The following is a 57,671-nucleotide window of genomic DNA, read 5'->3' on the forward strand; positions in this document are numbered from 1 at the left end:
ATTACTACCCAGCTAAGGGCGTTGCGCTGGTCTTGACGCTGCAAATGCTTATCATCTGGTTGGAAATAAAAAACCCACTTTGGTGTTAACCTTAGTGGGTTTCTTACGAATATGGCGGACGCGGGGATTGCAGGCGGCTATCCTGCCGCCTGCCCTGCGGGCCAGCTGTTGCTGTCCAAAATTGTTCCAGACAATTTTGTTTCAGGCGGCTATCCTGCCGCCTGCCCTGCGGGCCAGCTGTTGCTGTCCCAATTTGCTCCCGGCAAATTGGTCGAACCTAACGGAGGTCCTCACCTCCCGCTGGTTTAGCATGTCGTTTAAACGCAAAAACCCGCTGAGGTTTTCACCTTAGCGGGTCATTACGAATATGGCGGACGCGGGAGGATTCGAACCTCCGACCGCTCGGTTCGTAGCCGAGTACTCTATCCAGCTGAGCTACGCGTCCATAAACTTTGCATCTTACAATAACAGCGCTTCTTCTCTCGGATGGCGGACGCGGGAGGATTCGAACCTCCGACCGCTCGGTTCGTAGCCGAGTACTCTATCCAGCTGAGCTACGCGTCCATTCCGAGAAATGGCGGAGATGGAGGGATTCGAACCCTCGATAGAGTTTCCCCTATACACCCTTAGCAGGGGTGCGCCTTCAGCCACTCGGCCACATCTCCGCGCTGTGTTGCGGCGTGTATATTAATGTCTCAGGAAAATAAGTCAAACTATTTTTAGAACCGAAAAGTCTGTTTGCCGAGCTTTTAAGCAAATCGTTGCTTATTTGACTTAAAAGCGGCAAAAGTGCTGCTTTACGGGAAAAACCGGGAGGAGGCGAAGGTTACTCACCCTCGCTGAAATTACCGCCGTTAGTATCTTTTTCGGCCTGGATCCGCATATAAATTTCTTCGCGGTGTACAGAAATGTCTTTGGGTGCGTTGACACCGATTCGTACCTGATTACCTTTAACACCCAAAACGGTTACGGTAACTTCATCACCGATCATCAGGGTTTCACCCACTCGACGCGTCAGAATAAGCATGCGATTGCTCCTTTGCCTGTCACCACAGAGCTCTGTCTCTGTGCTGTTATTAGATTAGCGCTGAATCATAGCTCAGCGCCAGTGTATTTAAAACTTTTCTTATATCCGATTATACCGTTAACCGCTTACAGCCGCTCGCTAATATAGTCGAATGCCGCCTTTAATACGGCCGGCAGTGCTGCTGTATCGGTGCCGCCAGCTTGTGCCATATCAGGGCGGCCACCGCCTTTACCGCCGAGCTGACCCGCTGCCCAGCCAACCAATTGACCGGCATGTACCTTGGCAGTTAAATCACTGCTAACGCCAGCAATTAAACTGACTTTGTCATCATTTACGGTGGCCAGTAACACCACTGAGGAGCCAAGTTTGTTCTTCAGCTCATCCAGCAGAGTACGCAGTGCTTTGGGATCGGTTTGTTCCAGCTGTTGCACCAGCACCTTAACCTCACCCAGTTGCTGCACATTCGCCGTTAATGAAGCTCCGGCATAACTGGCCAACTTAGCCTTTAACTGCTCGATTTCTTTTTCCAGCTGCTTGCTGCGGTCCAGTGTTTGCTGTACCCGCTCAGCCAGACTAAAGGCATCACCTTTTAACAAGCTGGCAGCCTGGCTAATTTGCAGATCTAACTGCTGCAAGTACTGAATGGCGGCCGGGCCACTAACGGCTTCAATCCGCCGCACACCTGAGGCGATACCGCCTTCACTGACAATTTTAAAGAAACCAATGTCACCTGTGCGTTCGACGTGCGTACCGCCACAGAGTTCAATCGAGAAGTCGCCCATGCTCAGTACCCGCACTTCGTCGTCATACTTCTCGCCAAACAGCGCCATGGCGCCGGCTGCTTTCGCCGCTTCAATAGGCATTACGCGCGTCAGCAATGGCAGGTTCAGTTGGATTTGTTCGTTAACCATTTGCTCCAATTGCTGCAGCTCAGCAGGTTTTACCGCTTCAAAATGCGAAAAGTCAAAACGCAGCCGCTCCGGTCCAACCAGCGAGCCTTTCTGCGTGACGTGCTCGCCCAGTACTTTACGTAAGGCGGCATGCAATAAGTGCGTTGCCGAATGGTTTTTACGAATGGCATTACGCCGCGCTAGATCAATAGTCGCCTCAACCTGATCACCGACCTTGAGCTCGCTACTTGCTTCGACCTTATGGGCAAAGGCTTTGGCAATCTTTTGCGTATCCAGTACCGCCAACACCGCACCGTTCTGCAGTTTAAAGCTACCGGTGTCGCCAATCTGACCACCTGATTCGGCATAGAACGGTGTGCTATCCAGGATCACCAGGCCGGTTTCACCTGCGGCTAAGGTTTTTACCTGCTGACCGTCTTTGATAATTTCCTGTACTCTGGCATTACCAAAATGCTCGGTGTAACCGGTAAAGCTGGTCTGTACCGCTGATGTCAGTTGCTGGTTATAGTCCAGACCAAAGTTACTGGCTTGCTGCGCCCGCTTGCGCTGCTCTGCCATGGCGGCATCAAAACCCGCCTGATCAATGCTCAGGCCACGCTCACGCGCCACGTCATTGGTCAGGTCTACCGGGAAGCCGTAGGTATCGTACAGTTTAAATACCAGCGTGCCGGGAATTTCTGTGCCGACAAGACCCGACAGCTCTTCATCCAGAATTTGTAAGCCCCGCTCCAGCGTTTTGCCAAACTGTTCCTCTTCCTGTTGCAGTGCTTTTTCAATAATCGCCTGTTTCGCCCGCAGTTCAGGGTATGCATCACCCATTTCAGCAGCCAAAGCAGCGACTAACTTATAGAAAAAGGCGCCCTTGGCACCCAGCTTATTACCGTGACGCACAGCGCGGCGGATAATCCGGCGTAGTACATAACCACGACCTTCATTCGATGGCATCACACCATCGACAATTAAAAAGGCGCAGCTGCGAATATGGTCAGCCACCACCCGCAGCGATTTGTCTGTCAGATCGGTAGCACCGGTGGCTTCAGCCGCGGCTTTAATCAGCGCAACAAAGGTATCAATTTCGTAGTTGCTGTGTACGTGCTGCAAAATGGCTGCGATCCGCTCCAACCCCATACCGGTGTCGACACTGGGTTTTGGCAAGGGTTGCATTTCACCGCTGGCCAGGCGGTTAAACTGCATAAAGACGATATTCCAGATCTCGATAAAACGATCGCCATCTTCTTCCGCAGAGCCCGGCGGGCCACCCCAAATATGGTCGCCATGATCATAGAAAATTTCAGTACAAGGACCGCAAGGGCCGGTATCACCCATCGCCCAGAAGTTATCTGACGCATAAGGTGCGCCCTTATTGTCGCCAATGCGGATAATCCGATCGGCTGGCACGCCGATGTCGTTTTGCCAGATCGCGAAGGCTTCATCATCGGTGGCATAAACCGTAACCAGTAACCGCTCTCTCGGTAATTTCACCACTTCGGTCAGGAATTCCCAGGCATACCGAATCGCATCCTGTTTAAAATAATCACCAAAGCTGAAGTTGCCTAACATTTCAAAAAAGGTATGGTGACGGGCGGTATAACCGACGTTCTCTAAATCATTATGCTTACCACCGGCGCGCACGCAGCGCTGTGCGGAGACAGCACGACTGTAACTGCGCTGATCCTGGCCCAGAAACACGTCTTTAAACTGCACCATGCCAGCATTAGTAAATAACAGGGTGGCATCGTTGCCAGGGATTAACGAACTGCTCGGTACCACAGCGTGGCCTTTACCGGCGAAGAAATCAAGGAAGGCTTGCCTGATAGCGGCGGATGTCATGCTCATGAAAAATCCTGTTAAGTTAATCGGTTACATTAGTATCACTAAACACGGCCCGAATTTGCTCACTGCTAAAGCCGCGACGTTGCAAATAGGCCATACGCTTCATTTTTTCCTGATAATCACCAGGCGCCTTAGCGGCAAATTTCTTTTGGTAGCTTTGCCTGGCTAACTCCCACCAATCTATTTCAAGTTGTTCCGCCATGGCCGACACCTGTTCAGCGCTAAACTGATGTTGCCGGCATTCACGCAGAATAAACTGATAACCATAGCCTTGCTGGCTGCGATGGCGCAGTATCATCTCTAAAAACCGCAGCTCGTCCAGGTATCCTTGCTCTTGACACCATGCTAAGACGGCACTTTGCTCTGCTGCACTGGCACCCTTTTGTTGCAGTTTTCGGCTCAGTTCTGCCTTGCTGTGCTCGCGTCGGCTCAGCCAGTTTACCGCCGCTTTTTTAAACTCTGTCAACGCCATCAGACTTCCAGAACACCGTCCTGTTGCGGATTTAGCTTTAACGCAAATACTTCATTAAAGGATAAAAACCAGCTAATCATCAACAGTGGGATCACCACCACCAGAGCTAACAGCATCGTAGGTATACTAAGGATGATTAGGGCCACTGACAACAGCATAAAAATCAGCAGCGAGCTGATATTACGCCAGCACGCCAGCAGAGCGGCGCCCAGAATTATCAATAAGCGCTGCTCTTTCAGGAAAAACGCTATGGCAATAGCGTAACAGATCCACAGTTTAATAAAAAACACCGTTAGCAACAGCGCCATCACTTGCAAGGATAAACTACTATCCAGTTCGCGGGTTTCTTGTAATCGAATTACCGCTTCTGCGGTTTGGGATTGGAAAATCATCACCACCAGCGTAGTGACGACAAACTCACTAATCGAAATCAGGATCAGACTGCGCCGGCAGCTTGCATCTTTAAAGGCATGAAATAACCAACTCAGGTCAATTTTTTGCTGTTGTTGCACACCAGCGATAGCATGATAAAAACCAGCAGTAAAAAATGCACTGACCAGCACACCAATAATTAGGGTTATGCTGCTTAACGCTGCCAGATACGTCACCACGTAAGTCAGTAACAGCATTTGAATAAATAGCAGTGGGTACTGTTTGAAAATATCCCAAGCCTGCTTCAGCCAGTTGATAGCAGCCAGTGCCGGTACCCGGCGAATAATCAGTTTTATCTGAAACGGCTTTTCCACGCGAACTCCACTAAGACCACCGGCTTCACGCCGGTAAAAAGGCCCCTATCATACTGCAAAGCCAGTATAAAACGGAGCCTTTCTGCGTAAAAAATGCCTGTTGCAGCGGCATTAACGCTGCTGAATTTAGCGCAGATTCGGCGCCAGCCAGCTTTCGGCCTGTTGCTCGCTCCAGCCTTTGCGCTTTGCATAGTCCGCCAGCTGATCACGGTCGATTTTACTGACGGCAAAATATTTGCTGTCGGGATGGGCAAAGTACCAGCCACTGACCGCGGCGCCGGGCCACATGGCATAGCTTTCAGTAAGCTGCATCTGGATTTGTGCCGGCACGTCCAATAACTGAAATAAGGTACCTTTCTCAGTGTGCTCTGGGCAGGCCGGATAGCCGGGCGCGGGCCGAATGCCTTGATACAGCTCGCGGATCAGTTGTTCATTATCCAGCTGTTCATTGGCGGCATAACCCCAATATTCGCGCCGTACTTTTAAATGCAGATACTCTGCCAGCGCTTCGGCCAAACGATCGGCCAGCGCCTTGACCATAATGCTATTGTAATCATCATGTGCTGCCGCATACTGCGCCGCCAGCTCATCAGCACCGAAGCCGGTCGTCACCGCAAAGGCACCCACATAGTCCGCAATGCCGGAGCCAACAGGGGCAACAAAATCTGCCAGACTACAATTCGGCGCATTATTCCGTAGCGCCAGTTGCTGTCGCAGATTATGCAGGCGGCAGCGCTCGGTGGTGCGGCTGTCATCCTGGTAGATGATAATATCATCGCCATCACTGTTGGCCGGGAAAAAACCAAAGGCTGCTTTACCACTAATCAGGTTATCTTTGATCATCTGATCCAGTAGCGCATTGGCATCCTGATACACCTTCCGCGCTTCCAGCCCAACTTCAGCATGTTGCAAAATCGCCGGAAACTTGCCGGACAGCTGCCAGGTGAGGAAAAACGGTGTCCAGTCGATGTAGTCGCGCAGTACCTGTAAATCAACCTGCTGCCAGTAATGCACACCAGGCTGTTTCGGCGCCGGCGCGACTTTCGTTAAATCCAGCGGGAATTTATTTTGCCGTGCCTCGGCCAGACTTAGCATCCGCTCACCGGGCCGACTGCGCTGATGCTGCTCCACCGCAATACGGTATTCTTCTGCCACCCGGGCCAGATAGGCCGGTTTTTGTTCGGCACTGATCAGCGCCTGCACCACCGAGACGCTCCGCGAGGCATTGGGTACGTAGACCACGCCATGCGCATAATGCGGCGCGATCTTGACTGCGGTGTGCGCCTTGGATGTGGTCGCGCCGCCGATTAACAACGGAATGGTAAAACCGAGCCGGGTCATTTCTTTGGCAACATGCACCATTTCATCCAGCGACGGCGTAATGAGGCCAGATAAACCAATCACATCAACCTGTTGTTCTTTGGCTACGCGCAGGATCTCAGCGCAGGACACCATCACACCCAGATCGATCACTTCAAAGTTATTACACTGCAGCACCACCCCGACGATATTTTTGCCGATATCGTGCACATCGCCTTTTACCGTTGCCAGCAGGACTTTACCCTGCGCCCGGCCACCGGCTTTCTCCTGCTCAATATAGGGTTGCAGGTAAGCAACAGCTTTTTTCATCACCCGAGCTGACTTGACCACCTGCGGCAGAAACATCTTGCCTTCACCAAACAGATCACCGACGACGTTCATGCCATCCATCAGCGGGCCTTCAATCACATGCAGTGGCCGCTCTGCCTGCTGCCGGGCATCTTCGGTGTCCTGCTCGATAAAATCGGTAATGCCTTTTACCAGCGCATGCTCCAGCCGCTTATTTACCGGCAGGCTGCGCCAGGCATCGTCCACTTTCTCGGCGACACTGCCATCGCCTTTAAACTGCGCGGCAATCTCTAACAGGCGTTCGGTGGCATCCGGACGACGATTTAGAATCACATCCTCTACCCGCTCTCTTAGCAAGGGCGGGATATCGTCATACACCGCCAGCTGACCTGCATTAACGATGCCCATATCCATACCGGCCGCAATAGCATGGTATAGAAATACTGAGTGGATAGCTTCGCGAACTGGATCGTTACCACGAAACGAAAACGACACATTGGATACGCCGCCGGAAATCTTGGCATAAGGGCAAAGCCGCTTGATTTCACGGGTCGCCTCAATAAAGTCCACCGCGTAGTTGTTGTGCTCTTCAATACCGGTAGCCACCGCGAAAATATTGGGGTCAAAAATGATATCTTCAGGCGGAAAACCAATTTGCTCAGTCAGGATCTGATAAGCGCGTTGACAGATTTCAACTTTGCGGGCCTTGGTATCAGCTTGCCCCACCTCGTCAAACGCCATCACCACCACGGCCGCGCCATAGCGGCGCAACAACTTTGCCTGCTGTAAAAAGCTCGCTTCACCTTCTTTCAGCGAAATCGAGTTCACTACCGCCTTACCCTGAATACACTTTAGCGCCGCTTCAATCACGTCCCACTTCGAGGAGTCGACCATAATCGGCACCCGGGCGATATCCGGCTCTGCTGCCAACAGCGTTAAATAGCGCACCATGGCGGCCTTGCTGTCCAGCATCCCCTCATCCATATTGATGTCGATGATCTGGGCGCCGTTTTCAACCTGTTGCCGCGCCACGTCCAGCGCCGCTTCGAAATCGCCTTTTAAAATCAGTTTTTTAAATTTCGCCGAGCCGGTGACATTAGTCCGCTCGCCGATATTGATAAATCTTGCCTGCTGTTGCATTACCACTCCACCGCAAAGGCTTCTAGGCCGGCCAGATGAAAACTATGATCGGCCGCTTTTGGTTGCCGCGGCGGCGCATCTTTTACCGCCTCGGCAATGGCTTTAATATGCTCTGGCGTGGTACCACAGCAGCCACCGACGATATTTAAGAACCCCTGTTTGGCCCAATCAGCAATTTCTGCTGCCATCACCTCAGCGCCTAAATCGTATTCGCCAAACTCATTCGGCAAACCGGCATTCGGGTGCACCGAGACATAGGCTTCGGAAATGGTGGCCAGGGTTTCGACATAAGGACGCAGCAAATCCGGCCCCAGCGCACAATTCAGGCCAAAGGTCACCGGCTTGACATGCGCCAGCGAATAATAAAACGCTTCGGTCGTTTGGCCGGACAACGTGCGGCCCGAGGCATCGGTGATGGTACCCGAGATCATCACCGGTAACTCCAGCTGCAGCTCTTCAAACACCTCCAACACGGCAAAAGCTGCTGCCTTGGCATTCAGCGTATCGAAAATGGTTTCCAGCATAATAATATCGGCGCCACCTGCAATCAGCGCCCGGGTCGATTCCTTGTAAGCAAGCACTAACTCATCAAAGCTGACATTGCGAAATCCCGGATCGTTAACGTCTGGCGAAATCGAGGCAGTACGGTTAGTGGGTCCTAACACACCGGCGACAAAACGGGGTTTGTCGGGTTGCTGAGCTGTGACTTCGTCACAAACCCGCCGCGCCAGTGCCGCCGCCTCACGATTGATCCGCTCTGACAGGTGCGCCATCTGATAATCATGCATCGCAATGGTAGTGGCGTTAAAGGTATTGGTCTCAATAATGTCCGCCCCGGCCAACAAGTAGTGCCGGTGAATATCGGCAATGAGTTCCGGTTGAGTAAGGACTAACAAATCGTTGTTACCTTTGAGATCGCACGGCCAATCGGCGAATTCCGCGCCGCGATAACCGGCTTCATCCAGGCGGTGTTGTTGGATCATTGTGCCCATAGCGCCATCCAGCACCAAAATACGTGAGGCCAGCAGCTGGCGTAGTTGCTGTGGCGTTAAACGAAGCTTTGTCATTAACTGTTGCCTATCTGATTCAGGTCAAAGGGCGTAGCCTGGTAAACGTAATAGTTTAACCAGTTACTGAATAATAAAAAGGCGTGCGCCTGCCATAATTTCAGCGGCCCCTGGGCCGGATCATTATTCCGGTAGTAGTTCTCTGGCAAACGCGGCGCCAAACCGGCCGCCAGGTCACGTTGATACTCATCATCCAGCGTGGTCAGATCATATTCCGGATGCCCGGTAACAAAGATCCGGCTACCACTGCTGTTTTGCAGCAAATAGGCACCGGTGACATCGGCTTCAGCCAGGATATGCAAATCATCATGCTGTTGGTATTTTTGTTTTGGCACCTGCGCATAACGTGAATGTGGTACCAGAAATTGCTGGTCAAAGCCGCGTAGCAGCGGGCTAAACGGCTGTACTACGTCCTGCCAGTAAACTCCGGATAACTTTTCGCCGCGAATTTCCCGCTGTAAGCCGTAGTAATGATACAGCGCAGCATGGGCGGCCCAACATAAAAACAGCGTCGAGGTAACATGGGTATCCGCCCAGCGCAGGATCTCACCAAACTGCTGCCAGTAGGTGACATCTTCGTAATCGACCAGCCCCAGCGGCGCTCCGGTAATAATCAAACCATCATATTTCTGCCCCTGCACATCAGAAAAGTAACGATAGAAGCAGTTTAAATGGCTCTCTGGTGTATGTTTACTGACATGATCATCGATGCGGATCAGCTCAATATCCAGCTGCAGCGGGCTATTCGCTAATAAACGTAATAACTGAATTTCAGTCACAATTTTATTTGGCATTAAATTCAGAATCGCGATCCGTAATGGCCGGATATCCTGGGCTGCCGCCCGGCTCTCGGTCATTACAAAGACATTCTCTGCTGATAAAGCTTCTACTGCAGGTAACTGGTCAATCACTTTAATAGGCATAGCTGGCTCCGCCTGTGGCTAGCACCATACTGAACCTGAGTCTGGTTAGTCAGCTGGCGCCCCTGATAACTTCTATACGTTTAGACGTCTAAATAAGGCGTATTATGCCGTACTATGCCAGAAAAGCAACAGCCGTCTGTCGCAGCGGTGATGACTGCGGCCGGTAAGGGCCAGCGGCAACTGACCATTCCACTACCGAAACTTGAGGTATCAAAATCGTGTTGTGAGAGTGTTGAGTGTTGAGTGTTGAGTGTTGAGTGTTGAGTGTTGAGTGTTGAGTGTTGAGTAGAAGATGGGGACTTGCCTGGCGAGGGCGTAAAATCATTTTTGTTATTATTTGCGATTCACTTATAAAAAACTCCGGAGCTTTTCAGGTCCGGAGTTTTGTTGTTTTAATCAGATGCGGCAGAGCTTAAAGCTCTTCCGGCTCTGGTATATCCATCACATCGTCAGTAGCAACGGCTTCACCTGGTTTTAATAACAGCCGTGCCCGCAGCTCTTTCTCGATTTCATCCGCGATGGCGGTGTTTTCCTGCAGGAACTTCATCGCATTGGCTTTACCCTGACCAATCTTATTGCCCTGATAGGCGTACCAGGCGCCTGACTTATCGACTAAGCCTTGCTGTACGCCCAGGTCAATCAGCTCACCCAGTTTGTTGATACCGGCGCCATACTGAATAATAAACTCAGCTTGTTTGAATGGCGGAGCCACTTTGTTTTTTACCACCTTAACCCGGGTTTCGTTACCGGTAATTTCATCGCCTTCTTTTACCGAGCCAATACGACGGATATCTAAACGTACTGAGGCATAGAATTTCAGCGCATTACCACCGGTGGTGGTTTCCGGGTTACCAAACATTACACCGATCTTCATCCGGATCTGGTTGATAAAGATACACAGGGTATTGGAGCGTTTGATATTAGCAGTCAGTTTACGCAGTGCCTGTGACATTAAACGGGCCTGTAAACCCATATGGCTGTCACCCATGTCACCTTCAATTTCTGCTTTTGGCGTTAAGGCGGCGACCGAGTCCACAATCACCACGTCTACGGCGGCAGAACGCACCAACATGTCGCAGATCTCCAGCGCCTGCTCACCGGTATCTGGCTGAGAAACTAACAGCTTATCGACATCCACGCCTAATTTCTTCGCATACACCGGATCCAACGCATGTTCGGCATCAATAAAGGCGCAGGTTTTACCGCTACGCTGTGCTTCGGCAATCACCTGCAGCGTTAAGGTGGTTTTACCGGAGGACTCAGGACCATAAATTTCTACAATCCGGCCATAAGGTAAGCCGCCAATGCCCAGTGCAATATCCAGCCCCAGTGAGCCAGTGGATACCGCTTCAATATCCAGGGCCGTGCTGTCGCCCAGCCGCATAATAGAACCTTTACCGAACTGGCGTTCAATCTGGCTTAGTGCCGCACTTAATGCCTTTTGTTTGTTGTCGTCCATTGGTCGCTCCGGAAAAATTAGGTTAAGCCTTTAACAACTGTATGAGCATACAGTAGTCTAGTTTGTTGGGGCTGTCAATAACAAGATGCATTGTCTGAGCGCATGTTCAATCGCCTGCTGGCGGATTTGCTGCCGGTCGCCAGCAAAATGCAATTGCTGAGTGCTGACCGTCCCATCAATACTAAAACCGAAACAGACAGTACCGACCGGTTTCTTTGCCGTGCCACCGGTAGGGCCAGCAATGCCGGAGATGGCAATCGCAATGCTGGCGCCCGCCGCCTGGGCTGCGCCACTGGCCATCTCGGCTACCGTTTGCTCACTGACAGCGCCATATTGTAATAACGTTGCGCTGCGTACCCCTAACAATTGCTGCTTGGCTTTATTGCTATAGGTAACAAAGCTGCGGTCAACATAGGCCGAGCTGCCGGCTACTGCGGTCAGCCAGTAGGCAACCCCACCACCGGTGCAGGATTCTGCAGTGGTGATACTGGCTTTTTTCCGTAATAATAGCTGCCCTAGTTCAGTGGCAAGCGCTAAGCTTGTTGTTTCCGCTGTCATATTTGATCCAACAGGAAGTGTTAGCACCATTATGCCGTCAGACCAGAAACCGGAGCAAGCGTTAAGCAATCATACCCCGATGATGCAGCAATATCTGGCACTGAAAAGCCAGCATCCGCAGATCTTATTGTTTTACCGGATGGGTGATTTTTACGAACTATTTTATGAAGATGCGAAAAAGGCTGCCGCCCTGTTAGATATTTCGCTGACCAAACGCGGTCAAAGCGCCGGTGAACCGATCCCGATGGCCGGCGTGCCCTATCATGCCGTTGAAGGTTATCTGGCGCGTCTGGTGCAATTGGGTGAGTCGGTCGCCATTTGCGAACAGATCGGCGATCCGGCGACCAGCAAGGGACCGGTAGAGCGCAAGGTGGTGCGGATTGTTACCCCGGGCACCGTGACCGACGAGGCGTTACTGAATGAGCGGCAGGATAATTTACTCTGTGCCATCAGTGAAAGTCGCAGCCACTTTGGTCTGGCGCAACTGGATCTGACCAGCGGCCGTTTTTTGCTGAATCAGGTCAGTCATGCCGATGATTTGGCCGCCTTGCTGCAACGGCTGAATCCGGCGGAATTGCTCTATCCGGAAAATTTTAGTCTACCGCACCTGACCGAACGCAAAGGCGCCCGCCGCCGTCCGGTATGGGAGTTTGAACTGGCCAGTGCCGAGCGCTTACTGTGCCAGCAATTTGGTACCCGCGATCTACAAAGCTTTGGCGTGTTGGAAGCGCCGGTTGCGCTGATGGCCGCCGGCTGTTTGATGCAATATGTCAAAGATACCCAGCGCGCTCAGTTACCGCATTTACGCAGTATCGCACTGGAGCGGCCGGATGATTTTATCGTGCTGGATGCGGCCACCCGCCGCAATCTGGAATTAACCCATACCTTAAATGGGCAAACTGAACATACGCTGGCGGCTGTGCTGGATAAAACCCAGACTGCCATGGGCTCTCGCTTACTGAAGCGCTGGATCCATGCGCCGCTGCGTAACCACACTCAGCTTAATCAGCGGCTGGATGCGGTACAGGAACTGACAGAGGATTTTCAGGCGCTGCAGCCCTCACTAAAGCAAATCGGCGATATCGAGCGGATCCTGGCCCGGCTGGCCCTGCGCAGCGCCCGGCCCCGCGATTTTGCCCGGCTGCGCCAGGCGCTAACCGAGCTGCCAGAGCTACAGCAGCAGTTACTGCATGCCAACAGTCAGCTGCTACAGCAGCATCAGCAGGCCACCCTGCCGGTGCCGGAGCTAGCTGAATTATTACAACGCGCTATCGTCGAGTCACCACCAGTGCTGATCCGTGATGGCGGCGTCATTGCTTCGGGCTATGATGCCGAGCTTGATGAATGGCGGGCGCTGGCTGAAGGTGCCACCGACTACTTACAGCAACTGGAACTGCGCGAGCGTGAGCGTACCGGTATTAGTTCGTTAAAAGTCGGCTTTAACAAGATTCATGGTTTTTATATCGAAACCGGTCGCAGTGCTGATACCAGGGTGCCGCCGGAGTATGTGCGCCGGCAAACACTGAAAAATAATGAACGCTATATTATTCCGGAGCTAAAAGAATACGAAGATAAGGTACTGGGTAGCCAAAGCAAGGCACTGGCGCTGGAAAAACAGCTCTATGATGCGCTGTTTGACGCCGTGAGCCCCTATCTGGCGCAGCTGCAACAGCTGGCACAAGCCTTGTCTGAACTGGATGTGCTCTGCAGCTTTGCCGAGTGTGCGGTGCTGTATCAGTATTGCCGGCCGCTATTAACTGAGCAGATCGGTATTCAGCTGACCCAAGCGCGGCACCCGGTGGTGGAACGGGTGCTAAAGGCGCCCTTTATTGCCAATCCGTTGCAATTAGACGCCTCACGGCGGATGCTGATGATCACCGGCCCCAATATGGGCGGTAAATCAACCTATATGCGGCAAACCGCCCTGATTGCTCTAATGGCCGCCATCGGCAGCTTTGTGCCGGCAGAGCAGGCAGTAATTGGCCCTATGGATCGGATTTTCACCCGGATTGGTGCCTCTGATGATCTGGCGTCCGGCCGCTCGACCTTTATGGTGGAGATGACGGAAACCGCGACCATTCTGCATCATGCTACGGCACAAAGTCTGGTATTGATGGATGAAATTGGCCGTGGCACCAGTACCTATGATGGCCTGAGTCTGGCCTGGGCCTGTGCCGACTATCTGGCCAATCAACTGCAGGCGTTAACCCTGTTTGCTACCCATTATTTTGAACTGACCAGTCTGGCGCAGCAATTACCTGCCGTCGCTAATGTCCATCTGGATGCGGTTGAGCACGGTGATGGCATTGTATTTATGCATCATGTGCAGGAAGGCGCCGCCAGCAAGAGTTTTGGCCTGCAGGTCGCCCAGCTGGCCGGGGTGCCAAGACCGGTGATTCAACTGGCACGACAGAAACTGCGGCAGTTAGAACAAAACGGGCCAGCGACGACGCCTGAACCTGTGACCCAACTGGAATTACTGGCGCCGGAGCATCCGCTGCTGGCTCAGCTACGTCAGCTAAATCCGGATGAACTGAGTGCCCGCCAGGCGTTGGATTATCTGTATCAACTGAAACAACAGCTGGACATTTGATGAGCAGCAGAATGCGTCTTAATGATTGGAGCCTGTCGGCCGTGGTGGCCGGTTTTGTTGCGGTGCTGGTTGGCTTTGCCAGTTCAGTGGCGATTGTGTTTCAGGCCGCAGCAGCGGCCGGTGCCGACAACGCCGTGATGGCGTCCTGGCTGTTGGCATTGGGTATAGGGATGGCGCTGACCTGTATTGGTCTATCCTGGTATTACAAGGCTCCGGTGATTACCGCCTGGTCTACGCCAGGCGCCGCGCTGCTGGCCACCAGCCTGCAGGGTCTGACGCTGGCGGAAGCGACCGGGGTCTTTATCTTTACTGCATTACTTGGGCTACTCATTGGCCTAAGCGGCATGTTTGAACGCCTGACCCGGCTGATCCCACTGCCACTTGCCAGCGCCATGCTGGCCGGCATTCTGCTGCAATTTGGCTTTGCCATCTTTAGCAGTCTGCAACAGCAACTGCTGTTGGTCGGCGCCATGTGTTTAACCTACCTGCTTGCCAAAGCCCTGCTGCCACGGTACGCCATCCTGGCAGTATTAGGCTGTGGTTTACTGCTGGTTTGGCTCGGCGGTGAGCTCGACCTCTCCGCCGTCAAGCTGACACTGGCAACACCGGTATGGGTTACGCCGGCGTTTTCGCTATCGGCCTTGCTGGGGGTGGGCTTACCGCTGCTGCTGGTAACCATGGCGTCACAAAATATTCCCGGTGTCGCAGTGTTACGCGCCAGTGGTTACCAAACACCGGTCTCACCACTGATTAGCAGCACGGCGCTAAGCACGCTGCTATTGGCGCCGCTGGGCGCGTTTTCGATTAACCTGGCGGCCATAACTGCAGCAATCTGTAGTGGTAATGAAGCGCATCCCGACAGCAGCAAACGCTATATTGCCGGCATCGCTGCCGGGATCTTTTATCTGCTGTTTGGCCTCGCCGGCGCCACTGTGGTCGCGCTGTTTGCGGCCTTCCCTACTGAGATGGTGGCCGCGCTGGCCGGGCTGGCGCTGCTGGGCACCATAGCCGCTAACCTGCAAAGCTGTACTGCCGATGCTGAGTATCGGGAAGCCGCCGTAATTACCCTGCTGGTCACCGCATCCGGCGCCAGTTTGTTTGGCATTGCCTCAGCATTCTGGGGCTTAGTGGCCGGGGCCGTCACGGTCTTAATCCAACGCCTGACACGACGAACTGACGCCGGCTAAGGCTTGCTGTCAGAGCGGATTCCGCGCTAAGCTCCTGCCTCTCTGATCTTATCAATAACAACAAAAAGGATGCAGCATGCGCTTAGCGAAACTGGCCTCTCTGGTCTCCGCCCTCTTGCTCAGTGGTACTCTCAGTGGTACTGCCCTGGCACAAAGCAAAGTCGTGACCGAAGCGGAAGCCCGGGCTTTACATCAGCAAATTCTGACTATTGATACCCATGTCGATATCGGCCGTGGCTATGCGACGCACCTGCTCGATCCGGGTGGCTTTACCAAAGCCCAGGTCGATCTGCCCAAGATGCGTGCCGGCGGCCTGGATGCCGTGTTTCTGATCGTTTATGTCGGTCAGGGAGCCCTGACCCCGGAGGCTTATCAGCAAGCTGCCGCCACTGCCGAGAATAGCTATCAGGCCATAATGCGGATGATCCGTGCCTATCCACAGCAGGTTGGGCTGGCGAAAACGGCAGCCGAAGTTGAAGCCCTGCATGCAGCAGGCAAACGCATTGTGCTGCTGGGGATGGAGAATGCCTATCCGCTCGGCGACAGTGTCAAAGACGTCGCGAAATGGGCCGAGCGAGGCATCCGCTACGTTAGCTTTACCCATATCGGTCATAACCAATTTTCCGGCAGTTCTAACCCACGCGCAGATCTGAATGATGCAGCTGAAGATCCGGGCTTATCCGTCTTGGGCCGGCAACTCGTCGCTGAACTAAACCGCTATGGCATTCTGATTGACGTGTCGCACGTCGGTAAAAAGTCGATGCTCGAAGCCATTAAGCTGTCAAAGGCGCCGGTTATCGCCTCGCATTCCGGCGCCATGTCGGTACACGCTAACCTGCGTAATCTGGATGACGAACAACTCGATGCGATTAAAGCCAATGGCGGTGTCGCGCAGATGGTCGCCTTTCGCAGCTATGTAGCCGAGCTCGATCCGGGGCTCAATGCTGAAATTAGCAAACTGCGCGCAAAATACCTGCCAAACGGCTGGGCTAATGCCAACGAACAGGACCGCAATAGCTACGATACCGAACTGGCCAGCCTGCGTAAGCAGTTCCCGGATGTCACTGTCGCGCAGTTTGTCGATCATATTGACTATAGTGTGCAGCGCCTCGGCATCGAACATGTTGGCATTGCCTCGGATTTTGATGGCGGTGGCGGTGTACAGGGCTGGGAAGATGCCAGCGAAACCCTAAATGTGACCTGGGAGCTGATGCGCCGTGGCTATACCAAAGCACAAATCGAAGCGCTCTGGGGTGGTAATGTGTTGCGGATCTTACGTCAGGCCGAGCAGGTTGCCGCAAAACGTCAATAGTAGCGCGGTCCTGCGGGATGTGTTAATAAACGGAAACGCTCCTACCAGGGGCGTTTTGTTATTCGTGGAATAAGCGCTTATTCCTGAAACAGCGTCTCGATATTTAACCCCTGGTGGGTGACGATTTCCCGCAACCGACGCAGCGCCTCAACCTGAATTTGCCGCACCCGCTCCCGGGTCAGGCCAATTTCATGCCCCACATCTTCCAAAGTCGAGGGTTCATAGCCCAGCAAGCCAAAGCGTCGTGCCAGTACTTCGCGCTGTTTTGGGTTTAACTCCTGCAACCAGATCACCAGATGCTGGCGGATATCCTGATCCTGTAATTCCAGCTCGGGTCCCAGTTCCTTTTCATCGGCTAGTACATCCAATAACTGCTTTTCGGAAGCACCGGCAACCGGCGTATCGACCGAAGCGATTTTTTCATTTAACTTTAGCATCTTACGTACTTCTTCTACCGGCTTATCCAGCGCAGCAGCGATTTCTTCCGGCGTCGGCTCGTGATCCAGCTTTTGTGATAATTCGCGAGCAGCGCGCAGATAAATATTGAGCTCTTTAACCACATGGATCGGTAAGCGGATGGTACGCGTTTGGTTCATTATCGCGCGTTCGATGGTCTGGCGGATCCACCAGGTGGCGTAAGTCGAAAACCGAAAACCGCGCTCGGGGTCGAATTTTTCTACCGCGCGGATTAAGCCAAGGTTGCCCTCTTCAATCAGATCCAACAAGGCTAAACCACGGTTGATATAGCGACGGGCAATTTTCACCACCAGCCGCAGGTTACTCTCAATCATCCGCTTTCTGGCGGCCTGATCGCCCTTTAAGGCCAAGCGGGCAAAGTAGACTTCTTCTTCGGCACTTAACAGTGGCGAGAAGCCGATTTCACCGAGGTAAATTTGCGTGGCATCCAGCGTTTTCTGGCTGTCATCCCGCACGAAGATTTCATCACTTACCGTCTCATCGGCCGAGAGCTCCAGCAATTCCGGGTCCAGATCCTCATCAACCAGCAGCGCATCGTCTGCTAACTCGTCTTCTTTGAAGTCTGTCAGATCATTGTCTTTTGTCGTCATATCCATTCTCCCCGTACCTAAGGCGCTCTAACCGAGCATGGGCGCATCCCAGCCTGCTGTTACCATTATTATTATTTTAATTTTTTGTGTATTATTTAGGCAAATAACGTAACGGGTCAACTGATTTTCCACGAAAACGAATTTCAAAATGCAAACGGGTAGATGCTGCATCGGTATCGCCCATCTCGGCAATCTGTTGCCCGGCTTTCACTTCCTGGCGCTCTTTGACCAATAATCTTTTGTTGTGTGCATAAGCGCTTAAATAATCATCATTATGCTTAATAATGACCAGGTTGCCGTAGCCGCGAAGTGCACTGCCGGCATACACCACCTGGCCATCTGCCGCCGCATTCACTCTGCTGCCATCACGACCACCAATCTGTACGCCTTTAACGCCATTTTCCGCAGTCGAGAACCGTGCCAGTAGCGGCCCTCTTATCGGCCAGTGCCAATGCACTTTATGCGCTGCGGCACTCACTGCAGGTTCAGCTGGCTGGTTATTTACTGCTTGACCATAACCCTTTTGCTGATTAGCTGCAACTGATTTAGCTCGGGTCGGATTACTGGTATTATTACCCGCCAGCGCAGTACCTGAACGGACTACTGGGTTACCAGCATGAGGTTGTAAGCGAATGACCTGACCCGGATAAATGATATAGGGAGCCCGGATATTATTCCGGGTGGCCAGGGTGCGATAATCTTGCCCAGCACGAAAAGCTATCGAATATAAAGTATCGCCACGCTGCACAATATACTGATTGCCGCTTAGCTCGGCCTGTTGTCTTTGCGCGATCTGTTGTTTGCGAAGTTCAAGCGTGGTAACGGGCGCCGGTGCAGAACGACCGGCGCAAGCGGTAAGGACAATCAGACACAATAACAGTGCTATCCGGCTGATCCAGAGCGAAACAGACAGACTTTGGCACGGTGTCATGCAAGCGGCAGCGATAGTTTACTCCTTATTGCTGGCTGCGGTCCTTTTATCCGGGGAAGCGGAACCTCCGAGGATTTTTTCCAGATTAAGCAGGGCCAGCATAACAAAAACTGCTGCAATAAAACTGATTACCGATAGCATCAAATCATGTTGCCCGAATTTTTCCGCAAAACCGGCTGGGGTGTATATAACATTCTCATCACGCCACGGCCACATTTTATAGACTGAGCCTACTACAATACCAGTTAGAAATGCCACACTCACATCGTGATAATGTTTAAGCAACCAGTTTAAAAATCTGGAGAAGCTTAAAATCCCCACCACACAACCACTGGCAAATAAAAACAAAATCGCGATATCCAGTTCTTTCACCGCCAGAATAACCGGTGCGTACATGCCAACGATTAATAGAATAAAGCTCCCTGAGATACCAGGCAGAATCATGGCACAGATCGCGACTGCGCCGGCGACAAAAAACATCCACAATTCGGGCGTAAAGCTAACCGGGGTGAGTAAGCCCATCGACAAAGCGACTAAAATACCAATTCCAAACAGCCCGACGCGGGGCAGTGACCATTTCACTACCTTAAACAAAGGGGGTAAAGCAGCCAATATCAGACCATTAAAAAATGCCCATAAAGGTACCGGACGATACTCCAATAACCAGCTAATCAGGGTTGCCAGCGAGAAAATGCTGAGCAAAATCCCCCCCACCAGACAACAGAGAAAACTGCCATCAATCTGCTGCCAGAATGCCCGCCACTGGCCACGGCTGAATAAACGCAGAGCAGTTAAGTTAATGCCGCTGATAGCCGCCAATAACCGCTCGTAAATCCCTAAAATAAATGCCAGAGTACCACCGGAAACGCCGGGTACTACATCCGCAGCCCCCATGGCCATGCCTTTTATAATCCATTGTAAATACTGCATACTGCCTCATCTTGGTTAAAATAATTCACGCCAACTCACCCGGAACCAGGGGAACAAAACGCACGGTCTCGATATCCTGACTGTGAAACTCATCCGCCTGCCGCTGATAGACCCGCAGCACCTGCTGCTCAGCGCCGACCGGAATTACCAGGCGGCCACCTTCAGACAGTTGTTGTAACAACGCTTGGGGAACGTCGGAGGGTGCAGCAGTCACGATAATGCTGTCAAAAGGCCCCTTACTGGGCCAACCTTGCCAGCCATCACCATGTTTCATTGACACGTTATGCAAATCCAATTGCTGCAATCGGCGTTTCGCCTGAAATTGTAGCGCTTTAATCCGCTCGACGGAACAAACATGCTTAAATAAACGTGCCAGAATCGCTGTCTGATAACCAGAGCCAGTGCCAATCTCAAGTACTGTGCCGCTGCTATTACCCTGTAATAACAAGGCTGTCATTCTGGCAACAATATAAGGCTGCGAGATGGTCTGACCCTGACCAATCGGCAAGGCGGTATTTTCATAGGCTTTATGCGCCAGCACCGGTTCAACGAACAAATGGCGCGGCGTTTGCGCTATCGCGGCCAGCACACTGCTATCAGTGATGCCTTCAGCCTGTAACTTTTGAGCCAGTATTTGCGCACTACGCGTAGTCACTACCGCCATATTACAACTTAATCCCTGTCAACCAGTTCGCCAGCGTCTCCATACTTTTATAAGCAGACATATCGACATGCAGCGGCGTAATCGAGGCATAACCATTGGCAACGGCATAAAAATCCGTACCTTCACCGGCATCCAATTCAGGCCCTAGCGAGCCATACCAATAGATTTTACGCCCCCAGGGATCGGTGGTGCTGGTCATGGTCTCAGCTTTATGGCGGCGTCCCAGCCGGGTCACCTGAATACCTTTTAATTCAGTTAACGGAATAGCCGGCACATTAATATTTAAGATCTGATCTGCAGGTAGTGGATGCGACTTTAGTTTTTGAATCACCTGCACAGTAACATGAGCGGCGGTAGCGAAATGCTGTTCATCGCGTCCGGCCAGTGACACCGCAATCGCTGGTAAGCCCAGGTGCCGCCCTTCGGTCGCTGCAGCCACCGTACCGGAGTAGAGCACGTCATCGCCGAGATTAGCACCATGGTTAATACCCGCCACCACTAAATCCGGCGTAAAATCCAGCAGCTGACTGATAGCCAGATGCACGCAATCCGTTGGCGTGCCATTGACGGCGATAAAACCGTTTTCCAACAGCTGGGTTCGCAGTGGATTAAGTAACGTCAGTGAGTTGGAAGCACCACTGCAATTACGATCCGGCCCCACTGTGGTCACCTCTGCAATCGCCATCAAGGCTTGCTGCAACACCTGGATCCCCTTGGCATTAACGCCATCATCATTACTTAACAAAATTCGCATCTAACACTCCATTTGCGCGATATCGCGTGCAGCATCCCGATAATTCACCAGCTCCCGCAAAACACTGGTCGCAAAGCAACCCGCTGGCAGTGCAAAACTCAGCTGCACGGTATCACCGTCAGTTGCAACGGTCAGTTGTTCTGGCAGCAGTCGCATACTGCGGCGCCCGGCTTGCACTCTGAGCAGCTGCAACGCCTGTTGCCAGCTCTGCCACGGCTGCAGCACCCGCTGTTCAAAAGCAGCGGCCTCGGCTTGCACCATCTCCTTGCCTAAGCCTACCAAAGGCGCCGTTAAATGGATATCCCGCCCGGCGAGACGTTGTTGTAGTTCAGGCGTCACCGTATCCAGCGTAAAGATCGAACCGGAACCATTCAACTGCACGACATCACCGCTTAGCAGCTGATCAAATAACTGCTCGCTGATCCGGGCCGCTATCACCTGATTAAACAAAAAAGACCGGCTGGCAGATAACGCCAGACCACGAATCTGTCGATCCGGGATACTTTCACCGCCAAATAAGCGCTCGGCTAATGCCAGATTACCGCCGTTGATACCAAAGCGTTGCTCACCATAATAATTCGGTACCCCCTGCGCCAGCAAAGGCACCCTGTCCAGTAAAGCCGAAAGCTCAGTCACCCGGCGTAGTCTGAGCGTAAAATGATTCCGCTTTAAGGCCCCTAACCGTAACTTACGGTAATGCCGCACCACCTGTAAAATCTGCGCCCCTTCCAACTGCCAGCTTTGCCAGTCCAGGGCTTGTTTAATCGGCCATTTAAAGCAAAACCATTGCCGGGTGACGGCATGCCGATCTTTTAAGCCGGCATAGCTGATATCCCGCACTCTTAACCCCGTTAAACGCGCGAGCTCGCGGGCGATAAACTGGGTATTCTGTCCGGTCTTCTCGATTTGCAGTAACAGGTGTTCACCGCTGCCACTGGGTTCGAAATTCAGCTGTTCATCAACCTGAAAATCAGCCGCTTGCACCCGGATCTCGGCCGTGGCTAGTGGTTTACCATACAGGTAAGCCAGTTCAGGAACCGTTACTCCCGACACAGCAACACCACGGCTTCAGCAGCGATACCTTCTTTGCGACCGACAAAGCCCAGTTTTTCCGTGGTGGTCGCCTTGACGTTAACCTGGCTCACCTCACATTGTAAGTCGGCAGCAATCAGTTGTCGCATTGCCAGAATATGCGGTGCCAGCTTCGGCGCCTGCGCCATCACGGTCAAATCCAGGTTACCGATGCGATAACCGCGCTGCTGTACCTCAGTAAAGACCCGTCGCAATAGAATTCGGCTATCGATACCTTTAAAGGCGGCATCGGTGTCTGGAAAATGATGGCCAATATCACCCAGCGCCAATGCACCGAGTAAGGCATCAGCCAGGGCATGTAATACCACATCACCATCCGAATGCGCGACTAAGCCCTGTGGGTAATCGATTTTTACACCACCCAGGGTCACCGGGCCATCCCCACCAAACGCATGCACATCAAAACCATGGCCAATTCGGATAGTCATTAACGATTTTGCTCCAGATAAAAAGCGGCCAGTTGCAAATCAGCTGGCCGGGTAATTTTCAAATTGTCACTGTGGCCTTCAACCAATAACACCGACTGCTGTGCCCACTCCATCGCCGAGGCTTCATCGGTTACGGCGACACCTGCCGCCAGCGCACCGCCAATCGCAGCAGTTAACAGCGCGGTTGGGAAAAACTGCGGTGTTAGTGCGTGCCAGAGATCCGTGCGATCGACAGTATGTTGTACCTGTTGCTGCCCCCGCTTCATCGTGTCCCGTACTGGTGTTGCCAGTATTCCGCCATGGCCGGCAGCCAGGCAGCGCTCAATTAGCAGTTGGATATCGGCCCGGCGTACCAACGGACGTGCGGCGTCATGCACCAGCACCCAGGGATAACGTACAGCATCGATATGTTGCAGCGCATTAAGTACTGAATGCACCCGCTCAGCCCCGCCTTCTACCCGGATAATCCGCGGGTCGGTTAAACCTGTTGCAGCGAAATAAGGATCGTCGGCACTCAGTGCCAGATAAAGTTGGCCAACACTTTCCAGACTTAATAGCGGCTGGACGCTATGTTCCAGCACTGTTTTACCATGTAAGCGTAAGTATTGTTTGGGTTTGTCAGCCTGCATCCGCTGGCCGACACCTGCGGCGGGGATCACTGCTGCTATCGCCGGGAAAGCCTGTACTGCCATTAAGGGTCCTGTGGAATTATCCGGAAAAACACTTCATCTTCGGCGATCAGACCAAGTTCATTGCGCGCCCGCTCTTCAATCGCTTCCAATCCTTGTCGTAAGTCATTGACGTCAGCCAGTAACATCCGGTTGCGCTTAATCAATTCCTGATTACTGGCCTGCTGGGTGGCGATTTCATCCTGCTGTCGCAAATAATCGGTAATACTCAGCTGGCCGAACCAGAGCCGGTATTGTAGTGCTGCCAGCAGCAACAATAGAAACAGAATAAGTATTCTCATGCGTCAGTTCTTTGCTTGGTCTGTGGCTATTATGCCGCCTGTCAGGGCGACTGCAAAGCCTTATATCTTGTTACTGTGTGGTCGGGCAAAGTTACGCCAGTTCAGGCGGCTGGCTAATAATAACTCGCGCAGCGTCAGCAATCGCGGCTCGGTTTTGCGGCGATTCAGCCACTGGTGGCCACAACAGGCGGCGGTCATCATGGTTTTATCCGGCTTGAGTAAAAAACAGTGGCTATTTTCCGCCTGCAGCGGCATACCACTGTAACTAAACCAACCTGACTGATTACAATGCAACCGCTGTTGTTCCGGATCGACTTCATCAACGCTATCCAGCCTAATCTGTTCCAGCGTTTTATCTTCGACATACACCGGCACAATTAAGCCGGGCTTGGCGGCTTTATGGTAGAAACGGACTATCGGCTCAGCTTGCTGTTTATTCGCCGGACATTGACTTAACTGCCGGCCATACCAGGAGGCATTCTGACTATCCAGCTGTAGCTCGTGTTGGTATCGTACTATACTGCTGGCAGCCCGCCTGATATAGAAGGGTAAACTGGCCAGGCGCTTTGGTAAGCTGGCAAGCTCCGCCGGCGTAATTTGTGACAGCCGCAGCAATTCGCGCTCATATAAAGCGTTACAGAGTTCAGTATAAGTCTGGTTATCCGGACTTACTTGCCAAAAATGTGGCTGGGCATCGGGTGTCATGGTCATAGCTGCGATGTTAGCCAATCGCTCAATTTTTGTAAAAGCCTAAATCGGTAAAATATCGCCGCTAAGTACGGGTTTTTGCTGAGCGCCTTGCATTAACCGAAACGGCTGCTGACCATTATCCAATAGCGCGCTGGTCAGCTGCGCTTGTCCGGGCAGATAAATGGCCGGCTAAGGTGCCAATAGCAGCGCCTTGTTGCGGACGCCCGCAGGCCGTAACAAGGCCCGGCGATAACTTTGCCATAATGAAAGATTCTCAGACACGATACTGGACGACTCCCACAGAAAAGGCTAGTTTAACGGCCTGAACCCTTTTTGCCAAAAGCTGCATGAATCGACGTCAATTTCTTACCGCGGCTGCCTGGACCCCGATCGTGGTGGTACTTGGCGCCAAACTTACCGCGACCATCCGGCCCTATCCGTTACAGCACTTACTGACACAATTACGGGCGCTGAAGCCTGACGCCTTGCGAAGTTCGGGCAGTTGGACTGTCAGCGAGATTTTGCAGCACTGCGCCCAGAGTATCCGCTATTCGATCAGCGGTTACCCGCAAGCCTATTCCGCGTTATTCCAAAATACTGCCGGCAAACTGGCACTCAATTTATTTGCTGCGACCGGCAGTATGCATCACCCACTGGATCAACCCATACCTGGCGCGCCGGCGTTAATCCCGGAACTACCGAATGATGTGGCACTGCATGAGCTGACTTTTGAGCTGCAACAATTTATCAACTGGCAAGGCCCGCTAGCACCGCATTTTGCCTATGGTAGCCTGACTAAGGCACAATATTACAGTGTGCACTATTTGCACTTGCAAAGTCATTTGGCGGAGATTAGCTGAACCCGGCTCTGACTTTTGCTAAACTAGCGTCTGCCTGGGGACGACCCCAGTGCATTCTCTCATCCGGGGACGGCCCCATAACAAGAGGTTAGTGTTATGGCATGGCTTATTTTATTGCTCGCCGGCTTATTGGAAATCGTCTGGGCTGTTGGCCTGAAATATACGGCGGGTTTTACTAAACCCTGGCCCAGCATTATTACGCTGAGCGCGATGATCGCCAGTTTTGTATTACTGGGGCACGCCTTGCGTACCCTGCCACTCGGAGTAGCTTACTCAGTCTGGGTTGGTATCGGCGTTGTCGGTACGGTAATCTTTGGTGCCTGGCTGTTTGACGAAAGCTTAAGTTTGTGGAAAATTGTCAGTATTTTGCTGATCTTACTGGGGATTGTCGGGTTAAAGTTGACTAGCTGAATCATCAGCTTTGGTCGCGCAGTTCAAACTCGGCTTCAGCTGCCCCCTTAGCCAAAGGATCGCATTTTATTTGTGCCCGGAAACCATGCAAACTATTCTCAGCCGGCTGCGGATAGCCGGTTTTGTTCAGCAGTAAACTGACACTATGCTGACGATAGCGTCGCTGCGCGTTGTCCGGGCTGTATTGCTGACGTAAGCTATCGATTTGTTGCTCAGCCTGGCTTAAGCATTCCTCCGGTGAACTACCACCTTGATAGCGCCGTTGTAACACCAGCCAGTTTAATTCACCGCTGGCGTTAAACTGAACCTGTAACAGTTCCTGCAGCTCCGCACCTACCGCAGTGGCCGTGCACTGCTGTTTATCACATTGCACTCCCGCACGCAGAAATTGTGAATTCCCTTCCGTATTGTAACGCTGCTGCAGTAGATTGCGGACCAGCTGCTGCGTCATACCCAGTTGCAATCCCTCGATCTTAATCAGCGTTAGATCAACTTCGGCAATCAATCGCTGCTGTGAGTGGCCGATAACGGGCAGCAGCATCAATAGACAGAGCGAAATACCAAGTACGAGTTTCATGGTGTTACCTTAGACAACAAGTTGAAATTTAGATTATAACAACTCCCTGCCGGCGTCTTGCTGCACTGGATCAAAAAGGGCCACGAATGTGGCCCTATCACCGTCAATTACTGACCTTTGATTTCGCTGCGGCCTTTATATGGTGCTTTGGCACCCAGTTCCTGCTCAATCCGCAGTAACTGGTTGTACTTAGCAACCCGATCCGAGCGGCACAGTGAACCGGTTTTAATTTGACCGGCAGCGGTACCCACTGCTAAATCAGCAATAAAGGCATCCTCGGTTTCACCGCTACGGTGTGAAATCACTGCGGTAAAGCCAGCATCTTTTGCCATCTTGATAGCTGCCAGCGTCTCGGTCAGCGAGCCGATTTGGTTAAACTTGATCAGAATGGAGTTACCAATACCCTGCTCAATACCGCGGGTCAGGATCTTGGTGTTGGTGACAAACAAGTCATCGCCGACCAGCTGCACCTTGCTACCAATTTTGTTAGTCAGATCTTTCCAGCCATCCCAGTCTGACTCGTCCAGACCATCTTCAATTGAGACGATCGGGAAACGCTGTGTCAAACCGGCCAGGAAGTCGTTAAAACCATAGGAATCAAAACTCTTCCCTTCGCCGCCCAGCACGTACTTACCGTCTTTATAGAATTCAGAGGCCGCACAGTCCAGCGCCAGCGTCACGTCTTTATCCATTTCGTAGCCTGCGGCTTTAACCGCTTCCACGATCACGGTCAGGGCTTCTTCGTTAGATTTCAGATCCGGGGCAAAACCACCTTCATCACCCACTGCGGTGTTCAGGCCACGTTTTTGCAATTCTTTCTTCAAGCTGTGGAAGATCTCCGCACCCATCCGCAGGGCTTCAGCGAACGTTTTGGCACCAACCGGCTGCACCATAAATTCCTGAATATCAACGTTGTTATCGGCGTGCTCGCCACCATTGATAATATTCATCATCGGCACTGGCATGCTGTATACGCCAGGAGTACCGTTCAGATCGGCAATGTGCTGGTACAATGGGATCTTTTTATCCGCTGCCGCAGCGCGGGCAACCGCAAGTGATACCGCCAGTATAGCGTTAGCACCCAGCTTAGATTTGCTCTCGGTACCATCCAGCTCAATCATCAGCTGGTCAATAGCCGCTTGCTGATAAGCATCTTTGCCAATTAGCGCGCTCTGGATTGGACCATTGATATTGGCCACGGCTTTGGTAACACCCTTGCCTAAATAACGGCTTTTATCGCCATCACGCAGCTCCAGCGCTTCACGTGAGCCGGTCGAGGCACCTGAAGGTGCGCAGCCGCGACCCATAGCACCACTGGCCAGATACACATCGGCCTCAACGGTTGGATTGCCGCGTGAATCCATAATCTCGCGGGCGATAATTTTGACAATTGCTGACATAGTCTTAAGTCCCCTGTTAAAAACTAAAAAGCCGTGCCTTAGCGCACGGCTTCAGATCCGTTATACGCGTTGCTGTTTCTGATACTGATGCGCCGCAGCGACAAAGCTCTGAAACAGCGGGTGGCCATCCCGTGGTGTCGAGTTAAATTCCGGGTGGAATTGCCCGGCGACAAACCAGGGGTGAGTAGGAATTTCGATCATCTCAACCAGCTGGTTATCCGCTGATAAGCCCGAAACCACCAGCCCGGCTTCTTCTAATTTTGGTCGTAAATGGTTATTCACTTCGTAGCGGTGGCGGTGCCGCTCCTGGATCACAGCTTTACCGTAGATCTCACGCGCCTTGGTCTTGTCTTTCAGATTACAGTTCTGACTGCCCAGGCGCATAGTCCCACCCAGATCAGATTCATCGTTGCGCACTTCCACTGAACCATCGGCATCACGCCATTCCGTGATCAAACCGACCACCGGATAAGGCGTAGCTTTGTTAAATTCGGTCGAGTGTGCACCCGGCATACCGGCAACATTGCGCGCATATTCAATCAGCGCGACCTGCATGCCCAGACAAATTCCCAGGTAAGGTACCTTTTGTTCGCGGGCATACTTCGCTGCTAAAATCTTACCTTCAACACCACGCTCACCAAAGCCGCCCGGCACCAGAATACCGTCCAGGCCCGCCAGCACTGCGGTGCCTTTGCTTTCGACATCCTGCGAGTCGATATATTTAATATTCACCGTTAAACGGTTTTTCAGACCAGCGTGGCCCAGCGCTTCATTTACTGACTTATAAGCATCCGGCAACTCGACGTATTTACCGACCATACCAATGGTCACTTCGCCGGTTGGATTCGACTCCTGATACAGCACCTGCTCCCACTCGGCCAAATCAGCCTGTGGTGCGTCGATATGGAAGCGACGACAGACCAGATCGTCCAGGCTCTGTGACTTTAATAACGCCGGGATCTGATAAATGCTGGAGACGTCTTTTAATGAAATAACGGCTTTTTCTTCAACATTGGTAAAGAGCGCAATTTTCGCCTTTTCATTGTTGGGAATCGCACGGTCAGAGCGGCAGACCAGAATATCCGGCTGGATCCCAATTGAACGCAGCTCTTTTACCGAGTGTTGGGTTGGCTTGGTTTTGATTTCACCGGCTGTACCCAGGTAAGGCACCAGCGTCAGGTGCATATAGAGCGTGCGCTCACGACCGACTTCGGTGCCAAGTTGCCGGATGGCTTCCAGGAAAGGTAAGGATTCAATATCGCCGACCGTGCCACCAATTTCGACAATGGCAATATCGAAGCCTTCTGCACCCTGTACCACACGGTGTTTAATTTCGTTGGTGATATGTGGAATGACCTGGATGGTTGCCCCCAGATAGTCACCACGACGCTCACGGCGCAGCACATCAGCGTAGATCCGGCCTTGAGTAAAGTTGTTCAGTTTACTCATTTTGGTACGGATAAAGCGCTCGTAATGACCTAAATCCAGATCGGTTTCGGCGCCATCTTCAGTCACAAATACTTCACCGTGCTGAATAGGACTCATGGTGCCCGGGTCAACGTTAATATAAGGGTCCAGCTTCAGGATGGTTACCTTCAGGCCACGGGCCTCTAAGATTGCCGCCAGCGACGCTGCTGCTATGCCTTTACCCAAAGATGAGACTACCCCACCCGTCACGAAGATATATCTTGTCGCCATAAGACCCCAGACACACAGTAAGAAAGATTAGACCAAATCACCATGCCAAAAGCGGTAATGCCAATACTGGCAACAGTACAGCTAAGGTAAAGAGCGTTTGGTATCAGGACGGGAGAAAAGTATAGCAAAGGGCAAGGCGGCGCTCAATCAAAAGCGCTGTAGTTTGCGGTTTATTCTAAGCCGGCTGCCAATACCAGTATTAGGGGGGATCTTGTTTGACCTGTTGCCATAGCGTGTCCATCTCTGCCAGATCACTGTCGGCCGGCGTTTTCCCCGCGGCTGCCAGCGCCTGTTCTACCGCGCGAAAGCGCCGTTCAAATTTGCTATTGGCCGCACGCAATACCGCTTCCGGATCCAGCTTGTGTTTGCGCACCACATTGACCAGCGCAAACATGAGATCACCCAACTCTTCTGCCAGTTCGGGGCTGTCACTGGCAGTTTGCTCCACTTCGAGGATCTCCTCTTTAACTTTATCCCAGCAGCCCTGCACGTCCGGCCAGTCAAAACCAACATTGGCGCAACGTTTTTGTAGCTTATTGGCCCGGCTTAATGCCGGCAAACTCTGCGGAATATTATCCAGCACACTGTGCTGGCCCTGCTGCTGGCGCTCGGCACTTTTCAGCGCTTCCCAGTTCTGCAGTACCTGCTCAGCGCTATTGGCATTCACAGCGCCTGCAGCATCAGCAAATACATGCGGATGCCGCCGCTCCAGCTTAGTGCTGATACTGTCGACTACATCATTAAACTGAAAATGGCCATCTTCTTTGGCCAGCTGGGCATAAAACACCACCTGAAACAGCAAATCACCGAGTTCATCTTTTAGCTCAGTAAAGCTTTGCCGGTTAATGGCATCGGCGACTTCGTAGGCCTCTTCCAGAGTGTAGGGCACAATGCTGGCGTAGTTTTGCTTTAGATCCCACGGACAGCCCCGTTCAGGGTCGCGCAGGGTGCTCATAATATCCAGTAAGCGTTGTATCGGTGCTGCCACAAAAATTCCTAATGATGAAAGCGTTTGGCTTCAATAACATCGTCAATCTGACTGATTTTACTCAGCAGTTTGTTCAGCGAGTCCAGATTATACAGCTCCATCGTCATATTGATGACCGCCGTTTGCTCTTTAATATCCGAACTGCTGCTCATCTTAGTGACGTTAGCTTTTTCATTCGCCAGGATGCTGGTGATGTCTCGCAACAAGCCATTACGGTCATGCGCGACGATACGGATATCCACCTCATAGCCGGAGGCATACTTATCGCCCCAGGTGGCTTCGACCACCCGCTCAGGCTGAGCGTCCTGCAGCAGTTTAAACTGTTCACAGTCATCGCGGTGAATGGCGATACCGCGGCCCTGAGTGATATAGCCGATAATGGCATCGCCCGGCAGCGGATGACAGCAACCGGCCATATGGCTCAGTAAGTTACCGACGCCTTGCACTATCACATCACTCTTGGCTTTGTTTTGTGACAGTGGCTTGGTTTTCAAGCGTGGGTCAATTTCCGGCAACTCATGCTTGGGTTGCTGGCTTTGAATAAAGTGCACCACCTGGGTGACCTTGATCTCTCCGCCACCAATGCCGACCAGTAACTCGTCCATGCTATTCACATTAAAGCGAGCAATAACTTTCGTCGGATGCTCCAGCACCAGATTAAGTCGCGATAATTCAGCATCCAACAACTCGCGGCCGGCTGCCAGATTTTTATCACGATCCTGTAACCGGAACCAGTATTGTACCTTCGAGCGGGCGCGGCTCGATTTCAGATAGCCCAAATTCGGGTTTAGCCAGTCACGACTCGGGTTAGGTTCGCGGCCAGTTAAAATTTCAACCTGATCGCCGGTTTTTAGCTGATAAGTAAAGGGTACAATGCGGCCGGAGATTTTGGCGCCAATACAGCGATGCCCGACGTTAGAATGGATATAGTAAGCAAAATCCAGCGGCGTTGATCCCATTGGCAAATCAACAATGTCACCCTTGGGGGTAAACACATAGACCCGATCTTCAATCACCTGATTACGTAGTTCTTCTACCAGATCCGTGCCTTCTGCCAGATCTTCCTGCCATTGCAGCAACTTACGTAACCAACCTATTTTTTCATCGTTAGCGGCAGTACGACCAGCCGTGGCGCCCTCTTTGTAACGCCAGTGTGCTGCCACTCCCAGCTCAGCATCTTCGTGCATCTGCCGGGTGCGGATCTGAATTTCAATCGGCCGGCCCTGTGGTCCCAATACCACGGTGTGGATCGACTGATAACCATTTTGTTTTGGTGTGGCGATGTAGTCGTCAAATTCTTTTGGCAGATGGCGCCAGCTAGTATGCACTAACCCGAGTGCAGCATAACAATCCTGAACCCGTTCGGTAACAATCCGCACGGCCCGGATATCGTACAGCTGATCAAAAGACAGCTGCTTCTTCTGCATCTTTTTCCAGATACTGAAAATATGCTTTGGCCGGCCATACACTTCGGCTTGTAAATTGGCATCCTGCATTTTTTGCCGTACGCTGGCAACGAACTCCTGCATATACTGCTCGCGATCCAGGCGCCGCTCTTCCAACAGGCTGGCGATTTGCTTATAGGTTTGCGGATGCAGATAACGGAACGCCAGATCTTCCAACTCCCACTTTAACTGACCAATTCCCAGCCGGTTGGCCAGCGGCGCGAAGATGGCATTGGTCTCTTTCGCCGCCAATACCCGGGTTTCTTCATCCGCATTTTTGACATCACGTAAATAACAGATTTGCGCAGCCAGTTTAATCACCACGGCCCGCACGTCTTCGACCATCGCCAACAACATCCGGCGTAGCGTATCCGCTTGCTGACCATCGTTATTCTGACGCACACTCAACGGAATGGTGCGGATCGCAGCCATCTGCTGCACGGACGTTAACAAACCTGATACTGCAGGGTTAACCTGATCTTCAATCGTCGGTAAGCTCAGTAAATTGGCTTCAAAAACCGGAAATAATAAGGCCGCAACCAGAGAGTCCTGATCCATACGCAACTCTGCCAGGATCTCAACCATATCCCAACCGGTACGCACTTGCGGATTATCATCATCCAGCTGTAATTGTTTCAACCAGGTCGCAGTGTCGAGCAGCGATTCAATCTTTTTTTCCGTCAAGCCCAGCGAGCACAACCATTCAAAGGTTTCGCCACCGTGATAACCATGACTGTGTGACTGACGTACCCTGACCATGTTTTTTCCTCTGCTAGTGCCCCGGCGAGTCTCAGGCTATTGACGACTGAACAACGCCATAAGTTCCAAATGCGCGGTATGCGGAAACATATCTACCCCAGCCAGTTTTTGCAACTGATAGCCGGCTGCCAGCAGCACCTTCGCATCGCGGGCGAAGGTAGCCGGGTTACAGGAGACGTACAATATCTGTGCCGGTTTCAGTACCAACAGCTGTTTTACTGCCCCCTCAGCACCGGCTCGGGCCGGATCTAACAGCACTTTTTGATAGATTGGCTGGTTCCAGGCGGTTTTGCCCCAGGGAAGATGTAAATCAGCTTGCCAGAAATGCACATTTTGCAGCTGATTTAATTGCGCATTCTCAGTAGCCTGTTGCACCATTTTGGACAAGCCTTCCACGCCATGCACTAATTTAGCACTTTTCGCCAGCGCCAGACTAAAGTTACCCATGCCGGCATACAGATCGAGAATCGTATCTTCGGCGGTCGGAGCCAGCCAGGCGACAGCCTGACTGACCAGTAACTGATTGACGTCAGTGTTAACCTGAATAAAATCATCGGCGGCAAACTCTAAGCTAATTCCCTGCTCTGCCAGGGTATAGCGCAGTGGCTGGTCGGCATTTTGCCAGCTGGTAAATTTTCCAGGCTCAGCTTCACTATACCAGCTGGCATCTGGCCAAACGCTGACAAAGGCTTGTTGCTCAGCTGCCGTCAAGGCGGCGACATGGCGGATCACCACAACTGGCTGCTCGTCGGCCAGAATCACTTCAGCGTGCGTCACCGACTCGGGTCGACTTAACCTTGGCACAACCTGTTTTAAGCTGGCAAAAATGGGCTGTAGCGGCGCTGCCAACACATCACAATGTGTTACCTCAGCCAGTTGCTTACTGCCTGCCTGGCGAAAACCCACGGTAAGTTGACGTTGTTTTTTGTCATACCACAGCCCGATGCGCGCTTTGCGCCGGTAATGTCGGTCAGCGGCGCTTAGCATTGGCTGCCAGGGTAAAGTCTGCAAGCCTAACTGATGGCAAAGTAGCGCCTGTACTCCTTGCTGCTTATATAAGCGCTGTTGCTCCGCACTCAGGTATTGCAACTGGCAACCACCACAGCGCGTGAAACTCGGACAAAAAGGTTCAACCCGATCCGCGCTCTGTTGAAGCACTTTAATGGTACGGGCTTTTAAATATTCGGCTTTATCTTCAGTAACACTGGCCAGCACCTGCTCACCCGGCAGAGCACCACTGACAAAAGCAATTTTTTGCTGATAACGGCTGATACCGTTAGCTTCATAGTCCAGATTGTCGATTTGCAACTTAATTTGCTGGCCAAGGCGGCTTGGTTTCGCTTTGGCTTTATACAGGCTTACCATCTTATGGGGTCTTATAGGTTTTTCGCGTTCGATATGTCATTATGACACGGCGGAGCTGAATTGTAATAAATGCGAACTGCCAATGCCGAAAATAGGTTTACGCCTCTGGTTAATTTTATCTGTCGTGCTACCAACATTACTGGTTGGCAGTGTGTTGGGTTTCTATTTTAATTACCAACAACAGCAGGAAATGCAGCGTCATTTACGTGAGCATGCGGCCAATATCGCCTTACCGCTGGCGATCAGCAGCCAACAGTTACTGCCACAACAGCAAAGCCGGGGCGTACAATTACTGCTGGAACACGCTCACCGTCTGAATTCACCTCAGGTTATCAGTATTTCACTGTTTAACGCTGATGGTCAGCTACTCTATACCAGTAACAGTCAACAAGACTTGAGCAACGAGTCCATACATCAACAGCGTCCGGATAATGTCCAGATCACCTATCACAACCTGCCGGATAAACTGCTGGTTTATCAGCCGCTGTTAAAGACCAATCCGTTATTAGACGAAGAGCCGGGCTATTTGTTACTGGCGATGCAACAAGCGCCGGTAGCGCTGCAACAGCAGATCAATATGCTGCATACCACGCTATTGGTTGGCGGCATTGTGCTATTGGCTATCGTATTAGCGTTACTGATGGTGCAAAAACAGCTCGGTGCCCAACGTCGCTTAAAGCGTCAGCTCCAACAATTACTGGATGGCGAATACCGGTTGCGGCATTACCCGTTGGGGATTTTAGAGCTGGAACAATTGCAGCACAGCATGTTGTTATTAGCAAAGCGCCTGAGTACCCTTGAACAGGAGATGCAACAAAATATTGAGCAGGTGACCAGCGATTTACAGCAGAGTATGGAGCAGCTGGAAATCCAGAATATTCAACTGGAATTTGCCAAGCGCAAGGCGCTGGATGATAACCGCCAAAAGTCAGATTTTCTGGCCAAAATGAGTCATGAATTGCGTACGCCACTGAATGCGGTAATCGGCTTTACCCGCCAGCTGTTAAAAACGCCGCTGACGCCCAATCAGGGCGACTACCTGCATACTATTCAAAAATCGGCTAACAGCCTGTTGAATCTGGTCAATGATGTACTAGATTTTTCAAGGCTGGAAGAGGGACGAATGGCGATTAACCCGGAGCCGGTGTCGCTACGAGATCTGTTTAATGATGCAGTCGAGCTGTTAGCGGCTAACGCTTTTGATAAACAACTGGAGTTGGTGTTGCTGTTTGAGCCCGGTTGCCCGGATGATGTGGTGGTTGACCCGGCCCGCCTGACTCAGGTGCTAATGAATATTGCGGGTAACGCCATCAAATTTACCGAGCACGGCAGTGTGGTGATCCGCGTCAGTGCCACCGCCCTGTCGGAAGAGCAGTTCAATTTACATATTTCGGTCAAAGACACCGGTCGGGGTATCAGTGAAGATAAGCAGAGTCGTTTGTTTGACGGTGTGACTATTACTGAACAACATGATCAACAAAGTGGTTCCGGCCTCGGGTTGTTAATCAGTAAACGGCTGGTGCAAGCGATGCAGGGCAATATCGGCTTCGACAGTAAACTGGGTGAAGGCTCTACTTTCTGGTTCACCCTGAAATGTCTGAAGCACCCTATTACCGTGGCCGAGGCGCTGCCGCTGGCTCAGCTGGAAAATAAAACCGTGCTGTACTTTGAACCGCAGCAATATTCGCGTGAAGCCACCTTGCAATTACTGAACAGCTGGGGCATGCAGGTTACGGCTTGTGCGACCAAAGGGCAGTTACAGCAAGCGGTGAGTCGTGAACAACACTATGATATCGGCCTGATTGGCCGGGCTGTTGCCATCAATCAGGTAAATGAAATTATTGCTCTGGTGCAGCAGTTACGGCAGCCTTGCCAGTATGTTTACCTGCTGGTCAATACCTTGTCACCAAATCTGCGCGAGGTATTGCTGAGCTCAGGCGCAACAGCCTGTTTACCCAAACCGGCACATTTGCGTAAACTGGCTCTGGCTCTAGCCCAACCTTATAGCTTGCCAACGCCATCTGGTCCGGCAAAAGAGCTGATGCTGCGTGGCGCCCTGCGGGTGCTGACGGTAGATGATAACGAAGCCAATTTGAAATTAATTAATACCTTACTGCGCGAACGGGTGCAGGAACTCGACTCGGCACATGATGGCGCTGAAGCCTGGCAAAAAACCACCCAGCACGTCTACGACATCATCTTTATGGATATTAATATGCCAGTGATGGACGGGATTACCGCCTGCCAGCGCATCCGCCAAAGCTCGTTAAACGAACACACGCCAATTATCGCGGTAACGGCTCATGCGATGGATGGTGAGCGCGCTCGCTTACTCAGTCTGGGTTTTAATGAATTCTTAACCAAACCACTTGATGAACAAATGCTGCACTTTACGCTACAGGAGTTCTGTCAGCTGACACGCAACCAGGCCCCAGCGTTAAAGATTGCCCCCCAAGCTACGCCCCTGATCGATTGGGAAGCAGCCTTGATGCGTGCGGCAGGCAAAGCGGATTTGGCACAGGAGATGCTGCAGCTGTTAGTACAATCTCTGCCACAAGCCGAACAGCAGATTGAACAAGCACTGACTGATAATGATCAGCAGCTATTGTTGCACGCGCTGCATAAACTACATGGCGCCTGTTGCTATACCGGCGTGCCACGCCTGAAAAATTTATTGGAAGCCCTGGAAACACAGCTGAAAAAAGGTGTGGCTATCAAGTCGTTGGCACCAGAGTTGTCTGAGCTGGAGGATGTACTAGGCCTACTAAAAACCGCCAATATTACATCGCCCCCCGCTCAGGCCTCCAGTATCACTGTTGCACAGGCATAAGCCTGCTCATCACTGATACTCAGCCAGAGTGCAGTAACCCCCAGCTCTGCTGCCAATTCGGCAGCGCGGCCACTGAGAAAGAGCTCTGGCTTACCCTGGGCGTCGTTACGAACTTCAAAATGCTGGAACGAGATACCACGACCAATGCCAGTACCCAGCGCTTTTGCCGCTGCTTCTTTTGCCGCAAAACGTTTGGCAAAATAGCGTTCTGGCTGATTTAACTCAGCAAAGCATTGCTGTTCAAAGGGCGTAAGTACCCGTTCGATCAACCGTGGGCTTTTTTGCAGACTAGTGGCAATCCGCTCAATTGCTACGATATCCGTTCCCAGGCCGCGGATCGGCATTAGCGGCGCGCCTCAACCATCAGCCGCTTCATTTCAGATACGGCTGGCCCTAAGCCACTAAATAGTGCCCGGGCAATAATTGCATGGCCGATATTCAGCTCGTACATTTCTGGAATAGCGGCGATCGGCTGCACATTGTGGTAGTGCAGGCCATGGCCGGCATTAACGGTAATGCCGAGTGAGCTGGCATAGGCGGCAGCCTCTGCAATCCGCTTTAATTCAGCTTGCTGTACCGCACCACTGGTTTCGGCATAGTGACCGGTATGTATTTCAATAAAGGGTGCACCGACTTCTGCCGCCGCATCAATTTGTTTTTTATCCGCGTCGATAAATAATGACACCAGAATGTTGTCAGCTTGTAATTGCTGCACGGCAGCACGGATTTTACTGAGCTGACCAGCAACTTCCAACCCGCCTTCAGTCGTTAACTCTTCGCGCTTCTCCGGTACCAGACAGCTAAAATGGGGTTTTAATTTGCCGGCAATACCGAGCATTTCTTCGGTCACCGCCATCTCAAAATTCAGCCGGGTACCGATAGTTTCGCGCAAGATAAACACATCGCGGTCAATAATATGCCGCCGATCTTCCCGTAAATGCACCGTGATACCATCAGCACCGGCCTGCTCAGCCATTAAAGCGGCATGTACCGGCTCGGGATAAGCCGTACCACGGGCGTTACGCACCGTTGCGATATGGTCGATATTTACGCCAAGATAGATTGCAGTCATTCTTCACTCCGAGAGGTAGCCACGGGCGTCTTGAACTGTTGAAACAACGCCCGGCTGGTTAAAGGTTTGTCGCCAAGCAGCGGCGCTAATAGCTGCCGGCTTAACTGCTTAGCGACTTTCAAAGTTATTGCTTGTTGCCAGTCTGCAGCGGCAATCGCTAATAAAGCGCTACCCGGCCAACCCTGTTCGCTGGCGACCAAGCCTTGCTCTGACACCAAGCGATAATAAGCGCTGGCGGTTAAGGGTGCCGCGTGCGCATCCAGCGCCAGCTCGGGCAGTTGCCCTAATTCGGCCAGCAGTGCAAATTCAAATTGCCGCAACACCACTTCCAGGCTGTTATCGGCGTTATTCCGCGCCAGCTGCTGCAAGGTACGCTGATAGAGCTGAAACAGATTGTCTGAGCCCAGATCTGCGGGCCACAGCCGGCACAGTAGCTCATTCAGGTAGAGGGCGCTAAACAGGACCCGGCCATTGAAGGGGTAAGCACTGGCCTGTTCCTCCAGTTGCGACACTGTTTTCAGGTTGCTTCGACCGCTCAGGCTGATTAAATAGGCTTGGAAAGGTTGTAACGCGCGATGTTGTTTACCGCTACGCCGCCGGACAACGGCACTGACCCGCCCCAACTCCGGCAACAATAATTGCAGCAATAACTTATTTTCCTGGTAAGGACGGCTGTGCAAGATATAAGCAGGCACCAGGCTAGCGTCCATAATTGCATTAATCTTCGCCGTAACCCAGACTACGCAGGGCGCGCTCATCGTCTGCCCAGCCGGTTTTCACTTTAACCCAAATTTGCAGAAATACCGGAGCCTCTAACATCGCGGCCATATCCAGTCTGGCTTCAGTGGCAATTTGCTTTAAGCGCTCGCCTTTATTGCCAATCACCATCCGCTTTTGACTCTCCCGCTCGACCAACACCAAGGCGGCGATATGAAAATGCTTTTCTTCCCACTTAAAGCGTTCAATTTCTACCGTCACCGAGTACGGTAGTTCATCACCGAGAAAGCGCATCAGTTTTTCGCGGACGATTTCGGCAGCCATAAAGCGTTGCGAACGGTCCGTGACGTAATCGTCCGGAAATAAAAACTCGCAGGGTGGCAGGTGTTGCTGCACCACTTTGCGCAGCGCTGCAACGTTATCGCCGCTTTCAGCGGACAACGGCACCACATCCAGAAAATCCAGTTGACTGCCCAGCCACTGTAAGTGCGGTAGTAACTCGGCTTTATCTTTATACAGGTCAACTTTATTCACCACCAGGATCACTGGCTTCTTGGACGCAATCAGCTTGTTTAACACCATCTGATCATCGTCATGCCAGCGGGTCCCTTCTACCACGAACAATACAAACTCGACGTCCAGGATCGAGGTTGCCGCCGCCTTGTTCATCAAACGGTTGATCGCGCGTTTTTCATCGATATGCAAGCCCGGCGTATCAACGAATACCGCCTGGTACTGTGCTTCGGTATCAATACCCACAATGCGGTGGCGGGTGGTTTGTGGTTTCTTTGAGGTGATACTAACCTTTTGCCCCACCAGCTTATTCAGCAGCGTCGATTTACCGACATTCGGGCGGCCAACAATGGCCACCAGGCCGGCAAAAGTAGAAGGACTAACGGTCATGTTTTAACTGTTCCAAAGCCAGCGCAGCAGCATCCTGCTCCGCTTTGCGCCGGGATGACCCGGTCGCGGTAATAGGAGCCTTCCCCGGCACAGTACAGCGCACGGTAAAGGTTTGTTGATGCGCTTCACCCGCGGTGGCAATCACATCGTAAGCGGGTAACGGCAGGCGCAACCCTTGCAGATATTCCTGCAACTGGGTTTTTGAGTCTTTTTGCTGGCCCGGCGCTATCTCTTGCAGCCGCGGTCCAAACCATTCCAGGATCCGACTCTTGCAAGCGTCCATGCCACTATCCAGATAGATGGCACCTAAAATGGCTTCCAGGGCATCAGCCAGAATCGACTCGCGACGATAGCCACCACTTTTTAACTCACCAGGCCCTAAACGCAAAAAGTCTGACAGACCTAGCTCCTGCGCAATCGAAGCCAGAGTGACACCTTTTACCAAGGCAGAACGCATCCGGGTCAGATCCCCTTCCCGGGTTTGCGGAAAACGGGCAAACAAAGCTTCTGCAATAATCAAACCGAGCAGCGCATCGCCCAGAAACTCTAAACGTTCATTGTGCTGGCCTTTGCAACTGCGATGCGTCAGCGCCTGTTCCAGTAAACTGATGTGCTGGAACTGATAGCCAAGTTTTTTCATCAGTGGGCTTAACGTTTTTTGCATCATCAGGCTTACCGGATCGGCCCCAGACGTTCAAAGCGCACACCGACCGGAACCCAGCCTGGCACCCAACTATTCGGATCTTCAGTAAACTCAAAACTCATCCAGATAAAGACGGCCTTACCCACCAGATTATCTGCGGGTACAAAGCCCCAGAACCGGCTATCAATGCTGTTATCGCGGTTATCACCGAGGACAAAGTAATGACCTTCCGGCACAATAAATTCTTCAATGTCAGTGCCGCGCTGGCGGAAGTAATTGCGGAAGTCTTCCGGTTTCATCGGAGTCGTCAGAACCTGATGGCTAATTTCCCCCAGCTGTTCCTGATAACGGCGCTGCGGCATCGGGCCTAAAAAGAACTCACCTTCGTCCTGAAACGTCATCGGCACGGCAACCAGTTCACCGCAGCCTGGCTGTACTGGTTCAGCACAACCCTGAGCGATAAAGAGCTGTTTATTCTGGTACACAATCCGATCACCCGGCAAACCGACGACACGTTTAATATAGTCAATTTTTGGATTCAGTGGATACTTGAACACCGCAACATCGCCCCGCTCTGGCGTGGCATTGTGATACAGCGTTTTACGCCAGACCGGGTCTTTGACGTCATAAGCGTACTTTTCTACCAGAATAAAGTCGCCCACTAACAACGTTGGCATCATCGAACCGGATGGAATTTGAAATGGCTCATACAAAAAAGATCGCAGCAGGGTAATGGCTGCCACTAGCGGAAACAGCGACTTGGCCGTTTCAATAATTGCCGGCTCTTTCAGCAATTCTTGTTCCGCTTCCGGTGGCAGGTTGCCTTTGGCAGCTTGCCGCGCCTGCTCTAATAACTGTTTACGCCTTGGTGCCAGATAATATTTATCCAGCAACCACAACAAACCAAAACTTAGCGTAAGCAGTACTAATAAAATTGCAAAATAGCCAGCCATTAAAGGTCCTTGTTATTTTCCGACTTTAAGAATCGCCAGGAAGGCCTCTTGCGGTACTTCAACGTTACCAACCTGCTTCATGCGTTTCTTACCTTCTTTCTGCTTTTGCAGCAGCTTTTTCTTCCGACTGACGTCACCGCCATAACACTTCGCCAATACGTTTTTCCTTAACTGCTTCACCGTGGTGCGGGCGATAACGTGGTTACCAATAGCGGCCTGAATCGCAATGTCGAACATCTGGCGCGGGATCAGCTCTTTCAGTTTTTCTGCCAGCTCGCGGCCACGGCCCTGCGCGAAGTCAATATGGCTGATAATCGCCAGCGCATCGACCCGCTCGCCGTTAATCAGGATATCTACCCGCTGCATGTTAGAGGTTTGGAAGCGTTTAAAACTGTAATCCAATGAGGCATAACCACGGCTGGTTGATTTCAGACGGTCAAAGAAGTCCATCACCACTTCCGCCATTGGCAGTTCATACACCACTGCCACCTGGCGGCCGTGATAACTCATATTGACCTGGGTACCGCGTTTTTCGATACAAAGCGTAATAACGTTACCAAGATATTCCTGCGGTACCAGAATATGCGCTTCCACGATAGGTTCGCGAATTTCATCGATGTCATTTACCGCTGGCAAGGCGCTGGGGTTATCCACCATCACCACTTCACCGTTCTTTTTCACCACTTCGTAGACTACCGTCGGCGCAGTGGTAATCAAATCCAGATCGTATTCGCGCTCCAGCCGTTCCTGAATGATTTCCATATGCAGCATGCCGAGGAAACCAATACGGAAACCAAAACCCAAAGCACCAGAGTTTTCCGGTTCATAGAATAACGATGAGTCATTCAGGCTTAGCTTAGCCAGTGCATCCCGAAAATCTTCGTAATCATCACTGGAAACCGGAAAGACGCCGGCGTATACCTGCGGTTTAATCCGTTTAAAACCTGGCAGTGGTTTGTCGGCGCTATTTTTGGCCAGCGTCAGGGTGTCACCAACCGGCGCACCTTTAATTTCTTTGATACCGGCAATCACGAAGCCTACTTCACCGGTTTTCAGCTCACCGGTATTAGTGGCTTTCGGGCTGAACACACCCACCTTGTCTACCTCATAGGTTTGACCGGTCGACATCACTTTGATTTTATCTTTAGCTTTGATACTGCCGTGCTTGACCCGCACCAGAGATACCACACCCTGATAGGAGTCAAACCAGGAGTCAATAATCAAAGCTTGAGTCGGCGCTTCAGGCTCGCCCTCTGGTGGTGGGATCTTCTTAACGATCGTTTCCAGCACATCCTTGATCCCCAGACCGGTTTTCGCAGAGCACTGCACTGCTCCTACCGCTTCGATACCGATAATATCTTCAATTTCTTCTGATACCCGATCCGGATCCGCTTGCGGTAAATCGATTTTGTTTAATACCGGCAACACTTCAAGATTCATCTCCAGCGCGGTATAGCAATTAGCTACGGTTTGCGCTTCTACGCCTTGCCCCGCATCGACTACCAGCAACGCACCTTCACAAGCAGCCAGCGAGCGGCTGACTTCATAGGTAAAGTCAACGTGGCCCGGTGTATCGATAAAATTCAGCTGGTAGGTGTTACCGTCATCAGCCTGATAATGCAGGGTAACGCTTTGCGCTTTAATGGTAATACCGCGCTCGCGCTCCAGATCCATCGAATCCAGCACCTGCTGTTGCATCTCGCGATCACTAAGACCACCACAGTATTGAATTAACCGATCTGACAGAGTCGATTTACCATGGTCGATATGGGCGATAATAGAAAAGTTTCTGATATGGTCGAGTTTAGGCATCTTATCCGCAAAAAAACTGAGTGCACGGCCACCGGCTCCGGGCCTCTTGGGCCTGTCGACAATTGGAGACAATGCGGGTTAGTACTGAAATTAGCGCGAATTGTACTCTATCCGGCTGCCGCTTGCTATGTTTGTTGCTGCAAGCGCTGGATAGTTGTTAGTCACTGCGTACCGATAGCTGCGGCAATACCTGCAGGATTTGCACCGACTCCAGGTGCTGTAACCGTTGGTCGTAGTGTTTGGCCAGGCGAAAACCGCTGTACAGCGCTATTACGGCAGCCAACAGCAACCAGACTTCAGCGAGTTGCCACAGCGTATGTAACAGCGTGACACTAGCGATCATTAATAGTAGTGGTAACAAATATACCAGCAGTGCCGCCGTCACTAATCCCTGTTCTGCTACGCCAATCCTAACCTGCTCACCGGGCAATAACGGCAAGGCACTTTTCACGAAAAAACGACGCTGGCGCGGCGTCAGGGTCTTGGCAACAATACCTGTTCCACAATCGCCGCTAACCTGACAGCTATTACAACTACCAGCCGGTGTCGTGGTCAACCAAACGCCATCGCTCTCGGTCGCTATCACTGTCGCAATTTCTTCAACCATAATCGACCTACTGTTGGCTGACCGAGGCAGCCAGACGCTGAGCGGTTTCTACCTTTACCGGACCGATGACGGTGACATCCTGAGCCGGGCCGGATTGCACATAAATCGTCAGGGCACCATCACGGTAAGCTTGCTCTGGCAGGCGATGTCCGGGTTGCACAAAGACTGAAATATGATGTAACCCATCGCTCAGTAACCAATAGCTCTGGATCTCCGGCTGCAACTGCGGGATTTGTACCGGATCAGCTACTACCTGATAACCCTCAGGCAGCCAGTTTAACCGGTGCAGGGTATTGACTGCCGGTGGGTATTGCGTTGTCGAAGAATCAGGCAATTCAATCTGTAAAAGCTGCAGTAAAGTGTCAGGCATATCAGCCGTCATCCGCAGATGCGTGACCTGCCAGATTTCCAGCGCCAGATTTTGCGTACCATTTTGTTCAGCGATAGTGTCGATGCGCAGTGGAAAACCGGTTTCAGCATCGACCCACAACCAGTAGTGATAACGTTCTGCGGAGGTTGCCGACAAGCGCAATAGCTGGGCGCTGCGCCCATCGACCATCGACGCACTGCCCAGCACCGCATTGTAGAGTTGCCGCAAGCGAGACGGCGGCTGATACAACAATGCAGGGAGTTCTTTTATATTCTGGCTATGAGTAACCAATGAGGGACGTTCGCTAAGCAGATAATATACCTGCTCATTGCGGCGTAGGATGTCTACCCCTTCGGCAAACATCGGAATCAAGTGCTCAATTTCAGCATCCTGCTCCCGCCCGTGCAACCAGCGGTATGACTCGACCTGGTTGCCTTTGAGGATGACAAAAGACGTATCGAAGTTACGTTGACGGACGCTCTGCTGCACCCGCTCTAACAATGCCCAGCCTGCTTCATCGGCCCGAAGTGGCAGGGCAATTAACAACAAGGCGCTACAACAAAGGCCGACCAGCAGTTTCATCATCAGGGCTCGCGTTTTTCCTGTTCTGGTTCAGTGGTCTGCTCTACTAAGCGTACTTGTTGACGATGTGCCTGTAACAAGGCTTGTAAACGACGTTGCTGTTCCAGCATGGCTTGTTGTTCCTGCTCGGCAAACCGGCTCTCAACTGACGTCTGGCTTAAGCTAACCGGCGTCGCAAAACCCGCTACCGGCCGGGTTTGCAGCACTGGCGATGGCAGGTTAAATTCCTGCTCCAACGGCTGTTGGTACTGCTGCACGCCAAAGACTGCAACCAGCGCCACACCTGCGGCGATGGCGCCTTGTGCTGCTGGTTTTAACCACTGCGCATTAGCCGCCTGTTGCCAGCTTTGTTTAATACGACTGAGTAAGCCGGCCTGCGATTGGAGCTGATAAGTCGTCTCCTGTTCTAACTGCGCGACAAATTGCGCAGTAAAATCAACAGGCAACACACTGTCTGCTTCGTTGCGCATCACAGCGCCGATCAACTGATAGCGTTCCAGGGTTTTCTGCTGTTCAGGCTGCTGCAGCAGTGTATCGAGCTGCGCGGCCGTTAACGGCTGATTATCTGCGGCTTGTGACAGCCACTCCTGCTTTTCTGACAACATAAAGGTTCCTGTCAACTTACGTGCTTGGCTTCGCCTAACCCACCAAGGGTTTGAGCTGGGCGTCTATCGCTTCTCGAGCCCGGAAAATCCGACTGCGTACTGTACCAATCGGACAATCCATCACTTCTGCGATCTCTTCGTAGCTTAACCCTTCAAGTTCACGCAGCGTAATAGCAGTGCGTAACTCGTCCGGTAATTTTTCAATAGTCCCGAACACCACATGGCGGATTTCTTCCGACAACAACAACCGCTCCGGAGAATCCTGCTCTTTCAGGGCATCGCTACCCTCAAAATATTCTGCCTCTTCGGCATCCACATCACTGGCCGGCGGCTTTCGATTATTTGCCACCAGATAGTTTTTGGCGCTATTTACCGCAATACGATACAACCAGGTATAAAATGCACTCTCACCTCGAAAGCCCGGAATAGCGCGATAGGCTTTAATAAAGGCTTCCTGTGCGACATCAGCAACATCTCCGTGATTAGAGACATAACGCGAAATTAAGTTCGCAATCCGGTGCTGATATTTTTTCACCAGCACGTTAAAAGCGGCTTTATCCCCTTGTTGTACACGCTGGACAATCTGCCAATCTAATTCTTGCTCGCTCATTCTTTGAGCCTGCCCCTATAATGCATTAGGTATTGTTCACGAGTGGCGCCAGTCAAGCGTACTGATTATGACTGCAAGCTGAATAAATAGTTCTGCTTAATATGACAAAAAGGCTAGAATAACCTGATCCCAAGCCGCTGACTGCGGGTAGAACCGGCTGTTTCTGCACATTTTTCAAAGCCATCAATAAAGAGTTAAGTGTATCGTATGACACAGGCAAATGAACATCTTTGTGACGTTTTAATTATTGGTAGCGGCGCTGCAGGGTTATCGCTGGCCATTCAATTAGCAGAGCACTGTAAAGTGCTGGTATTGAGTAAAGGCCCACTGCGCGAGGGTTCAACGCTGTATGCCCAGGGCGGTATTGCCGCGGTGTTTGATGAAAACGACAGTATTGCCTCCCATGTCAATGATACGCTGATTGCCGGTGCCGGCCTGTGCGAGCAACAAGCCGTGGAATTTACCGCCGCCCATGCTAAAGCTGCGATGGAATGGTTAATTGCTCAGGGGGTGCCGTTCGATCAATATCAGGACAGTGATGGTAGTATGAAATACCATCTGACGCGCGAGGGCGGTCATAGCCACCGCCGCATTCTGCATGCAGCTGATGCCACCGGGCGAGCCGTGCAGATTACTCTGGTTGAACAGGTCAAACAGCATCCCAATATTACCTTACTGGAAAATTTTAACGCTATCGATTTGGTTACCGGTAAAAAACTGGGCTTGGATCCAAACCGCTGCTACGGCGCTTATGTCTGGAATAAAACGGCGGCCCGGGTGGAAACGGTACGGGCCCAGGCGGTTGCATTAGCGACCGGCGGTGCCAGCAAGGTTTATCTTTATACCAGCAATCCCGACGTTGCCAGTGGTGATGGTATTGCGATGGCCTGGCGTGCCGGTTGTCGTGTTGCCAATATGGAATTTAACCAGTTCCATCCGACCAGTCTGTACCATCCGGCAGCACCGAATTTTCTGATTACCGAAGCGATGCGTGGCGAAGGTGCCTATTTAAAACGTCCGGATGGCAGCCGCTTTATGCCGGATTTTGATCCACGCGCAGAATTGGCACCGCGTGATATTGTGGCCAGAGCTATTGATTTTGAGATGAAGCGCCTCGGTGCCAAATCTGTTTGGCTGGATATTAGTCACCAGCCAAAAGATTTTATTATCGAACACTTTCCAACGATTTATGCCAAGTGTCTTAGTGTCGGCATCGATATTACCAAAGAGCCAATCCCAGTGGTGCCGGCCGCGCATTATACCTGCGGCGGAGTGATGACCGATCTGCACGGCCAGACCGATTTAACTGCTTTGTATGCGATTGGCGAAGTGGCTTATACCGGTTTGCATGGTGCCAACCGCATGGCCTCTAACTCTCTTTTAGAGTGTATCGTCTTTGCGCAAGCCGCCGCCAGGCATATTCTGGCACAGCTCCCTTTCGCCAATACGCCACCACCGATCCCGGCCTGGGATGAGAGCCGGGTCAGTAATTCAGACGAAGAGGTCGTGATTACCCACAACTGGCATGAACTCAGACTCTTTATGTGGGATTATGTTGGCATAGTCCGCACCAACAAACGGCTGGAGCGGGCGCTGCATCGAGTTGAGTTGTTACAACAGGAAATCCAGGACTACTACAGTCATTTCCGAGTCAGCCATAACTTACTGGAATTGCGTAATCTGGTACAGGTTGCAGAACTGATTATCCGCTGTGCCATGCAGCGCAAAGAAAGCCGTGGCTTACATTATAATTTGGACTATCCCGAGCAACTGAGCGACAGCCGCCCCAGTATCCTAACGCCAGTCAGAGCGGGCTGAAGTGGTTTGCTGCCATTGCAACATTCTGATCTGCCGGGCCAGGGCCCGGTAATCTGCGTCACTAACTTGGTCGGCAAACAGCCAGCGCCGCCAGCTCTTGCCCTCTTGATCACGCCAGCTAAGCTGCAGTGCATAGCGACTGAGTAAGTAATCGGGCTGCAATTGCCCAGCCGGTAAATTGCCGGCAAACCAACGTAACTCGCCCTTGGTGTTGAGCTGTAGCATAGTGGCAGTCAGGGGTTGCTGTGCCAGTTGCCATAGCAAATAAAACCAGGCAGTTAAAACCAGCCAGGCTGGCAGATAGCGCTCTGCCGTTAAGGGGAGCAGCAAAAATAATAAAGCCAACAGCGCCGCGGCTAATAGCAGAGCCCTGCAGCGCCACTTGGAAGGCTTTAATGCCAGACTAGACCCGGACACGATTAACAATTAGCTCAATTAACGCCTGAATGGCGCTATCCGTCGAACGGGCATGTCCCATAAACCAGGCGAACAAATCCGGGTCATCACAGGCCAGTAAGCGTTCAAAATCTCGCTTTTGCTGCTCGTTCAGCGCGTCATAGCCTTCCTCAACAAAGGGCGCTAATAATACGTCCAGCTCCAGCATGCCACGGCGGCAGGCCCAGCGTAATTTTGGTTTACTCATTAATGGGGACATCAGGACTCCTCGCAATTTCGCCTTTTCGGCGGTATCTTAACAAAATTCCGGATCCAGGGTTGAGCTTTTGTGCCTCGCCCCAATCTACCTTTTATTATCAGCTGAAGCGTTACATATTATGCAGACATCCTGGCTTAGTGCAGACCAATACGCGTCATTATCAACTGAAGTTCAACCGGCTTTTCTCAGTCCACTGCCTGGCTTTCAGGTACTGAAGATCAGCGGCCCTGATAACCGTAAATATTTGCAGGGACAAACCACCTGTGATTTAAACCAACTGACCGCAGATAATTTTTTACGCGGCGCGCATTGCGACGCCAAAGGTAAGATGTGGTCGGTCTTTCATTTATTCTCGCAAGGTGAGGATCTGCTCGTCGTCGCCTTTCGGGATGAACTGCAAGCCTCTTTAGTACAGTGGAAAAAATTTGGCGTCTTTTCTAAAGTCAGCTTTGACCAAACGGAGCAACCCCATGCCGTTTTCGGTTTAGCTGGCCCTGAGAGCCAGAGTTTAATCCGCCAGCTCGGTTTTACGGTGCCGCAAGCCGCCGGCCAGTTGGTGCGAAACGGCGAACAAAGCTTGCTTTGCCTGGCGGCAGACCACTATTTGCTGGTGCTGCCACAAACGGAATTGGCTAGCCTGCAGCAGGCTCAGCTACCGCTGGCCGCGCCAACACTCTGGCTGGAGCAGCATATCCGCCATGGTCTGGCCTATCTGGAGCAACCCCTGATTGGCGAACTGGTACCGCAAATGCTTAACTTACAGGCGGTAGAGGGTATTAGCTTTACCAAAGGCTGTTATATTGGTCAGGAGACCGTGGCGCGGTTAAAATATCGCGGTGGTAATAAAAGAGCGGCCTATATTCTCAGTGCCGAAACCGATGAAACGCCGGTTGCCGGTGCCAGCATCGAATTAAAACTGGAAGATAACTGGCGCCGGATTGGCCAGGTAATTAATGCGGTAAATATTAATCAGCAGCTGTGGCTGTTGGCCTTATTGCCGAATGACATAACACCGGCAGACTCGTTAAGGTTAGCTGGCGAGCAGCCGCTGCTGCTGAGTCAGCATGCCTTACCCTATTCTCTCAATTAAGAGGTTTGCATGACCATTTCTCAAGACAAAGTTGTCGCCATTCATTACACCGTTACCGATAGCAAGGGTAACCAACTCGATTCTTCTGCCGGTGGCGAGCCTCTGGTATTTATGTTTGGTCAGGGCGCGCTGATCCCGGGTTTGGAACAAGCGTTGGCCGGCAAGGCCGCCGGCGACAAATTTAGCAGCACTATTGCAGCCGCAGACGCCTATGGCGAACGCCACGACCAGCTGGTACAAGCCGTGCCGCGTTCTATGTTTGAAGGAATGGACGTTGCTGTGGGTATGCGCTTTCGTGCCTCAGGCCCGGATGGTCGCGAACAGCCGGTCATTATTATTGATGTGTCAGAGGAAGAAGTCGTTGTCGATGGCAATCACCCGCTGGCCGGTTTTGAACTGCAGTTTGATGTGGAAGTGGTCGCAGTACGCGATGCCACTGCCGAAGAGTTGGCGCACGGCCATGCTCATGGTATTGACGGTCACGCCGGACATTAAGCTTTTCTGATATGTGAAATAAATCAAGGCGCCAGCAGTAATCTGCTTTGGCGCCTGCTTTTCGCGACTGACAAAGTGCTTGACAGTACCGCTAAAGCCCCCTATTTTGCTGCTGGTCAACAACTGGTTACAGAGTAAACAATTCGCGCTGATGAAAGATCGTATAATAATTTCCGTCTCAAGCGTACATGGTACCCGACACTTCAATATCAGTAATATCGTGAAACGCAATGCCGTAATTGGCTTGTGGGTCGTACTGTTTTCGGTGTTAATTACCGCCGCGCTGATAAATTATTTGCTGCATACCGTCGACTCGGCCAAAGCTGAGCAGCAATTGTTAGCCGAACAAACCAGCGTCTTACAACAACAGTTAGCGCAATTAACTGACACCCGCGATACGCTGGAACAGGAACTCACCTTAAAGCAGGATGAGATGGCGCTGGTCAGTCAACGACTGGAAGAAATCGAACTTAGCCTGGGCTTGGAGCATAGTCAGCAGCAGGGCTTAGAAAGTCGTCTTGACATTGCTACCGTGACCTCGAGTGCTCGGATGGCAATGTTGCAGCTGGTGCCAAATGGTTCGCCGCTGGAGTTTGATAAAAGATCATCACGTTATGGCGTGCGTACCCATCCGATTCTGGGTAAACGTAAACACCATAATGGCATCGACCTGACTGCGCCGCGTGGTACCCCGATTTATGCCCCGGCTGATGGCGTAGTAGAACTGGTCCGTAAAAGTAATAGTGGTTACGGCAATCTGCTAAAAATTCGTCATGCTTTTGGTTTCGCGACCTTATACGCCCACTTACACGACTTTAAAGTGACCAGTGGTACTTTCGTACATAAAGGGCAATTGATTGCTACCTCAGGCAATACCGGCAGTTCTACCGCACCACATCTGCACTATGAGATCCATTTTTTGGATCGCTCACTGAATCCACAGCACTTTGTCGACTGGGATTCCGGTAACTTTGATCTGATCTTCGAAAAAGAGCGCAATGTGCGCTGGGACTCGCTGGTCTCGATGCTGCAAACCAAAGCCAGCACCCAGTTACAACTGGCGACCTTTAAAGAGCAGCCTGTTACTCAGGTGGCAGAATAAGCCGCCGCGGGCGCTGTCATTTCCGGCGCTGCAGCGGGAAAATTTCCAACGCCATTTGTGCTCTGTAATTTATGCTATAATGCGCCGCTGTACGCAGACACCGGGTCAGCGTAACCTTAGCTGAGTAATACCTGTGACTGAGTGCCGCCCCTTTTCCGATTTCGCCCTATCCCCAGCCTTATTAAAAACCCTGCACGAGCTTAACTTTGCCCAGGCTACAGCGGTACAAAGCGCCAGCTTACCGGCTATCCTGGCGGGTAAAGATGTGTTTGCTCAGGCGGCGACCGGCTCAGGTAAAACGGCAGCCTTTGCGCTGGGTTTACTCAGTAAACTGAATGTCGGCCGGTTTCGCATTCAAAGTCTGGTGCTGTGTCCAACCCGCGAGCTGGCCGAACAGGTGGCCAGCGAAATCCGTCTGCTGGCGCGTGGTATTCACAATATTAAGGTGCTGACACTCTGTGGCGGCGTGCCAGCCAAAGGCCAGATCCTGTCATTGGAACATGGAGCCCATATTATCGTCGGTACGCCGGGACGGGTGCTTGATCATTTGCAGCAACAGCGGCTGGACCTTGCTGAAGTGTCACAACTGGTACTGGATGAAGCGGATCGCATGCTGGAAATGGGCTTTGCCACTGAACTGGAGCAAATTCTGGCGGCACTGCCGCAAACCAAACAACAACTGCTGTTCAGTGCGACCTTTGCGCCGGAGGTAAAAAAACTGGCGCAGGCGCAGCTAGATCAGCCCGAGGTGATCATTATCGATAGCCCGGCGCAGGCAGCACGCATTGCGCAACAATTTTATCTGCTGGAGCAACATAGCCGCAGTGAAGCGGTTAAGCGCTTATTACTGGCGCTGCAGCCCGATAGCTGCGTGATCTTTGCCAATACCCGCAAAGAGGTACAGCAGCTGCATAGCGAATTACAGCAACAAGGCTTTAGTGTCGCCGCCCTGCATGGCGATCTGGAGCAACGCGAGCGCGAACAGCAACTGCTGCAATTTGCCAATGGCAGTTTGCAGCTGTTAGTGGCGACCGATGTCGCCGCCCGCGGTCTGGATATCGAAAAGCTGGATCTGGTGATCAATTATCAGCTGGCGCATGATGTCGAAACCCATACTCATCGTATCGGCCGTACCGGTCGTGCCGGTAGCGAAGGTTTAGCCTGCTCGCTGTATACTGTCGACGACAGCCACAAATTGGCCGCGCTGGAGCAAGCCTTTGCCATTGAAATTGAACCGCTGCCGTTGCCTGCCGCCAATAGCAATCAGCCGCGGCAGCCGGCCATGGTGACACTGGAAATTGATGGCGGTAAAAAACAAAAATTACGCCCGGCGGATATTGTCGGTGCCCTGACCCGCGATAACAAACTGGCGTTTACCGAAATTGGTAAAATTCAGCTGCAGGATTTCCGGGCCTATGTCGCGGTCAGCCGCAATGCCTATAAAGCCGCGTTACAACAGCTTAATCACAGCAAGATGAAAGGCCGCAGCTTTCGCGCCTGGTTACTGACTGTAGTCTAATCAAAACGCTTTTGCTGGCGTAACGCCTTGGTTTGCCCTTGCTGCTTTTTGCTTTGCAGCCGCTTTTGCTGGCTGCTGTAGCTGGGCTTAGTCGCCAGCCGTTTTTTCGGCGCTTTAGTAACACTTTGCAACAGCACCAGCAGCTGTGCCAGCGCCAGTTCGCGGTTTTGCTCCTGACTGCGGCTCTGCTGACATTTAATGGTAATCTTACCGCTTTGGCTGATGCGATGATCGGCAAGCTTTAACAAGCGCTGCTGCAGCCAATCTGGCAAACCAGACTGGCGAATATCCAGCTGCAACAGCACCGCCGTCGACACCTTATTGACATGCTGACCACCCGGGCCGGAAGCGCGGACAAACTGCCAATTCAGCAATTCTTCGTCAAGATAAATATCAGCCGTGATCGGTAGCACCGCTGCTTAACGCTCCCAGTAGGCTTCTTCCAGGCTGTCTTCGCGCTCTGGCAGGCCTTTAGACAGCCTGGGGGCATTTTGTACCAGGATCTCATAACTGACCCGGTTGGCATATTTACACAGCTGGGCAAATGACGAATAGGCCAGATAAGGCAACTCATGCTTGCTCGACAGCGGCTGTACCTGTTTATGATAGCTGTTCGCTGCCATATCGTGCAGGATGGCTGACAAGGCGCCATCTCCGGCACCATTAGTATTCTTAATCCGCTCCGGCCCGCCCAGGTAAGGGTCAATATGCGAATAGACTTTCAGCGGCTGCTGGCAATGCCGGCGCAGCATTGGCCGGCTAAATTCAAAGCGGTTAAAATCGGCCAGGCTGGCAGACTTAATCGGATTTGAACTCTCGCGTTTAGTGCGCTCGTCAGTATAGCCACACAGATACAAGCCCTCTGCCCCGGCGGTGATCAACACCATATCGGTAATTTCCAGTGCCGCCTCGGCTGCCAGCAGCGGATCGCGAAACCCGGTCAGGGCTTCGGCTTCCTGCTCGTTCATCGCCAGCACATTAACGTAATCATGAATGGTTTGCAGGATCTGGGCGCGGTTTTCTTCTACCAGATGACGGGTACCCAGGCTCATCACCACCGGCACCTGATGGGCTTTGGCATCGGCCAGCGCCTTTAACATCGCCTGCTGGATCGGTTGCCCTGTTGCCCGAAGCGGATAAGCGCTGACCACGAAGGCCGCCGCACCGGCAATAATCGGGGTTGGAATATAGTCAGGCGCCAGCTGATCCATATCACTGGGGTCAATCACAAAGGTGCGCTCGCCATCCGGCGTTATCATGGTAATACCACGCCCGATATCGCCCGCCACCCCTTGCAGATGATTCATATCGACTTTCGAGCTGGTATGACAAACATAATGATAAGCAGGCGAACCCAGTGCAATATTGGCCGACATCACGCCCAGCAATACCGATTTATCATCCGCCAGCACCGAGTAATTATGGATCGTATTGCCGATGGTGCCGCCGGCAAAATGATCGGAGATGGCGTTATTGACCACCAACTCATGATAAATCCGGTTCGCTTTGTCATGTTCAACCAGGTTCGATAAACCTTTAGGGATATCATATTTGGCCAGAAACTCATCGCTAACACTGGCAACCACATCAACAATGGTTTGATCTAAACCGACAATATAGGTATCCAACGCCGGACGCACATCCAGACTGGGTAATTGTGGTTTGGGCTGAGAGACCGGAAAGTAATGCTTGATTTTACGCAGACCGGGAAATTTCATTAGCTGACGCTCGGTGACAAACAAAGCGCTATTTTAGCGAAAAAAACGCCGCAACGCGCGGCGAATTTTCGCTTAGTGGCAACATAATCGCGACTTAGTCTCGAATAGTCGCAAAAAGTTGCGAATAGTTGCGAATAGTGACGAAAAGTAGCGCAATCAGCTGCTATTGCGGCAAGTCACGCAAAAACACCGGCTTATCAGGGCGGGAATGTTCAGCACTGTAGTAATAGCCAGCCAAATCAAAGCCCAGAATACCCTCCAGAGCCGTTAGCCGCTGCTGAATCACATAACGGGCCATTAAACCGCGGGCTTTCTTGGCGTAAAAGCTGATGATCTTGTACTGTCCATTTTTCAGATCTTTAAACTCTGGGCTAATCACCCGCGCCTGCAGGGCTTTGGTATCGACCGCCTTAAAATATTCCTGCGACGCCAGATTTAACACCGTATCGGTATTCAGCGCGGCCAGCTCGCTATTCAGATGGGCGGTTAAGCGGCTTTTCCAGTACGCATACAAATCTTTACCAGCCGGATTCGCCAGGCTGGTGCCCATCTCCAGCCGGTAGGCCTGCATCAGATCCAGTGGCCTGAGTACGCCATAGAGGCCGCTTAAGATCCGCAGTTGCTGCTGCGCAAAGCCCAGGTCTGCCGCAGTTAAGCTCGCTGCGTCCAGTCCCTGATACACATCGCCGTTAAACATAAAGAGCGCGGCTTTAGCATTGTCAGGGGTAAAAGGCGGTTGCCACTGGGCAAAACGAGCGGCATTTAAGCCGGCCAGCTTGTCACTGATATGCATTAGCGAGCTTAAATCAGCCGGCGTCAGGGTTTTACAAATCGCGGCCAGCGCTGTGGCCTCGGCTAACAGCGCTGGCTGAGTCACCGCTAAGGGTGTGGCAGACGGAGTCAGGTCGAGATCTTTAGCCGGTGATACCAGCAACAACATAAGCGGGGCTCCTTTTCTTTAAAAACAGAGGTCAGAAAATCAGATATGCCAACATCAAACGTTAACAGGCGCTGGCATTGGCGATCGGCAAGCCATCAGATAAAACCGCGATCCAGCCGGCCCAACAACTGACTAACCTTAATACTGGCGCGGCAGCCCTTGCAGATCACGCAGGGCGCCATTATGCTTGTTCCAGGCGCGAATGCAAAGGATCCTGCCGCGAACTGCCGCCTGAGCGCGGCCGCTTGTCATCTTTTGTTCAGCCGGTCGACCTATACTGCAGGTCGACCGGCTAACACTCCGCTTATCGGCTGAACTTAGTACGATATTTGTTGTTTTATTACTACACTTTTAGCCGTTTAGCCGTATAATCAGACTCAATTAACCAACAAAATGGTAAGTGAATAACATGAAAGATTTATTAACTCAGTTAAAAGCGGTCACCACCGTGGTGGTTGACAGTGGCGACCTGAATGCCATCGAGCAATTCCGGCCAGTGGATGCCACCACTAACCCGTCTTTGTTGTTAAATGCCAGCCAGTTAGATTTTGCTAAACCGATGCTGACTGCGGCTATCGCTTACGCCAAAACACAAAGTCAGGACCCGGCGCAGCAACTGGCCTTAGCCAGTGATAAATTCGCCGTTGATGTCGGTACCGCCATCAGCAAGCTGGTGCCGGGCCGGGTGTCAACTGAAGTCGATGCCCGTTTATCCTTCGATACCGCAGCGACCATTGCCAAGGCACGCCAGTTAGTGGCTCTGTATCAACAAAATGGCATTGGCACTGACCGGATCCTGATCAAAATTGCCTCGACCTGGGAAGGCATTCAGGCCGCCAAGGTACTGGAGCAGGAAGGTATTCAATGTAACCTGACCTTACTGTTCCATCTGGCACAGGCGCGGGCTTGCGCCGAGGCCGGCGTCTATCTGATTTCGCCCTTTGTTGGCCGGATCCTGGACTGGTACAAAGCCAATACCAAGCAAGACTATACCGCCGAGACCGATCCGGGCGTGTTGTCGGTGCGCGAAATTTATCAGTTCTTTAAACAGCATGGCTACAGTACTATCGTGATGGGCGCTAGTTTCCGCAATATTGGCGAAGTATTAGCACTGGCCGGTTGCGATCGCCTGACGATCAGCCCGGCACTGCTGGATGAACTGAGCCAGCAACAGGGCGAGCTGGCAGTGAAACTGCAAGATCAAGGCGTCACGTCGGCCAAACCGGCGGCGTTAACCGAACAACAGTTCCGCTGGGCGCTGAATGAAGATGCAATGGCGACCGAAAAACTGGCAGACGGGATCCGTAAATTTGCCGTTGACCAGCGCAAGCTGGAAAGCCTGATCCAAAGCCAGCTGTAAAGGGAGCACCGCATGACTGCCAGTTTAACTGCCTTATTAAAGCCATTGGCCGAGCGGCAACAGCCGCTGCGTCAGTTATTTGCTGCTGAGCCAAATCGCGCTGCGCGTTTTAGTGCCAAAGCCTGTGGCATCACGCTGGATTTCTCGAAAAACCTGTTGGATGACAGCAGCTGGCAAACCCTGCAGCAACTGGCCGCCCAAAGCAGCATCCGCCAGCTGTGTCAGCAAATGCAAGCCGGTGCCGCTATCAATAATACCGAGCAGCGTGCGGTCTGGCATACGCGGCTGCGGCAGCAAGATTTGCAAGACCTGCGGCTAAATGGCGAGGATATCGGTGCGGCGATTAGCGCCTGTCGCGCACAAATGGCGACACTAATCGACCAGCTCCACCAGGGGACTTACCTTGGTTATAGCGGCAAGCCAATTACCGATCTGATTTGGGTCGGCATTGGTGGCTCGCTGCTGGGCCCGCAAATGGCGGTGGAAGCCCTGACGCCCTATCATTGTAGTCCGGTGCGACTGCACTTTGCCGGCAATATCGATGGCGCTATTGTCAGCGATCTGACCAAACAACTGCAGCCTGAGACGACACTGGTGGTGGTTGCTTCAAAATCCTTTGGCACCGAAGAAACCAAACAAAATGCGTTAGCGCTGCGCGCCTGGTTTAGTGCTCAGGGCGCAGACAAAGCCGCTATCGCGCGACACTTCTGGGCCACCTCTGCCAATGTGCAGGCGGCCGCCGAATTTGGCATTGTGCCACAGCATATCCTGCCGATGTGGGACTGGGTGGGTGGCCGTTACTCGCTCTGGTCAGCGATTGGCTTACCGGTCTCGCTGATGATTGGTAATGACGGTTTTAATCAGCTGTTAGCCGGTGCCGCCGCCATGGACCAGCATTTCTTTAACGCGCCCTTTAGCGAAAACCTGCCAGTGATTCTGGCATTACTGGGCATCTGGTATATCAACGGTTTCGGCTGTCAGGCGCAGGCGCTGCTGCCATATAGCCATTATCTGCGTTTACTGCCGTCTTATGTGCAACAACTGGATATGGAAAGTAATGGCAAGGCGGTCGATCGCCGCGGCCAGCCACTGAGCGATGTCACCGCCCCGGTGATCTGGGGTGATGCCGGCACCAATGGCCAGCATGCTTATCATCAGTTATTGCATCAAAGCCAGCTGAAAATCCCAGCAGACTTCCTGCTACCGCTAAAGGTCGCGCATCCGCTACAGGACCATCACCAGCGGCTGGCCGCGCATTGCTTTGCGCAAACCCAGGCGCTGATGCAGGGTAAGACCGAGCAGGAAGCATATCAGGAATGTCTGGCGCAGGGCATGACGGCGCAGGCGGCAGCAGAATTAGCCCCGCATAAGGCGTCACCTGGTAATAAACCCAGTAATACTTTAT

Annotated in this window: 54 protein-coding genes and 3 tRNA genes (1 of these 57 running past the window's edge); 13 read left to right on the forward strand and 44 right to left on the reverse strand. The window is 52.1% G+C overall.

Annotation, left to right across the window (positions count from 1 at the left end; genetic code table 11):
* Window positions 1–368: 368 nt before the first annotated feature.
* The 12 genes from AAY72_RS09980 to AAY72_RS10035 form a co-directional block, all read right to left on the reverse strand.
* Window positions 369–445, reverse strand: a tRNA-Arg gene (locus tag AAY72_RS09980).
* 42 nt (window positions 446–487) lie between these two features.
* Window positions 488–564, reverse strand: a tRNA-Arg gene (locus tag AAY72_RS09985).
* Between the two features lie 11 nt (window positions 565–575).
* A tRNA-Ser gene (locus AAY72_RS09990) sits at window positions 576–665 on the reverse strand.
* Between the two features lie 161 nt (window positions 666–826).
* Entirely contained in the window at window positions 827–1,027 is a 201-nt protein-coding gene (gene csrA / locus AAY72_RS09995) for a carbon storage regulator CsrA (protein WP_008607295.1), read from the reverse strand.
* A 125-nt stretch (window positions 1,028–1,152) separates the two neighbouring features.
* Window positions 1,153–3,774 (reverse strand): alanine--tRNA ligase, encoded by a 2,622-nt coding sequence (gene alaS, locus AAY72_RS10000; RefSeq protein ID WP_057787242.1) that lies wholly within the window; start codon window positions 3,772–3,774, stop codon window positions 1,153–1,155.
* 16 nt (window positions 3,775–3,790) lie between these two features.
* Window positions 3,791–4,243, reverse strand: coding sequence for a regulatory protein RecX (locus AAY72_RS10005; RefSeq protein WP_008984345.1), 453 nt, complete (start codon window positions 4,241–4,243; stop codon window positions 3,791–3,793).
* Entirely contained in the window at window positions 4,243–4,989 is a 747-nt protein-coding gene (locus tag AAY72_RS10010) for a hypothetical protein (protein WP_057787244.1), read from the reverse strand. The genes AAY72_RS10005 and AAY72_RS10010 overlap by 1 nt, the downstream gene beginning before the upstream one ends.
* Window positions 4,990–5,115: 126 nt before the next feature.
* Window positions 5,116–7,737, reverse strand: a complete 2,622-nt coding sequence (gene metH, locus AAY72_RS10015) for a methionine synthase (protein WP_057787246.1) — start codon at window positions 7,735–7,737, stop codon at window positions 5,116–5,118.
* On the reverse strand, window positions 7,737–8,804 hold the full coding sequence (locus AAY72_RS16730; protein ID WP_057787248.1) for a homocysteine S-methyltransferase family protein: 1,068 nt from the start codon (window positions 8,802–8,804) through the stop codon (window positions 7,737–7,739). The genes metH and AAY72_RS16730 overlap by 1 nt, the downstream gene beginning before the upstream one ends.
* On the reverse strand, window positions 8,804–9,727 hold the full coding sequence (gene metA, locus AAY72_RS10025) for a homoserine O-succinyltransferase (RefSeq protein WP_008607286.1): 924 nt from the start codon (window positions 9,725–9,727) through the stop codon (window positions 8,804–8,806). Before metA ends, AAY72_RS16730 begins: the two co-directional genes overlap by 1 nt.
* Window positions 9,728–10,139: 412 nt before the next feature.
* Window positions 10,140–11,186 carry a recombinase RecA gene (gene recA, locus AAY72_RS10030; RefSeq protein ID WP_008951319.1) on the reverse strand — a complete coding sequence of 349 codons (1,047 nt, stop codon included), beginning with the start codon at window positions 11,184–11,186 and terminating at the stop codon, window positions 10,140–10,142.
* Window positions 11,187–11,243: 57 nt separating this feature from the next.
* Window positions 11,244–11,744: a CinA family protein gene (locus AAY72_RS10035; protein WP_057787250.1), complete on the reverse strand. Its 501-nt coding sequence runs from the start codon at window positions 11,742–11,744 to the stop codon at window positions 11,244–11,246.
* A gap of 31 nt (window positions 11,745–11,775) precedes the next feature.
* Here AAY72_RS10035 and mutS point away from each other — a divergent pair, with 31 nt between their 5' ends.
* From mutS to AAY72_RS10050, 3 genes are all read left to right on the forward strand, one after another.
* A complete protein-coding gene (mutS, locus tag AAY72_RS10040; RefSeq protein ID WP_057787252.1) occupies window positions 11,776–14,337 on the forward strand; it encodes a DNA mismatch repair protein MutS in 2,562 nt (853 codons plus the stop codon).
* An 11-nt stretch (window positions 14,338–14,348) separates the two neighbouring features.
* Entirely contained in the window at window positions 14,349–15,524 is a 1,176-nt protein-coding gene (locus tag AAY72_RS10045; RefSeq protein ID WP_231728946.1) for a benzoate/H(+) symporter BenE family transporter, read from the forward strand.
* A gap of 76 nt (window positions 15,525–15,600) precedes the next feature.
* Complete coding sequence (locus AAY72_RS10050; protein WP_057787256.1) at window positions 15,601–16,836, forward strand: dipeptidase; 1,236 nt, start codon at window positions 15,601–15,603, stop codon at window positions 16,834–16,836.
* Window positions 16,837–16,913: 77 nt separating this feature from the next.
* On the opposite strand, the gene rpoS is transcribed toward AAY72_RS10050, so the two are convergent.
* The 10 genes from rpoS to AAY72_RS10100 all read right to left on the reverse strand — a co-directional run bounded on the left by rpoS (window position 16,914) and on the right by AAY72_RS10100 (window position 24,383).
* Window positions 16,914–17,903: an RNA polymerase sigma factor RpoS gene (gene rpoS, locus AAY72_RS10055; protein WP_057787409.1), complete on the reverse strand. Its 990-nt coding sequence runs from the start codon at window positions 17,901–17,903 to the stop codon at window positions 16,914–16,916.
* A 91-nt stretch (window positions 17,904–17,994) separates the two neighbouring features.
* Window positions 17,995–18,834, reverse strand: a complete 840-nt coding sequence (locus tag AAY72_RS10060) for a peptidoglycan DD-metalloendopeptidase family protein (protein WP_057787258.1) — start codon at window positions 18,832–18,834, stop codon at window positions 17,995–17,997.
* A gap of 18 nt (window positions 18,835–18,852) precedes the next feature.
* Window positions 18,853–19,764 carry a DUF368 domain-containing protein gene (locus AAY72_RS10065; RefSeq protein ID WP_057787260.1) on the reverse strand — a complete coding sequence of 304 codons (912 nt, stop codon included), beginning with the start codon at window positions 19,762–19,764 and terminating at the stop codon, window positions 18,853–18,855.
* Window positions 19,765–19,789: 25 nt separating this feature from the next.
* Window positions 19,790–20,428, reverse strand: coding sequence for a protein-L-isoaspartate(D-aspartate) O-methyltransferase (locus AAY72_RS10070; protein ID WP_057787262.1), 639 nt, complete (start codon window positions 20,426–20,428; stop codon window positions 19,790–19,792).
* Window position 20,429: 1 nt separating this feature from the next.
* The gene (gene surE, locus AAY72_RS10075; RefSeq protein WP_057787264.1) at window positions 20,430–21,182 is read right to left on the reverse strand and encodes a 5'/3'-nucleotidase SurE; all 753 of its coding nucleotides are present in this window, start codon (window positions 21,180–21,182) and stop codon (window positions 20,430–20,432) included.
* Window positions 21,183–22,235, reverse strand: coding sequence for a tRNA pseudouridine(13) synthase TruD (gene truD / locus AAY72_RS10080; RefSeq protein WP_057787266.1), 1,053 nt, complete (start codon window positions 22,233–22,235; stop codon window positions 21,183–21,185).
* Entirely contained in the window at window positions 22,223–22,702 is a 480-nt protein-coding gene (gene ispF / locus AAY72_RS10085; RefSeq protein ID WP_008984360.1) for a 2-C-methyl-D-erythritol 2,4-cyclodiphosphate synthase, read from the reverse strand. The genes truD and ispF overlap by 13 nt, the downstream gene beginning before the upstream one ends.
* The gene (ispD, locus tag AAY72_RS10090; RefSeq protein ID WP_008984361.1) at window positions 22,702–23,394 is read right to left on the reverse strand and encodes a 2-C-methyl-D-erythritol 4-phosphate cytidylyltransferase; all 693 of its coding nucleotides are present in this window, start codon (window positions 23,392–23,394) and stop codon (window positions 22,702–22,704) included. The genes ispF and ispD overlap by 1 nt, the downstream gene beginning before the upstream one ends.
* Complete coding sequence (gene ftsB / locus AAY72_RS10095) at window positions 23,394–23,672, reverse strand: cell division protein FtsB (RefSeq protein WP_008984362.1); 279 nt, start codon at window positions 23,670–23,672, stop codon at window positions 23,394–23,396. The genes ispD and ftsB overlap by 1 nt, the downstream gene beginning before the upstream one ends.
* Window positions 23,673–23,732: 60 nt before the next feature.
* Window positions 23,733–24,383, reverse strand: coding sequence for a hypothetical protein (locus AAY72_RS10100; protein WP_231728947.1), 651 nt, complete (start codon window positions 24,381–24,383; stop codon window positions 23,733–23,735).
* Window positions 24,384–24,709: 326 nt separating this feature from the next.
* On the opposite strand from AAY72_RS10100, the gene AAY72_RS10105 reads away from it, so the two are divergent.
* On the forward strand, window positions 24,710–25,222 hold the full coding sequence (locus AAY72_RS10105) for a DUF1569 domain-containing protein (protein WP_057787269.1): 513 nt from the start codon (window positions 24,710–24,712) through the stop codon (window positions 25,220–25,222).
* A 96-nt stretch (window positions 25,223–25,318) separates the two neighbouring features.
* Window positions 25,319–25,633, forward strand: a complete 315-nt coding sequence (sugE, locus tag AAY72_RS10110; RefSeq protein ID WP_057787272.1) for a quaternary ammonium compound efflux SMR transporter SugE — start codon at window positions 25,319–25,321, stop codon at window positions 25,631–25,633.
* Between the two features lie 4 nt (window positions 25,634–25,637).
* On the opposite strand, the gene AAY72_RS10115 is transcribed toward sugE, so the two are convergent.
* The 6 genes from AAY72_RS10115 to rlmD form a co-directional block, all read right to left on the reverse strand.
* On the reverse strand, window positions 25,638–26,210 hold the full coding sequence (locus AAY72_RS10115; protein WP_057787274.1) for a hypothetical protein: 573 nt from the start codon (window positions 26,208–26,210) through the stop codon (window positions 25,638–25,640).
* Window positions 26,211–26,317: 107 nt separating this feature from the next.
* Window positions 26,318–27,610 (reverse strand): phosphopyruvate hydratase, encoded by a 1,293-nt coding sequence (gene eno, locus AAY72_RS10120; protein WP_057787276.1) that lies wholly within the window; start codon window positions 27,608–27,610, stop codon window positions 26,318–26,320.
* Window positions 27,611–27,670: 60 nt separating this feature from the next.
* A complete protein-coding gene (locus AAY72_RS10125) occupies window positions 27,671–29,308 on the reverse strand; it encodes a CTP synthase (protein WP_057787278.1) in 1,638 nt (545 codons plus the stop codon).
* A 199-nt stretch (window positions 29,309–29,507) separates the two neighbouring features.
* Window positions 29,508–30,296 carry a nucleoside triphosphate pyrophosphohydrolase gene (mazG, locus tag AAY72_RS10130; RefSeq protein ID WP_057787280.1) on the reverse strand — a complete coding sequence of 263 codons (789 nt, stop codon included), beginning with the start codon at window positions 30,294–30,296 and terminating at the stop codon, window positions 29,508–29,510.
* Window positions 30,297–30,304: 8 nt separating this feature from the next.
* A complete protein-coding gene (gene relA, locus AAY72_RS10135; RefSeq protein ID WP_008951305.1) occupies window positions 30,305–32,500 on the reverse strand; it encodes a GTP diphosphokinase in 2,196 nt (731 codons plus the stop codon).
* Between the two features lie 36 nt (window positions 32,501–32,536).
* A complete protein-coding gene (gene rlmD / locus AAY72_RS10140; RefSeq protein ID WP_057787282.1) occupies window positions 32,537–33,865 on the reverse strand; it encodes a 23S rRNA (uracil(1939)-C(5))-methyltransferase RlmD in 1,329 nt (442 codons plus the stop codon).
* 82 nt (window positions 33,866–33,947) lie between these two features.
* On the opposite strand from rlmD, the gene AAY72_RS10145 reads away from it, so the two are divergent.
* Window positions 33,948–36,695 carry a response regulator gene (locus tag AAY72_RS10145; RefSeq protein WP_057787284.1) on the forward strand — a complete coding sequence of 916 codons (2,748 nt, stop codon included), beginning with the start codon at window positions 33,948–33,950 and terminating at the stop codon, window positions 36,693–36,695.
* Here AAY72_RS10145 and acpS read toward each other — a convergent pair.
* From acpS to rpoE, 11 genes are all read right to left on the reverse strand, one after another.
* Window positions 36,662–37,039 carry a holo-ACP synthase gene (acpS, locus tag AAY72_RS10150; RefSeq protein ID WP_057787286.1) on the reverse strand — a complete coding sequence of 126 codons (378 nt, stop codon included), beginning with the start codon at window positions 37,037–37,039 and terminating at the stop codon, window positions 36,662–36,664. The genes AAY72_RS10145 and acpS overlap by 34 nt on opposite strands.
* Window positions 37,039–37,767, reverse strand: coding sequence for a pyridoxine 5'-phosphate synthase (gene pdxJ, locus AAY72_RS10155; RefSeq protein ID WP_057787288.1), 729 nt, complete (start codon window positions 37,765–37,767; stop codon window positions 37,039–37,041). Before pdxJ ends, acpS begins: the two co-directional genes overlap by 1 nt.
* Window positions 37,764–38,525 carry a DNA repair protein RecO gene (gene recO, locus AAY72_RS10160; RefSeq protein WP_231728948.1) on the reverse strand — a complete coding sequence of 254 codons (762 nt, stop codon included), beginning with the start codon at window positions 38,523–38,525 and terminating at the stop codon, window positions 37,764–37,766. Before recO ends, pdxJ begins: the two co-directional genes overlap by 4 nt.
* Window positions 38,485–39,387, reverse strand: coding sequence for a GTPase Era (era, locus tag AAY72_RS10165; protein ID WP_057787290.1), 903 nt, complete (start codon window positions 39,385–39,387; stop codon window positions 38,485–38,487). Before era ends, recO begins: the two co-directional genes overlap by 41 nt.
* On the reverse strand, window positions 39,377–40,051 hold the full coding sequence (rnc, locus tag AAY72_RS10170; RefSeq protein ID WP_169313477.1) for a ribonuclease III: 675 nt from the start codon (window positions 40,049–40,051) through the stop codon (window positions 39,377–39,379). Before rnc ends, era begins: the two co-directional genes overlap by 11 nt.
* An 8-nt stretch (window positions 40,052–40,059) precedes the next feature.
* Entirely contained in the window at window positions 40,060–40,983 is a 924-nt protein-coding gene (gene lepB / locus AAY72_RS10175; RefSeq protein ID WP_008984378.1) for a signal peptidase I, read from the reverse strand.
* A 12-nt stretch (window positions 40,984–40,995) separates the two neighbouring features.
* Window positions 40,996–42,795: a translation elongation factor 4 gene (gene lepA, locus AAY72_RS10180; RefSeq protein WP_008984379.1), complete on the reverse strand. Its 1,800-nt coding sequence runs from the start codon at window positions 42,793–42,795 to the stop codon at window positions 40,996–40,998.
* Window positions 42,796–42,952: 157 nt separating this feature from the next.
* Entirely contained in the window at window positions 42,953–43,402 is a 450-nt protein-coding gene (locus AAY72_RS10185) for a SoxR reducing system RseC family protein (RefSeq protein WP_008984380.1), read from the reverse strand.
* Window positions 43,403–43,409: 7 nt separating this feature from the next.
* Window positions 43,410–44,357, reverse strand: coding sequence for a MucB/RseB C-terminal domain-containing protein (locus AAY72_RS10190; RefSeq protein WP_008984381.1), 948 nt, complete (start codon window positions 44,355–44,357; stop codon window positions 43,410–43,412).
* A complete protein-coding gene (locus AAY72_RS10195) occupies window positions 44,357–44,959 on the reverse strand; it encodes a sigma-E factor negative regulatory protein (protein ID WP_057787292.1) in 603 nt (200 codons plus the stop codon). The genes AAY72_RS10190 and AAY72_RS10195 overlap by 1 nt, the downstream gene beginning before the upstream one ends.
* A gap of 34 nt (window positions 44,960–44,993) precedes the next feature.
* A complete protein-coding gene (gene rpoE, locus AAY72_RS10200; RefSeq protein ID WP_008984383.1) occupies window positions 44,994–45,569 on the reverse strand; it encodes an RNA polymerase sigma factor RpoE in 576 nt (191 codons plus the stop codon).
* Window positions 45,570–45,776: 207 nt separating this feature from the next.
* On the opposite strand from rpoE, the gene nadB reads away from it, so the two are divergent.
* Entirely contained in the window at window positions 45,777–47,387 is a 1,611-nt protein-coding gene (nadB, locus tag AAY72_RS10205; RefSeq protein WP_008984384.1) for an L-aspartate oxidase, read from the forward strand.
* Here the strand turns inward: nadB and AAY72_RS10210 are convergent.
* On the reverse strand, window positions 47,364–47,804 hold the full coding sequence (locus tag AAY72_RS10210; RefSeq protein ID WP_255355961.1) for a protein YgfX: 441 nt from the start codon (window positions 47,802–47,804) through the stop codon (window positions 47,364–47,366). The two genes, nadB and AAY72_RS10210, sit on opposite strands and share 24 nt — an antisense overlap.
* Complete coding sequence (locus AAY72_RS10215) at window positions 47,791–48,042, reverse strand: succinate dehydrogenase assembly factor 2 (RefSeq protein ID WP_040291641.1); 252 nt, start codon at window positions 48,040–48,042, stop codon at window positions 47,791–47,793. Before AAY72_RS10215 ends, AAY72_RS10210 begins: the two co-directional genes overlap by 14 nt.
* A 118-nt stretch (window positions 48,043–48,160) precedes the next feature.
* Here AAY72_RS10215 and ygfZ point away from each other — a divergent pair, with 118 nt between their 5' ends.
* From ygfZ to dbpA, 4 genes are all read left to right on the forward strand, one after another.
* Window positions 48,161–49,132, forward strand: coding sequence for a tRNA-modifying protein YgfZ (ygfZ, locus tag AAY72_RS10220; protein ID WP_008984387.1), 972 nt, complete (start codon window positions 48,161–48,163; stop codon window positions 49,130–49,132).
* 9 nt (window positions 49,133–49,141) lie between these two features.
* Window positions 49,142–49,627, forward strand: coding sequence for a peptidylprolyl isomerase (locus AAY72_RS10225; RefSeq protein WP_057787294.1), 486 nt, complete (start codon window positions 49,142–49,144; stop codon window positions 49,625–49,627).
* Between the two features lie 151 nt (window positions 49,628–49,778).
* On the forward strand, window positions 49,779–50,729 hold the full coding sequence (locus tag AAY72_RS10230) for a M23 family metallopeptidase (RefSeq protein ID WP_040291655.1): 951 nt from the start codon (window positions 49,779–49,781) through the stop codon (window positions 50,727–50,729).
* A 133-nt stretch (window positions 50,730–50,862) separates the two neighbouring features.
* Window positions 50,863–52,248, forward strand: a complete 1,386-nt coding sequence (gene dbpA, locus AAY72_RS10235) for an ATP-dependent RNA helicase DbpA (RefSeq protein ID WP_057787296.1) — start codon at window positions 50,863–50,865, stop codon at window positions 52,246–52,248.
* Here dbpA and arfB read toward each other — a convergent pair.
* From arfB to yaaA, 3 genes are all read right to left on the reverse strand, one after another.
* On the reverse strand, window positions 52,245–52,661 hold the full coding sequence (arfB, locus tag AAY72_RS10240) for an alternative ribosome rescue aminoacyl-tRNA hydrolase ArfB (RefSeq protein ID WP_057787299.1): 417 nt from the start codon (window positions 52,659–52,661) through the stop codon (window positions 52,245–52,247). The genes dbpA and arfB overlap by 4 nt on opposite strands.
* Before the next feature lie 6 nt (window positions 52,662–52,667).
* On the reverse strand, window positions 52,668–53,966 hold the full coding sequence (locus AAY72_RS10245; protein WP_008951287.1) for an inosine/guanosine kinase: 1,299 nt from the start codon (window positions 53,964–53,966) through the stop codon (window positions 52,668–52,670).
* 163 nt (window positions 53,967–54,129) lie between these two features.
* Entirely contained in the window at window positions 54,130–54,906 is a 777-nt protein-coding gene (yaaA, locus tag AAY72_RS10250) for a peroxide stress protein YaaA (protein ID WP_057787301.1), read from the reverse strand.
* Window positions 54,907–55,315: 409 nt separating this feature from the next.
* Between yaaA and tal the strand changes: the two genes are divergently transcribed.
* On the forward strand, window positions 55,316–56,266 hold the full coding sequence (gene tal / locus AAY72_RS10255) for a transaldolase (RefSeq protein ID WP_057787303.1): 951 nt from the start codon (window positions 55,316–55,318) through the stop codon (window positions 56,264–56,266).
* A 12-nt stretch (window positions 56,267–56,278) separates the two neighbouring features.
* Window positions 56,279–57,671, forward strand: partial view of a glucose-6-phosphate isomerase gene (pgi, locus tag AAY72_RS10260; RefSeq protein ID WP_057787305.1) — the 5' portion only. 230 nt of this gene lie beyond the right edge of the window; the window shows 1,393 of its 1,623 coding nt (coding positions 1–1,393); it begins with the start codon at window positions 56,279–56,281; the stop codon falls past the right edge of the window.

Source organism: Alishewanella sp. WH16-1, from assembly GCF_001441695.1.
GTDB lineage: Bacteria > Pseudomonadota > Gammaproteobacteria > Enterobacterales > Alteromonadaceae > Alishewanella > Alishewanella agri.

Bases quoted from the DNA above. Each gene is read 5' to 3' on its own strand.
- ygfZ (WP_008984387.1), top strand. From the start codon at position 48,161: ATGCAGACATCCTGGCTTAGTGCAGACCAATACGCGTCATTATCAACT.
- AAY72_RS10045 (WP_231728946.1), top strand. From the start codon at position 14,349: ATGCGTCTTAATGATTGGAGCCTGTCGGCCGTGGTGGCCGGTTTTGTT.
- alaS (WP_057787242.1), bottom strand. From the start codon at position 3,774: ATGAGCATGACATCCGCCGCTATCAGGCAAGCCTTCCTTGATTTCTTC.
- eno (WP_057787276.1), bottom strand. From the start codon at position 27,610: ATGTCAGCAATTGTCAAAATTATCGCCCGCGAGATTATGGATTCACGC.
- AAY72_RS10225 (WP_057787294.1), top strand. From the start codon at position 49,142: ATGACCATTTCTCAAGACAAAGTTGTCGCCATTCATTACACCGTTACC.
- AAY72_RS10245 (WP_008951287.1), bottom strand. From the start codon at position 53,966: ATGAAATTTCCCGGTCTGCGTAAAATCAAGCATTACTTTCCGGTCTCT.
- metH (WP_057787246.1), bottom strand. From the start codon at position 7,737: ATGCAACAGCAGGCAAGATTTATCAATATCGGCGAGCGGACTAATGTC.
- lepA (WP_008984379.1), bottom strand. From the start codon at position 42,795: ATGCCTAAACTCGACCATATCAGAAACTTTTCTATTATCGCCCATATC.
- pdxJ (WP_057787288.1), bottom strand. From the start codon at position 37,767: ATGACTGCAATCTATCTTGGCGTAAATATCGACCATATCGCAACGGTG.
- surE (WP_057787264.1), bottom strand. From the start codon at position 21,182: ATGCGAATTTTGTTAAGTAATGATGATGGCGTTAATGCCAAGGGGATC.
- tal (WP_057787303.1), top strand. From the start codon at position 55,316: ATGAAAGATTTATTAACTCAGTTAAAAGCGGTCACCACCGTGGTGGTT.
- AAY72_RS16730 (WP_057787248.1), bottom strand. From the start codon at position 8,804: ATGACAAAGCTTCGTTTAACGCCACAGCAACTACGCCAGCTGCTGGCC.
- rlmD (WP_057787282.1), bottom strand. From the start codon at position 33,865: ATGGTAAGCCTGTATAAAGCCAAAGCGAAACCAAGCCGCCTTGGCCAG.
- ispD (WP_008984361.1), bottom strand. From the start codon at position 23,394: ATGGCAGTACAGGCTTTCCCGGCGATAGCAGCAGTGATCCCCGCCGCA.
- AAY72_RS10070 (WP_057787262.1), bottom strand. From the start codon at position 20,428: ATGGCGGTAGTGACTACGCGTAGTGCGCAAATACTGGCTCAAAAGTTA.
- AAY72_RS10185 (WP_008984380.1), bottom strand. From the start codon at position 43,402: ATGGTTGAAGAAATTGCGACAGTGATAGCGACCGAGAGCGATGGCGTT.
- relA (WP_008951305.1), bottom strand. From the start codon at position 32,500: ATGGTCAGGGTACGTCAGTCACACAGTCATGGTTATCACGGTGGCGAA.
- AAY72_RS10035 (WP_057787250.1), bottom strand. From the start codon at position 11,744: ATGACAGCGGAAACAACAAGCTTAGCGCTTGCCACTGAACTAGGGCAG.
- acpS (WP_057787286.1), bottom strand. From the start codon at position 37,039: ATGCCGATCCGCGGCCTGGGAACGGATATCGTAGCAATTGAGCGGATT.
- ispF (WP_008984360.1), bottom strand. From the start codon at position 22,702: ATGACTATCCGAATTGGCCATGGTTTTGATGTGCATGCGTTTGGTGGG.
- mutS (WP_057787252.1), top strand. From the start codon at position 11,776: ATGCCGTCAGACCAGAAACCGGAGCAAGCGTTAAGCAATCATACCCCG.
- AAY72_RS10190 (WP_008984381.1), bottom strand. From the start codon at position 44,357: ATGATGAAACTGCTGGTCGGCCTTTGTTGTAGCGCCTTGTTGTTAATT.
- ftsB (WP_008984362.1), bottom strand. From the start codon at position 23,672: ATGAGAATACTTATTCTGTTTCTATTGTTGCTGCTGGCAGCACTACAA.
- AAY72_RS10145 (WP_057787284.1), top strand. From the start codon at position 33,948: ATGCCGAAAATAGGTTTACGCCTCTGGTTAATTTTATCTGTCGTGCTA.
- AAY72_RS10005 (WP_008984345.1), bottom strand. From the start codon at position 4,243: ATGGCGTTGACAGAGTTTAAAAAAGCGGCGGTAAACTGGCTGAGCCGA.
- AAY72_RS10230 (WP_040291655.1), top strand. From the start codon at position 49,779: ATGAAAGATCGTATAATAATTTCCGTCTCAAGCGTACATGGTACCCGA.
- AAY72_RS10195 (WP_057787292.1), bottom strand. From the start codon at position 44,959: ATGTTGTCAGAAAAGCAGGAGTGGCTGTCACAAGCCGCAGATAATCAG.
- AAY72_RS10105 (WP_057787269.1), top strand. From the start codon at position 24,710: ATGAATCGACGTCAATTTCTTACCGCGGCTGCCTGGACCCCGATCGTG.
- AAY72_RS10215 (WP_040291641.1), bottom strand. From the start codon at position 48,042: ATGTCCCCATTAATGAGTAAACCAAAATTACGCTGGGCCTGCCGCCGT.
- lepB (WP_008984378.1), bottom strand. From the start codon at position 40,983: ATGGCTGGCTATTTTGCAATTTTATTAGTACTGCTTACGCTAAGTTTT.
- csrA (WP_008607295.1), bottom strand. From the start codon at position 1,027: ATGCTTATTCTGACGCGTCGAGTGGGTGAAACCCTGATGATCGGTGAT.
- AAY72_RS10115 (WP_057787274.1), bottom strand. From the start codon at position 26,210: ATGAAACTCGTACTTGGTATTTCGCTCTGTCTATTGATGCTGCTGCCC.
- rpoE (WP_008984383.1), bottom strand. From the start codon at position 45,569: ATGAGCGAGCAAGAATTAGATTGGCAGATTGTCCAGCGTGTACAACAA.
- AAY72_RS10050 (WP_057787256.1), top strand. From the start codon at position 15,601: ATGCGCTTAGCGAAACTGGCCTCTCTGGTCTCCGCCCTCTTGCTCAGT.
- AAY72_RS10125 (WP_057787278.1), bottom strand. From the start codon at position 29,308: ATGGCGACAAGATATATCTTCGTGACGGGTGGGGTAGTCTCATCTTTG.
- era (WP_057787290.1), bottom strand. From the start codon at position 39,387: ATGACCGTTAGTCCTTCTACTTTTGCCGGCCTGGTGGCCATTGTTGGC.
- metA (WP_008607286.1), bottom strand. From the start codon at position 9,727: ATGCCTATTAAAGTGATTGACCAGTTACCTGCAGTAGAAGCTTTATCA.
- rpoS (WP_057787409.1), bottom strand. From the start codon at position 17,903: ATGACGACAAAAGACAATGATCTGACAGACTTCAAAGAAGACGAGTTA.
- rnc (WP_169313477.1), bottom strand. From the start codon at position 40,051: ATGCAAAAAACGTTAAGCCCACTGATGAAAAAACTTGGCTATCAGTTC.
- nadB (WP_008984384.1), top strand. From the start codon at position 45,777: ATGACACAGGCAAATGAACATCTTTGTGACGTTTTAATTATTGGTAGC.
- AAY72_RS10100 (WP_231728947.1), bottom strand. From the start codon at position 24,383: ATGACCATGACACCCGATGCCCAGCCACATTTTTGGCAAGTAAGTCCG.
- recA (WP_008951319.1), bottom strand. From the start codon at position 11,186: ATGGACGACAACAAACAAAAGGCATTAAGTGCGGCACTAAGCCAGATT.
- sugE (WP_057787272.1), top strand. From the start codon at position 25,319: ATGGCATGGCTTATTTTATTGCTCGCCGGCTTATTGGAAATCGTCTGG.
- AAY72_RS10060 (WP_057787258.1), bottom strand. From the start codon at position 18,834: ATGACACCGTGCCAAAGTCTGTCTGTTTCGCTCTGGATCAGCCGGATA.
- yaaA (WP_057787301.1), bottom strand. From the start codon at position 54,906: ATGTTGTTGCTGGTATCACCGGCTAAAGATCTCGACCTGACTCCGTCT.
- recO (WP_231728948.1), bottom strand. From the start codon at position 38,525: ATGAGCGCGCCCTGCGTAGTCTGGGTTACGGCGAAGATTAATGCAATT.
- AAY72_RS10065 (WP_057787260.1), bottom strand. From the start codon at position 19,764: ATGCAGTATTTACAATGGATTATAAAAGGCATGGCCATGGGGGCTGCG.